Raw genomic sequence first — 55,433 nt, forward strand, 5'->3', positions numbered from 1 at the left:
AGAGATGTGTATAAGAGACAGCTCCTCGGCGGCGTCGCGGGCGAACTGTTCTTACGCGCCGCGGGTCACCCGGTCGGCCACGACGTGGGTGAGATGGATCTGTTCGACGAGCAGTGGGAGGCGAACCGCGAGCTGATCGAGTCGGTCCTCGACGAGCGCGGCGACGAGATCCGCCTCGCGAGCGACCTCGCGTACGAGGGCGCCGACGGCGAGCGCGCCGAGGTCGCGGTCGACGACATCGAGGAGAAGGAGACCGGGTACCTCGACGTGGGCGCCGCGACGGTCGACGACTACGAGCCGGCGATCCGCGAGTCCGACGCGGTGTTCGTGAAGGGCGCGCTCGGCGTCTTCGAGGACGAGCGGTTCGCCGACGGCACCGTCGGCGTCCTCGAAGCCATCGCGGAGACGGACTGCTTCTCGGTCGTCGGCGGCGGCGACACCTCCCGGGCCATCGAGATGTACGGCCTCAGCGAGGAGGAGTTCTCGCACGTCTCCATCGCGGGCGGGGCGTACATCCGCGCGCTGACGGGCGAGCCGCTCCCGGCGGTGGAGGTCCTGGAGGCGGCGGCGGAACGGCAGTAGAAGGGCGGAACCGGTCTCCGAGCGGGGCTGGGCGTTCGAGCCGGGCGACCGGTCGAGTTACTCTTCGACGTCGAGGTCGAACTGCTCGTTCTCCGTGACCGCGTTGAGGACGACGCTCGTGTTCGACTCGCGGATGTCCGCGTCCGTGAGGATCGACTTGATCTGGTCGTTCATCCCGTCCGTGTCGGTGAACTTCCCGATGGCGATCACGTCGTAGTCGCCGGTGACCTCGTAGACGCTCACCATCTGTTTCTCCTGGCGCAGCTTCTCGGTGACGTCCGGCAGCGCGCTCCCCTCGACCTTAAGCTGGAGCACGGCCGTCACGTCGTACCCGAGCTTGTCGTAGTCGACGACGGGGGTGTACCCCCGGATCACGCCCTCCTCTTCGAGGTCGCGGAGGTGGTTCGAAACGGTCGTCACCGAGACGTCCAGTTCGTCCCCGAGGCTCCGGAGGCTCGCGCGTCCGTTGCTGAGAAGGGAGTTGATGAGCTTCGCGTCGAGGTTTTCGTACGTCATCACACCGATACACGCTTTCGGGGGTTTAGAATTTTACGAACGTCCAGCAGTTTTGCCTGTCCGGCGGTTCATGCGCCAAGCGATAAGGCCTTTATACTGGCACATAACTAACGAAGCGTCCAGAACATGACGGACGAACACGCGAAACCGGACGGCGGCCTCACGGCCGAGGAACAGGCGGTACTCGACGAGATCGAGGAACAGAACATCGATTTCCTGCGGCTCCAGTTCACCGACATCCTCGGCGTCGTGAAGAACGTCTCCGTCCCCGCTCATCAGGCGGAGAAGGCGTTCACCGAGGGGATCTACTTCGACGGCTCCTCCATCGAGGGGTTCGTGCGCATCCAGGAGTCGGACATGCGGCTCGTCCCCGACCCCGACACGTTCGCGGTGCTCCCGTGGCGCAGCGACGGTGACGGCGACAGCGGCGCCGCGCGGCTCATCTGTGACATCGTCGACACCGACGGCGAACCGTTCGCCGGCGGCCCGCGTCAGGTCCTCAAGAGCGTCCTCGCGGAGGCCGAGGAGATGGGCTACTCCGTCTCCATCGGGCCGGAGCCGGAGTTCTTCCTGTTCGAGAAGGACGACGACGGCAACGCGACGACGATCCCGCACGACAACGGCGGCTACTTCGATCTGGCGCCGAAGGACCTCGCGTCCGACGTGCGCAAGGAGATCATCTTCACCCTCGAGGCGATGGGCTTCGAGATCGAGGCCTCGCACCACGAGGTCGCCGAGGGCCAACACGAGATCAACTTCAAGTACGACGACGCGCTCACGACCGCGGACAACATCGCGACGTTCCGCGCCGTCGTCCGCGCGGTCGCCGAGCAGCACGACCTCCACGCGACGTTCATGCCCAAGCCGATCGCCGACATCAACGGCTCGGGGATGCACAGCCACATCTCGCTGTTCGACGAGGACGGCAACGCCTTCGCCGACGACGACGACGAGTTCAACCTGAGCGAGACGGCCTACCAGTTCATGGGCGGCATCTTGGAGCACGCGAAGGCGTTCACGGCCGTCACCAACCCGACCGTGAACTCCTACAAGCGCCTGGTGCCCGGCTACGAGGCGCCCATCTACGTCGCGTGGTCCGACACGAACCGCTCGGCGCTCGTCCGCGTCCCGGACGCCGCGGGCGTGTCCGCGCGCTTCGAGGTCCGCAGCCCCGACCCGTCCTGTAACCCCTACCTCGGACTGGCGTCGCTCATCGCCGCCGGCCTCGACGGGATCAAGACCGGCGCCGACCCCGGCGACCCGGTCCGCGAGGACATCTACGAGTTCGACGACGAGAAGCGCGAGGAGTACGGCATCGAGACGCTCCCGCCGAACCTCGGCGCCGCCGTCGAGGAGCTGGAGGAAGACGAGGTGCTTCAGGAGGCGCTCGGCCCCCACACCTCCGAGAAGTTCGCCGAGGCGAAGTCCCAGGAGTTCAGCGAGTACCTCACCCAGGTGTCGCAGTGGGAGGAGGACCGCTACTTGGAGACCTTCTGAGGCGACGGCGCGGCCCGACGTTTCGATTTCTTTCGGACTCTTTCGGCCTTCTCGCTCCGTCCGGTTTCGCTTCGTCGCACGTTTTTCGAGTGGGAGTGGTTCGTCCCTCGGCGAGCGCGTGAACCCGACGAGCGATCGATTGCGAAAGTGAGTATCACAGATCGGTAGCAGCGATTCGGTATTGAAGTAGTCGCCAGCTGCGCCGACGATCGTTTATAACGGAGAGTGCGGTCGGCGCGTGCCTGCGAGCGGCCGCCATCGGCGGCCGCGAGGAGCACGCGCGAGGGAGTCAGCCGGCCGGAGCGAGGCGGAGGCCGGCTGACGAGGCTGGGGAGGTGTGAGGTACGGATGCTGTGCGGTGCGGGGAGAACTCAAAGGGGCAGCCGTCGAGGGCGGGGTAGGCGACGTAAGCACCGGAATGAGGGAGCGAAGCGACCGAGTGAGGAGCGCAGCGAGCGTACCCCTCCCTCGACGGCTGGGGCTTTGGAGGCACTCGCCGCAGCAGCGTCAGTCATTTATAAATAGTCGACAGCAACACCTCAATTCTCTTTATAAACTGCCTCACTCACGACGTACTACACCTACTCCCGGTATCGATCGCGTTCGTCCGAACCGCAAAAAAACCGCGTCGTCAAGCGCTCGTTACCGCCGGTTCGTCCCGTTTAACACTCCGACCAGCCGCACGACTCGCACGTCTTGCAGCCCTCGGAGTAGTAGAGGTTCATGCCGCCGCACTCGGGGCACTCGGGCGACTCGCCCGCCGCGATGAGCTCCTGGGTCGAGTCGTCGGCGCCGGCCGCGTCGTCGGCCGCCGTCGGCTCGGAACCGCTCGGAGCCTCGGTCGCCGCGCCGGCGTCGACCGCGCCCCCGTCGGTCTGGCTCGGGGGACTCGGCGACTCGTCCGCGACGCTCCCCTCGACGTCGTCGAGGCTCTGCTGTTGGGGGATCCCCTTGTCCACGTCGTCGTCGAGGTAGCGCCGGAGCGCGGTGCCGATGGCGTCCGGGATCGACTGGATCTGTTCGCCCTTGTCCCACGCGACCTTCGGGCTCCGAGTGCCCTGGAGCTCGTCGACGATCTCCTCGGGGTCGACGCCGGAGCGCAGCGCCGTCGAGATGACCTTCGCGAGCGCCTCCGTGAAGGAGTTGGTGTAGCCGCCGGAGTGGCCGATGTTCGCGAACAGCTCGAACGGCAGCCCCTTGTCGTCCTCGTTGATGGTGACGTACAGCTTGCCGTAGCCCGTCTCGACGCGCTGGGTGACGCCGTTCAGGGAGTCGGGGCGCGGGCTCCGCTCGCTGTAGTCGATCCGCGGCTGCTCCGTCGCTTCGAGCAGGTCCGAGATCTCTGCGTCGATCGCGGCCTGGACGTCCTCGTTGTCGAGGAACGCCTCGATCCCGCCGAAGACCTCGCCGATCTGCTCGACGATCGTCTCGGCCGCTTCGCTCTCGTCGGCGAACTCCGCGTTCTGCGCGCGCGTCGTGAGCACCTGCTTCGAGCGGGTGCCGTCGCGGTAGTAGGTGACGCCCTTCCCGCCGTTCTCGTAGATGTACTCGAAGACCTCCTTGGCGTCGCCCAGCGTGGAGTCGTTGGGCGCGTTCACGGTCTTCGAGATGGCGGAGTCGACGCCCTTCTGGCAGGCGACCTGGACGCCCGCGTGGTCCTTCGCGGAGAGGTCGCCGGTGACGACGAACAGCTCGCCGATCGCGTTCGGCACGGTGTCGAGCCCCTCGACGCCGTCGAACTCGTTTTCGGCCATCTGTTCCTGCGCCTCCCGCTTGACGGCCTCGACGTCGACGTCGTTGGCCTCCAGCGTGCGCAGGAAGTAGTCGTCGAACTCGACGAGCATCTCGTCGCCCTGGACGTCGTCGGAGACGTTCTTGTAGTAGGCGACGTTGTAGATGGGCTCACAGCCGCCGGTCGTGTTGCCGATCATCGACGTCGTACCCGTGGGGGCGATCGTCGTCGTGTTGTGGTTGCGGATCGGGAAGCCGTCTTCCCACTCGTCGGCGTCGAGCCCGGTGTAGTGCTCGAACCAGTCGCGGTGCTCGGTCGGGTTCGCGTACTTCGAGTCCTCCCAGTCGTTGAAGGTGCCGCGCTCCTCGGCGAGCTCGTGGGAGGCGAGCTTCGACTCGTGGTTGATGTGGGTCATCAGCTGCCGGGCGATCTCGTTGCCCGACTCGGAGCCGTAGCGGACGCCGAGCTGGACGTACAGCTGCGCGAGCCCCATGATTCCGAGCCCGATCTTCCGCATGTCCCGGACCTTCTCTTCGATCTCCGGGACCGGGAAGTCGGACATCGTGACGACGTTCTCGAGGAAGCGGGTGCCGTACGCGATCCGCTCTTCGAACTCCTCGAAGTCGATCGCCTCTTCCAGGAACGCCTCGACCGCGGCCGCCTCGGAGTCGTACTCGTCGGCGTGCTCGTCGGACCAGACGCGCCAGTCCGGCGCGTCCAGATCCGCCAGCGTCGAGAGGTTGATGTGGCCGAGGTTACAGGCCTCGTACTCCTCGAGGGGCTGCTCGCCGCAGGGGTTCGTCGCGAGGATCCGGTGTTCGGGGTGCTCCTCGACGTCGAAGGAGTGCTCCTTGTTGATCCGCTCGAGGTAGACGACGCCCGGCTCGCCGTTCTCGTGGGCGCCCTCGATCATGTGGTCCCAGATCTCGGCCGCGGGGACGGAGAGCTCCTCGCCGACCTCGACGTGCTCGCCGAGGCCGAACATGTCGTACAGCTCCTTCGTCTCCGGAGTGGCAATGTGGGGCTCCTCCGTGCGCGGGTTGGTGAAGGTGAACTCCTCGTCGTTCTCCAGCGCCGCCATGAAGTCGTCCGTGACGCCGACGCTGATGTTGAAGTTCGAGAGGTGTCCCTCGACCGCGTTCCGGAGGTGCTCGGGCACCTTCCCGTCCTCGTCGATGAGCTCGCGGGCCTCCTCCAGCGCGTCCGCGAAGGAGTTGTGCGTGAAGTCGTCGGGGTCGTTCAGTCGCAGCGAGTGGGCCAGGGAGACGTCCTTGTTCTTCGCGTGGATGAACTGGATGACGTCCGGGTGCGAGATCCGCATGACGCCCATCTGGGCGCCGCGGCGCGCGCCGCCCTGCGCGATCGTCTCGCACATCTGGTCGAACGTCCGCATGAACGTGATCGGGCCGGAGGCGATGCCGCCGGTGGAGCCGACCGCGTCGCCGTACGGGCGGAGCTTCCAGAACGCGTACCCCATGCCGCCGCCGGACTGGAACACTTCGGCCGCCTCCTTGGCGGTCTGGTGGATGTCGGTGATGTCGTCGCCCGGCGAGTCGACGAAGCAGGCGGAGAGCTGCTGGAGCTCGTCGCCCGCGTTCATCAGGGTGGGGGAGTTCGGCATGAAGGATAGCGACTCCATCCCGTTACGGAACCGGTCCGCGGTCGCCTCGACGTGGTCGCGCACGCTCTCGGGGAGCTCGGGGACGACCGTCTCGTACGAGAACTTGTTGACGTTGTGGGCGGTGAGCGTCGTCTCCGTGTCGTCCGTCGCGGTCGTGCCCGCGCCGAAGACCTCCTCGGCGAGCTCGTCGCGCCGCGGGTGGTCGGGCTTCAGCTGGTCGGGCGTGACGGTGACCTCGACGCCCTGCTTTTCGGCCTCGAAGACCGCCTCCGCGAGCGCGACGTTGCGCGCGACGCGGTCGAACAGCTCCTCCTGATCTTCGATCGGCTCGCCGTCCGCGTTCTTCCGGAGGTAGCGCGCGGGCAGGATGTTCCCGTAGGCGTTGCCCGTGAGGCGCTCCTCCATGGTGTCGCCCGTGGTTCGTTTGATCGGCAGTTCGACTCCGTCGGCGGAGACGCCGTCGCTGCTCATTCGGCGGCCACCCCGCTGGCTTGGCGTGGGATATGGATCATCTGTAGTGTTGGTGTACTGGCGAGGCGGGCCCTTGTAGGTTCGGATGTTCGGACCCGCCCGGCATCTACATGTCCGATTCGGTATGTAACGTCGGTCCGGGGCGTCTGACGCTGAATCCGGTACGTCGGTACGAAAGGGACTCCGGACACATAAGCGTAGGTAGACCGGAGTGAAACTGAACCTCAACCGAACAAAACGGGAAACCGAAGCGGTCTCCCACCGGAACAGAAGGGGGGTCGCTCGGCGGTCGCTCCGGCGGCGGCGCCGGGTGCTGGCGTCCCTGTGGTGCGCGTTCGGACGAGCGCGCGTCCGAATGCGGCGCCGGTTTGCCACACACCTATCAGAATTCGTACCCGGAGCGTCCCTCGTCCCACAAGCTTATGCCCGGCGTCGCCGTGAGGCCGGACATGACCGGATCATCGCTCGCGCTCGCGGGACTCGTCGCGCCGGCACAGGCCGCGCTGCTCGGCAGTCAGGTCGGGCAGCTGCTGGTCGCCCTCGTCGCCGTCGCGCTGATCATCGTCGTCGGCAAGTTCGTGCTGAAGCTCGCGTGGCGGCTCGTCACGATCGGCATCGTCGTCGTCGCGGCGTTCTACCTGCTGTCGACGCTCGGCGTCGTATAAAAACCGCCGCGGGCGAGCACCGAAACGGGCGGCCGACTTACTGGAACGCGGCGCCCGGCTCGGCCTCGGTGCGGTCGACCTCCGACCGCCTGAACTGCTTTTCGATCTCCTCGTAGCGCTCGCGCGTCTCGGGGGTGACGCTGGGGTTGACCTCGCTTAACGCCTCCTCGAAGTGCTGCATCGTCACGCGGACGTTGCCGACGGACTCGCCGACCTCCTCGCGCGTGACGCTGCCGATGAACTCCCGGGAGGCGTTCATCGACGCCTCGCGGGCGACCGCCTCGATGTCGGCGCCCACGTAGCCCTCGGTCTTCCGGGCGAGGGCGTCGAGGTCGACGTCGTCCGCCAGCGGCTTGTTCCGCGTGTGGACCTCGAAGATCCGGCGGCGCGCCGTCTCGTCCGGGACGGGCACGTGGACGTGCCGGTCCAGGCGGCCGGGCCGGAGCAGCGCCGAGTCGATGAGGTCCGGGCGGTTCGTCGTCGCGATGACGACCACGTCCTCCAGCGATTCGAGCCCGTCGAGCTCCGTCAGCAGCTGGGAGACGACGCGCTCGCCGACGCCGGAGTCGCCGGAGTTCTTCCCGCGCTCGGTCGCGATCGAGTCGATCTCGTCGAAGAACACGATCGTCGGCGCGTTCTCGCGGGCCTTGCTGAACACCTCGCGGACGCCCTTCTCGGACTCGCCCACGTACTTGTTCAGCAGCTCCGGCCCCTTGATCGAGATGAAGTTCGACTCGCTCTCGTTGGCGACGGCCTTCGCGAGCAGGGTCTTCCCCGTGCCCGGCGGGCCGTACATCAGGACGCCCTTCGCGGCCTGCATGTCGAGCTCCTCGAACACCTCGGGGTACTCCAGCGGCCACTGGATCGTCTCGCGGAGCCGCTCCTTAGTTCCCTCGAGGCCGCCCACGTCGTCCCAGGTGACGTCGGGGACCTCGACGAACACCTCACGGAGCGCGGAGGGTTCGATCCCCTTTATCGCCTCTTTGAAGTCCGACTCGGTCACCTGGATGCTGTTCAGCACGTCGGCGTCGATCTCGTCGCTCTCGAGGTCGATCTCCGGGCGGATGCGCCGCAGCGCGTGCATCGCGGACTCCTTCGCGAGCGACTCGAGGTCGGCCCCGACGAAGCCGTGGGTGTTCTCGGCGTACTCGTCGAGGTCGATGTCGTCGGTCAGCGGCATGTTCCGCGTGTGGACCTGAAGGATCTCCTTCCGGCCGTCGCGGTCGGGGACGCCGACCTCGATCTCGCGGTCGAAGCGGCCGCCCCGTCGGAGCGCCTGGTCGATGGCGTCGACGCGGTTCGTCGCCCCGATGACGACGACCTCGCCGCGCTCCTCGAGCCCGTCCATCAGCGAGAGGAGCTGGGCCACGACGCGGCGTTCGACGTCGCCGCCGGCCTCCTCGCGCTTGGGCGCGATGGAGTCCAGCTCGTCCATGAAGATGATCGACGGCGACTCCTCGGACGCCTCCTCGAACACCTCGCGGAGCTGCTCTTCGCTCTCTCCGTAGTACTTCGACATGATCTCCGGGCCGGAGATCGTGTGGAAGTTCGCGTCGATCTCGTTGGCGACCGCCTTCGCGATCAGCGTCTTCCCCGTGCCCGGCGGGCCGTGGAGCAGGACGCCCTTCGGCGGGTCGATGCCGAGGCGCTTGAACAGCTCCGGGTGTCGCATCGGCAGCTCGATCATCTCGCGGACCTGCTCGAGCTCGTCGTCGAGCCCGCCGATGTCCTCGTAGGTGACGTCCGGCCCCTCGCCGGTGCCGCCCGCGGCCTCGCCGCGGTCGGCGAGCTCCTCGGCGGAGATCTCGGAGATGCTGATCTCCGTCTCGTCGGTGATGACGACCGTGCCGCCCGGGCTCGTCTCGGCGATCTTCATCGGGACCGCCTGGGACTGACCGCCCATCAGCCCGAAGCCGAGGGAGGTCCGGATCGTCTGTCCCTCGGTCACCGGCTGACCGGAGAGCTTGTCGCGGATGAACGGGGCGATCTGGCCCCGCACCCGTAGCTGGCTCGGGAAGGCGATCGTCACCGCGTCCGCGCGGGAGACGTCGACGTCCTCGACGGTCACGCGGTCGTCGATCCCGACGTCGGCCTCCTGGCGGAGGCGGCCGTCGATGCGGATCACGCCGGTCCCGTCGTCCTCGGGGTAGCCGGGCCAGACGCGGGCGATCGCCGCCCCGTCGGCGCTCTCGACGCGGACGATGTCCCCGCCGGAGAGCCCGAGCTCGTCGGCGGCGACGCGGTCGATCGCCGCGAGGCGGCGACCGGCGTCCTTCTGTTTCAGCGGCTTGACGGTGAGCTTCATCGCTCGCCCTCCACGGTGAGCACGCCGTTGTTCACGGCCGCGTCGGCGGCCGTTCCGGGCAGCTCGAACTCCGATTCGACCGGCCCGTCCGGTCCCTCCACGACGACGATCGCCGTCTCGCCGACGGTGTCGACGGTGACGGTCTCGTCGTCGACGCCGAGATCGGCGGCGACGGTCCAGCCGTCGTCGTACTCGTACCGACGCAGCAGCGCGCCGTCGCCGGTCGATCGGGTCTGTATGTGATTCATCCTAACTACGAGTTAGTCGCGTAGATATATAAACTTAACGCACAAAATCGCATGACGTGAGTGTTTCTCTATTCTATCGGTAGTGTAGCGGTTCGGGTCGTTCGTCCCCGATCGGTCGCCGTCCGGCGGTCGCGCCGCGTCGCGTCTCTCGGTTCGGATCGCGCGGCGTCGATCGCGGTCCGATCTCCTCCGGCGTTTATACCGCTCGGCGCCGAACCGCCGGCCATGGAACGGGTCACCCACGACGGCCGGGCGACGGCGTACCGCCGCTTCGACCGCGGCGGCGACGGACCGACGGTCTGTTTCGTCCACGGCAGCGGCGGCACGAAGGACGTCTGGAAGTCGCAGGCGCGCATCGCCGACCGGTTCCCCAGCGTCGCCGTCGACCTCTCGGGGCACGGCGACAGCGACGACGTCGGGACCCCCGCGGGACGCGAGACGCTCGACGCGTACGCCGACGACGTCGTCGCGGTCGCGGAGGCGACGGACGCGACCGTCCTCTGCGGGAACTCGCTCGGCGGCGCGGTCGCGCTGTGGATCGCCTTCGAGCGCGACCTCGCGCTCGACGGACTCGTCCTCGCGGGCACGGGTGCGAAGCTCGCGGTGGCCGAGCCCCTCCGCGACGCGCTCGCCGACGACTTCGACCGGGCGGTCTCGCTGCTCCACGAGCCGAACCGGCTGTTCCACGACGCGCCCGTCGAGTACGTCGAGCTCTCCGAGGCGGCGATGCGCGCGTGCGGGCGAGCGGTCACCGAACGGGACTTCCTGACGTGCCACCGCTTCGACGTCCGGGACCGCCTCGGCGCGGTCGACGCCCCGGCGCTCGCGCTCGTCGGCGCGCACGACGGGCTCACCCCGCCGGCGTACCACGAGTACCTCGCCGAGGAGATCCCGGACGGGGAGTGGTCCGAAATCCCGGACGCCGCCCACCTCGCGATGCTCGAACGGCCGGCCGCGTTCAACGAGGCAATCTCGGCGTTCCTCGGCGACCTGTAGGACACCCCGGCGGCTGTCCCGACCGCCGCGCTCGCGCAGGTACCCTTTTAGGTCGCTCGCGCGTCGCGGGGGAACATGGTCGACAGCGACGAACCGGACGCGGACACGGGTCGCGCGGACGGCGCGGCGGAGCGGGCCGCCGCGGCGAACGCGCCCGGCGACCCCGACATCGACGACCTGCTCGCGAAGCTCGACGCCCTGAGCGACACCGTCGACGAGGGACACGAGCGCGAGAAGGTCAGACAGACGATCTCGCTCGTCGAGCGGATGCCCGGGACCGGTGCGCTCGCCGAGCGGATCACCAAGTACACCTCCCGGGACCTGGCAGAGTCGTTCGTCGGGGCGGTGCTGTTCGCGCTCCCGCTGCTCGTCGAGGGGGGCGTATTCGAGATCGCGGCCTGGTTCGCGGCGACGACCGTCTCCGGCGTCCCGGTCCTCCTGATCGGCCACGTCGGGTTCATCTTCCTCGCGACGGCCGGGCTCCTCTACTTCGCCGACTTCCGGCAGATCGCGATCAGACACCCGATCTTCGGCGTCATCCCCCGCCGGTACGCCGGCGTCCTCCTCGTCTCGCTGACCACGTCGGCGACGATGCTGCTGTTCTGGGGCCGGCTCCACGAGGGCGACCCCACCGCGGTCGAACGGGCCGGTCGGATCGCGGTCGTCTGGGCCGCGGCCGCGTTCGGCGCGGGGCTGGGCGACATCCTCCCGGGCGAGTCGCAGGGCGAGGACCTCGGGAAGTTCGACCTCGACATCGGCGACGACTGAGCCGAGGCCGGCGACCGCGCCGACTCGACGCCCGCCCGCGACCGCGACCGGCAAGCCGACTCGACGCCCGCCTCGGATCCCGCGGTCGAACCCCGTTTTTCCACAGCTTTTTCGCTGCGGCGACCCTATCTCCCTCTATGTCAGCGCTACGCGACGCGCTCCGGGACCTCCCGGACGCGGTGTTTGCGGACTTACTCGAGTCGGACGAGGGGTACGTCCTCGTCGTCGACCTCCCGGGCGCGACCGCCGAGACCACCGAGGTGCTCGTCGAAGACGGGCGCATCGACATCGAGGGGCGCCGTGAGAAGGCGGTCCCCGAAGGGTTCGAGTACGTCCGCGAGGACCGTCCGCTGTTCCTCGACGCGGAGCTCCCCCTCCCGAGCGACGCCGACGGCGCGGGCGCGGACGCCGAGATAGACCGCGGCGTCCTCGAGATCTCGCTGCCGAAGCGGGAGCGCGAGGTCTCCCGGACCATCCCCGTCGACGACGCGGACGACGAGGGCGACGCCTGACGGGTGGTCACGCTGGTCAACCTTCGCGCCTACTGGCGGTTCGTCGTCGTCCTGCGGCAGTTCTCGCCGCTCATCGTCGCGTACTGGCGTGACAGCCGGCGCTACTTCCTGTTCGGGGGGAGCCGCGAGGTCGACGCCGAGACGCAGCGCGAGCGCGCAGCGGTGCTGCTCGACATCCTGCTCACGCTCGGCCCGACGTTCATCAAGCTCGGGCAGATCCTCTCGACGCGGCCGGACATCCTCCCGCCGGCGTACATCGAGGTGCTGGAGGGCCTCCAAGACGACGTGCCGCCCGCGCCCTGGGAGGAGTCGAAGGTCGTCCTCGAAGACGAGTTCGGCCCGGTCGACGAGACGTTCGACGACTTCGACCGCGACCCGATAAGCGGCGCGAGCCTCGGGCAGGTGTACACCGCGGAGTACGAGGGGACCCCGGTCGCGGTGAAGGTGCGCCGCCCGGGGATCGAGTCGCTCGTCGAGGCCGACCTCCGGACGATCCGCTGGTCGATCCCCCTCGTCAAGCGGTTCACCGGCGCCGGGCGGGCGTTCTCCCTCGAGAACCTCGCCGACGAGTTCGCGAAGACGATCCGCGAGGAGATGGACTACGAGCGCGAGCGGACGATGCTCGAAGAGATCCGCGGCAACTTCGCCGACGAGGACCGGATCCGGATCCCGGAGACGTACGAGGCGGTCTCCGGACCGCGCGTGCTCACGATGGAGTACGTCCCGGGCACGAAGATCAGCGACATCGACGCGCTCGACGAGGCGGGCCACGACAGAACGCAGATCGCGGAGACGCTCCAGGAGGTGTACCTCCAGATGATCATCGAGGACGGCGTGTTCCACGCCGACCCCCACCCGGGGAACCTCGCGGTCGCGGACGACGGCGCCGTGATCTTCTACGACTTCGGGATGGCGGGCCGGGTCGACCCGTTCGTCCAGGAGAAGATCGTCGAGTTCTACGTCGCGGTCGCGCGGCAGGACATCGACGCCATCCTCGACACGCTGATCTCGATGGGGACGCTCTCGCCGGAGGCCGACCGCGAGGTGATGGGCAACGTGATGGAGCTGGCCATCGCCGACGCCAGCGGCGAGGACATCGAGCAGTACCAGGTGAACCAGATCATCGAGCAGGTGGAGTCGACCATCTACGAGTTCCCGCTGCGGCTCCCGCCGAACCTCGCCTTGGTCCTCCGCGTCGCCACCGTCGTCGAGGGGGTCTGCGTCACCTTGGACCCCGAGTTCGACTTCATCTCGACGGCGACCGACTACCTCCGCGAGGAGGGGTACTACGAGCAGACCGCTCGGGACCTCGCCGAGGACGCCGGCCGGCAGGTGCAAAAGACCACCGAGGCGCTCTTTACCGTCCCGCCGAAGGCCGACGAGTTCCTCGACCGCGCCAACCGCGACGACCTCACCGTCAACGTCGTGTTGGAGGACGACACCAAGGTCTTAGAGAAGCTGGCGATGCGGATCGCCTACTCGGTGCTGCTCGCCGTCGGCGTCCTCTCGGCGACGATCCTCTACTCGTTCGCGGAGAACTGGCGGCTCGCGCTCGTCGTCCTCGCGTTGGCCGCGCCGCTCGCGATCGCCTTGTACCGGTCGTTCCGGAAGAAGCGCGGGCTCCGGACCACGCCCCAGTTCACCAGGCAGGGAATGAAGAACCGGCGCGACGACTGACTCGCGGCGTCACGCGCCGACGACTTGGATCGGCACGAGGAGGAAACAGAGCGCGCCGACGGCGAACGTGGCGAGGCCGACCGCGAGCCGCGGGAGTCCCACCCCTTCCTCGTCGGTCGGGTCGGCCGGGCCGTTGAACGCGATCACCGTCGCGAACACGCCCCAGAACGCCCACAGCCCGACGGACTCGTTCAGCCCGAGCCCCCGCCAGAAGTGGAGGTACGCGGCGATCCCGAACAGCGCGCCGGGGACGAGCGCCGCCACCGTCTCCTGTCGCGGCCCGAGCATCGCCCGGACCATGTGGCCGCCGTCGAGCTGGCCGACCGGGAGGAGGTTTAGGAGGGTGAAGAACATCCCGACCCAGCCGCCGATCACGACCGGATGGGCGGTGAGCCGCGGGTCGCCGTAGCTCGTCGGCTGGCCGAGCGCGCCGGCGATGAGGTCCAACAGCGGCGGGTTGTTGAACCGGATCACCGAGCTCGACGAGCTCGCGAGCTCTGCCGGCACCTGAATCGGGTCGAGCGAGAGGCCGATGGCGGTCACGACGACGGTCGCGACCAACCCCGCGATCGGGCCGGCGGCGCCGATGTCGAAGAGGACCTTCCGCGAGGGCATCCGCCCGCGGATGCGGATCACCGCGCCGAGCGTGCCGAACGGGAAGATGAATGGGATGACGTACGGGAGCGAGACGGGGACGCCGTGGTAGCGCCCGGCGGCGTAGTGGCCGAGCTCGTGGGTCATCAGGACGCCGAGGACGGCGGCGGTGAACGGCCACGCCTGAAGCAGCGAGAGGGGGTTCGACTGGATCTCCGCGAGCGGCACGTAGTACCAGCCGTACGCGCCGACGAACAGCGTCGACAGCACGGTGGCCGCGAACATGGCGAGGTTCACCCAGGGGATCCCGTCGCGGCCGCGGTCGAACGGCGTCGCCACGACGACGTGGCCGTCGTCGACGACCTCCACGTCGACCTCGTAGCCCGCCTCTCGGAAGTGCGGGGTCAGCTTCCGCAGCAGCGTCCGCTCCGGGACGTACGACTCGCCGCGGTATCGCACGCGGCCGTCCTCGCGGCGGACCTCGTCGATCCGGAAGAACGTCCGGAGGGGCTCCGGACGCGGCGCGCCGTCGCCGGCCGCCGCCGCGTCCTCGTGTTCTGGCATCGCCTCGTCGTAACTGGTCGGCGAGTATAAACCCCGCGTCGGCGGGTGAGCGAACCGGAAACGGGGGGACCGGTCGTCCGCTCGGTTCGCGAGGCGGACGCGTGCGCGGTCAGAAAGCGCGAGTCGGGGACCGAACCGCGGGCGTCAGTGCGGTGCTGCGCGTCGGGAGCGGTGCTGCGGGCGTCGGTCGGCGGAGCCGGAGCGTCAGGCGGGCTCGACGCGCCAGGTCGTCGCGCCCGTGTACGACCACTTCTCGACGGTGAGCTCCGTCGCGGAGTCGCGGAGCTTCACCATCAGGGCGCCGATCTCCTTCGGCGAGAGGTCGACGTCCTCGGAGATGAACTTCCCTTTGAAGTACATCTCCCCGTCTTGGGCGCGGTCGAGCAGGTACTGCTTCAGCCGCTCTTCCTTGCTGCGGTCGTCGTTCGCGCTCGCGTTCGTGGAGGGGTTCGCTGTCGCGCTCATGGTACACCTCACGCTTGCCGCCGGAGGGTGTTATAAAGGTAACACCGTTGGGCGACGTTCAGGGGGTTTCAGGGCGTTTCACCGAACTCGACGGGCTAAAACGTGTCTGACGGACTCTTTATAACGGTTCCAAAACGGCGTAGACATTTTATAATCGGATCTGAGGGCTTTTCTGCTGCTGACCACTCGGTAAGCGAGTCACTCGTCTCCCCCGCGTTCGCCCGACAACTACCAGCAAAATGCGCCGCTTGATGCCCTCTCGGAGCGACCGCGCGCCCCTCTCGCGTCCCCCGCGCGGTCGTTCTCGTCGGCCGTCCGGCGCCGCGAGAGTCCACCGACACCGCCTCCGACCGCCGTTCAGTCCCGCCGGTGGACCCAGAACGTCTCCGACTCCGTCGCCTCCTTCTTGAATATCGGCACCTCGTCTTTCAGCCGGTCGATCCCGTCCTCGACCGTCCGGAACGCCTCCCGGCGGTGCCCGGCGAGGACGACGACGAACACGATGTCTTCGCCCGCCTCGATCACGCCCGTGCGGTGGTGCATCCGCACGTCGAAGACGCCGTCACGGTCGGCCAGTTCCTCGGCGATGGCGTCCATCCGCTCCGCCGCGACCCCCTCGTACTTCTCGAACGCGAGGTGCGTCGTCCGGTCGTCGTCCGGGGCGTCGCGGGCGCGCACGCGGCCGGTGAACGTGGCGATCGCGCCCGACCGCTCCGCGTCCGCCGACGCTTCGACGCGCCGCACGAGCGTCTCGCGGGTGATCCACGGCACCGCGTCGTCGAGGTCGGCGACGAGCGCGTCGAGGGCGACCTCCTCGGGGCCGCCCGCGGTCGCGAGGACCGTTCCCGGTACGCTCTCGGGGTCCGGGTCCGGGCCCAAGAGGATCGCTGGCACGCGCAGGCGCGACTCGCCGACCGCCAGCAGGTAGTCGTGGTCGGGGGCGAGCCCGTCGAGCAGGTCGTCGAACCCCTCGACGCTTCCCCGACCGCGCCAGTTCCCGTCCGCGTCGAACGCGATCTCGGTGTCGGCGTCGGGGCGCCGTTCGGGGTCGGTATCCTCGCCGTCGACGACCCCGCCGTCGGCGGCCGGATCGCTCGGGTCCGGTCCGCGCGCCCCCGGTTCGCTCCGGTCGCTCCCCGCCGCGTCGTCGCCGCGCTCAACGACGGCGACCCGTCCGTCGAGCCGCGCCGCGAGTCGCCGTGCCAGCCTCGGCGCGCCGTCCCCGACGATCGATAGCGGTCGCATACCCGAGAGCGGGTCGCGACGGGCTTAGGCGTTTCCCGGTCGTCCCGTCGGTCCGGATTCGCGTCCCCGCACCGGTTCCGCAGCGTCCGGGCTTGGCAATCCTTAAGACCGGGACAGGGGTACTCGTCGGCAATGAGAGTCGTCGTTTCTGTCGGCGGGAGCGTGCTCGCGCCGGACCTCGACCCCGAGCGCGTGGCCGCGTACGCCGAGGCGATCGAACGGCTGGCCGCCGACGGCTGCGAGGTCGGGGTCGTCGTCGGCGGCGGCGGCGTCGCCCGCGAGTACATCGAGACGGCCCGCGAGATCGGGGCCAACGAGGTCGAGCTCGACCGGCTCGGCATCGGGACGACCCGGCTCAACGCCCGGCTGCTGATCGCCGCGCTCGGCGACCGCGCGAACCTCGCGCCCGCGACCGACTACGAGGAGGCGGCCGCCGCGCTCCGCCGCGACGAGGCCGCGGTGATGGGCGGGGTGACGCCGGGACAGACCACCGACGCGGTCGCCGCCGCCTTCGCCGAGTCGGTCGACGCCGACCTGCTCGTGTACGCCACGAGCGCCGACGGCGTGTACGACGCCGACCCCAACGCCGACCCCGACGCGACCCAGTTCGCGTCGATGTCGCCCGCGGAGCTCGTGGAGGTCGTCCTCCCGATGAGCCGCGACGCGGGGGCGTCCGCGCCCGTCGACCTGCTCGCCGCGAAGCTGATCGACCGGGCCGGGATCCGGTCGATCGTCCTCGACGGTACCGACCCGACCGCCGTCGTCGACGCCGTGCTGCGCGGCGACCACACGGGGACCGACGTGGTCCCCGTCGACGGCGCGGAACCGAGCCGCTGGACGGGGGAGCGATGAGCGCGGACGACTCCCCGCACATCCTCTCCGAGCAGACCGCGCTCGACGAGGGGGCGTCCGACGAGAGCGCGGGAGCGGTCGACGACGGCGAGGGCCCGGCCGAGGGGTCCGCCGGGACCTTCCACGCGTTCTGGGCCGACGTCGTCGCCGACGAGATCGAAGCCCGAGACCCCGACGAGCCGATCGTGATCAAGGGCGGCGTCTCCCCCTCGGGCGTCGCGCACCTCGGTAACTTCAACGAGATTATGCGCGGCTACTTCGTCGCCGAGGTGCTCCGCGACCGCGGCCGCGAGGTCCGGCAGGTGTTCACCTCCGACGACAAGGACCCGCTGCGGAAGGTCCCGCGCAAGCTGGCGAACGCGGACGGCGAGATCGTCGGGCTCGGCGAGGTCGACGCGGGCGCGCTCGGCCGCAACCTCGGGAAGCCGTACACGTCGATCCCGGACCCGTTCGGCGAGGCCGAGTCCTACGCGGCCCACTTCGCGGGCCTGCTCAAGGCCGACGCCGACCGCCTGAACGTCCCCGTCGAGATGCTCTCGAACACCGAGCTGTACGCGGACGGCGCCTTCGACGACGCGGTCCGGACGGTCCTCGCCGACGTCGACCGCGTGCGCGAGGTGCTCTCGCCGTACCAGGACAAGGTCGACGGCGAGTACGTCCCGTTCAACCCGATCTGTGCGGAGTGCGGGAAGGTGACGGAGACGGTGACGGGAATCGACCTCGACGACGAGACCGTCGAGTACGTCTGTACCGACATGGACGCCGGCGGCAACACCATCGAGGGGTGCGGCCACGAGGGCACCGCGACGTTCCGCGAGGGGAAGCTCCCGTGGCGGCTGGAGTGGCCCGCTCAGTGGGGCGTCCTCGGCGTCGACTTCGAGCCGTTCGGCAAGGACCACGCGGAGGGGTCGTGGCCCTCCGGCGTCGACGTCGCGCGGAACGTCTTCGGTGAAGAGCCGCCAGTGCCGATGGTGTACGAGTGGTTCACGCTCAACGGCGACGCGTTCTCTTCCTCCGAGGGCAACGTCGTCACGGTCCAGGAGCTGCTGGAGCTGATCGAACCCGAGGTGCTGCGCTACTTCTTCGCGCTCCACCCGAAGAAGGCCCGCGATCTCGACGTCGAGCGGCTCGACCAGCTGGTCGACCGCTTCGACCGGTTCGAGCGCGCCTACTTCGGCGAGGTCGACGACCCGGACCTCACCGCCTTCGCCGAGCGCGCCTACCCGTTCGTCGTCGGGCGGCCCGACGACCCGCCGACGGAGAAGCCCATCCGGCTCCCGTACACGTTCGCGGCGGTCCTTGGGATGGTCGACGATCCGGACTTCCGCGAGCGCCTCGCCCGCGACGAGGGGCACATCCCCGCCGAGGCCGACGGCGACGCGGTCGACGCCGCGCTCGCCCGCGTGGAGCAGGCCCGGAACTGGGCCGAGCGGACCGAAAACGAGTACGACTACCGCCTCCAGACCGACCTCCCCGCGGTCGAGTTCGACGAGGACGTCGCGGCCGCGCTCGACGACCTCGCGGACTTCGTCGCGGCCGGTCACGACGGCGAAGCGATCCAGGGGGCGATGTACGAGACCGCCCGCGACCACGGCGTCGAGGTGAGCGAGTTCTTCGCCGCGGGCTATCGCCTCTTCTTCGACGACACGCAGGGGCCGCGGCTCGGTGAGTTCCTGGGCGAACTTGAGCGCGACTACGTCGTCGACCGGCTCCGACGGGAGGCGTAGATGCCCGAGGACCGCTCGCTCGACGACTTCGCCGAGGCGAACGACGTCGATGGTACGTCCGCGGAGACCGGTTCCGACGGCGCGGAGGGCGACGCGGCCGACTCCGACGGGACGGACGCTGACGCCGCTGACGGGCCCACCGACACCGCCGCCGTCGACCCCGCGGTCGCCACCTCGACGTGGCACGCGGACGGCGCAGCATGCGACCGCTGCGGCGAGCGGGTCGAGCGCCGCTGGCGCGACGAGGCGGACTTCGTCTGCGCCGACTGCGCGTCGTGGTGACCGTCTTTCTGCGGTCGGGCGCGACGGTCAAAATTTAAGCCGGCGGCCGTAGAGGTGTTGCTCGCGGAGAAAATTCGGCGAGTTAAAGTTAAATATAAATGAAGTTTAACACGGAACCGATATACGGGCGGTCCGCGGCCGCTCTCACGGCGACGTACCTCTGTCTCGGCGCGCTGTTCGCGGTCGCGGTCGACCTCGCGGTCGCGTCGGCGAGCGGGACCGCGGCGGGGTGGACGCCGACGCGCCTCGTCGGGGACTGGCTGCTCGTCGCCGGGTCTGGCGGACTCCTCTACGGCGCGGTCACGCACCACCGGCAGCGGGCGGAGACCGCCAGACGGGACCTCGAAACCTCCAACCAGCAGCTACAGGTTCTGAGCCGGGTGTTCCGACACAACGTCCGCAACGACCTCAACGTGATTCAGGGGTACACCGACCTGCTGGCCGACCGCGTCGACGACGAGCGGGGCCAGGAGTGCCTGGAGACGATCCGGCAGACGACCGACGACGTCATCGCGATCAGCGAGAAGCTCCGGGTCATCGAGGACGCGTCGCCCGAGCGGCCGGACGGCCGCGTTAACCTCGTCGACGCCGTTCACGAGGCGATCGGGGTCCTCGACGACGACGGCACCGCGGTCACGGTCGAAACCCCGTCCGAGGCGTGGATCCGCGCGGACGACTCCGTCGAGTTCCCGATCCGCGAGGTGTTCGAGAACGCGGTCACCCACAACGACGGCGCGACGCGGCGCGTGGCGGCCACGATCCGCGAGAACGGAACGACCACCTGTCTGGAGGTCACCGACAACGGGCCGGGGATCCCGCCGGACGAGCGCGCGGTGTTACAGGCGGAAGAGGAGACGCCGCTCTCGCACGCGAGCAGCATCGGGCTGTGGCTCGTCAAGTGGATGTGCGAGACGCAGGGGGGAACCGTCCGCTTCGAGGCGACGGACGACGGCACGACGGTCCGGCTCCGGTTCGAGTCCGCGGCGCCGCCCGCTACTCCAGTTCGGTGATGGTCACGGCGTACACCGCGCCGCAGTTCCCGCATTCGACGTGGACGCCGCGGCTGGTCTCGCCGCGGGTGAACTCGGAGATCTCCTCCGAACACGAGCACTCGAACTGGACTTTCACTACCCGTTCTACGCGCTGCTGATATTTAAAAGAATCCGACGCGGAATCAACGGCGAAAACCGGCGATCGCGGTACCACCCCGCACGGTCTCCCGGGTCGGGGTGTCGCGGCCGCCGTCAGTCGTCGTCGACGATCACTTCGACGGGGCCGTCCCCGCCGTCGTCGGTCTCCTCGTCGTGCCCGCCGGACGCGTCGCGTCCGCCGGACTGCTGCTGCTGGTAGTAGAGCCCGCCGGCGACGGCGAGGACGAGCCACGACCGCCAGTTGGCGAGGTTCAGCGTGTAGCCGATGCCGAACGGCTTCTCGACGAGCATCCCCTTGCCGGGCTGCCAGTACGACGACAGCAGCCGCCCGAGGCTCGGGCGCTCGAAGTTGTACGGGATTCCGAGAATCTCTCCCGACGACGGTTTATCTCCCATACACAATACTCTATCCGCTGGCACTATAAATCGTGGCGCCATCGGACGCCGACCGCGGCGGGGAGCGCAGCCGCGCCGACGCCGCGGTCGGCGGCGCCGGAGGCCCTCAGCGATACCGGCCGCGGTCCGCCACGTCGCGGAGCCGTTCGAGGACCTCGTCGTCGCCGGCGGCCCCGTATCCGGCCTCGAACGCCGCGATCAGCGGGTCCGGGTCCGTCGCGGTCGCTCGGATCGACCCCTCGAACACGTGGAGGTCCATCGCGTGGTCCTCGACGTGGCCGGTGTGGTAGCCGAGCCCGAAGTCGATGAGGTACGCCTCCGGCGGCGCGTCGGACTCGCCGTTCCCCCGTCGCCTCCCGACGCCGTCGGGGGACACGCGCACGTTCCGCGTCGTCGGGTCGCCGTGGACGATCCCCGCGCCGTGGAGCCGCGCGAGGTGGCGGCCGACGGCCTCCGTCCACCGCTCGTCGAGGGCGGCCGCGAGGTCGCGGTCGCCGACGTACTGGAGCGTCAGCGTCGCGCTCGCGAGGTCGACGTCGTCCACGAGCGGCGTCGGCACGCCCGCGCGCCGCGCCTCGCTCGTCAGCCGCGCCTCCGCGACGGTCCGGTCGCGCCTGAGCGTCCGGTCGAGGTCGGGGTGGCGGTACGACTTCGGCACCCGCCGCTTGATCACCCGGCGGTCCTCACCGCTCCCGGCGACCGTCACTGTCGCCTCCGCGCCGCGGCGGTCCGCGTCCGGGTCGCGCGCCGCACCGCCGGCCGCGCCGCCCCCGCCTCCGCGCGCGACCGACTCCCCGTCGCGCCACGTCACCGGCACCTGGTCCGGTCGGAAGTTCGGGTCGACCGCGGACTCCGAAATCGCGACGGTGTCCCCGGCGGCCGCCATCTTCGCGCCCAACACGGCGATCATCCCCGCGTTGTCGCGGAGGAAGCGCGGCTCCGGCGCGTGGAAGTCGGCGCCGCGGGCCTCGCACATCGCGGCCAGCATCTCGCGCAGGCGGTCGTTCTGCGCCACCCCGCCCCCCAACACGAGCTCGTCGGCGCCCGTCAGCGACAGCGCGCGCTCGGACACCTCGGTGAGCATCGCGAAGGCGTGCTCCTGGAGCGAAAAGCAGATCTCCCCGACCGGGACGCCGTCGTCCGCGGCGTCGTTGGCGGCCGAGCTGATTCCGGAAAACGAGAAGTCCATCCCCTTGACGACGTACGGGAGATCGAGGAGGTTGGCGGTCGAGTCCCCCCCGTCCGCACCGGGATCGGTCCCGGCGAACTCCGCGGCCGCCGCCTCCACCTTCGGGCCGCCGGGGTGGCTCCAGCCGACGTGGCGCGTGAACTTGTCGATCGCGTTGCCGACGCCGGCGTCCATCGTCTCGCCGAGGACGCGGTAGCGCCCGTCGTGGTAGCCGAGCAGGTGCGCGTTCGCGCCCGAGGCGTTCAGGCAGACGGGGTTGTCGAAACCGGACCGGTGGCGACCGATCTCGAGGTGGGCAACCATGTGGTTGACGCCGACGAGCGGAACGTCGAGCGTCCCGGCGAGCGACCGCGCCGCGGTCCCGACGATCCGGAGGCACGGCCCGAGTCCGGGGCCGCGGGAGAAGGCGACGGCGTCAATCGCGTCAGGCCCGTGTTCGTCCTCGGCCACGGCCAACATGTGGTCGACGACCTCGGGGATCGCCTCCGACATGTGCTCGGCGGCCTCGCGCGGGTGAATGCCGCCGCTGTCCGGTTCGTAGGCGTCGGATTCGATGAGAACGGAGTCGGTCTCGGCGTCGTACAGCGCGGCGCTCGCGCACCACGCGGTACCCTCGATGCCGAGGACTCGCATCCGGCGGGGTTACGCTTCCTCGGCGTCCGCCTCGTCGCCGCCGATCTTGTTGCGTTCGAGCATGTGGTCCTGCTCGACCTCCAGCGCGTCGGCCGCGGAGTCGTACACCTTCGCGTAGCCGATCGTCTTGCGCATGCCGAACTTCGTGTCGAGCTCGTGGACGACGACCTCCTCGGAGTCCTTGTCGAGCTTTGCCGCCAGCGAGTCGCGGACCGACAGCCGCGAGGGGGTGGCCTCCTCGTGCGTCGTCTCGAAACGGATGTCCGTGCGGTGCAACATCGGGTTCTCCTCCTCGGAGATGATATCGACGTCCATGGTTCAGTTGGGCGTATATCCCCTCGAAAGCTGTAAAAGGATTTCGAAGCGGGGGTGACGCCGCCGAACCGCTCGCCGACCGTCGACCGAGTGCCCCGTTCGGCGTCAGAGTTTCACTTCTCCGGAGCGTGTGTATCGTTACCGCGCGGATGCCCGACGACGACCGATTCGACCCGACCGAACGCTCCGAGTACGAACTCACCAGGTCGGCCAACATCATCGTCCCGATGCCGCCGCTTCGAAAGGCCCGGATCTGCGGCGCGCTGGCGCTCCTCGGCTCGCTCGCCGCTCCCCTCGTCGCCACCCTGCCCGCGGCCGTCCGGGAAGCGACGTTCGCGGGTCCGCCGGCCGCGACCCCCCTCGGCGTCGCGGCCGTCGCGCTCGCCGGCACCGTCGCGGCCGGCCTCGCCGGGCTCGGGCTCGTCGCGCTCCAGCGGCGCCTCGCGCGGGGCCCCGAACCGACGGACGACGCGGTCTGGTCGTTCCTCGCGGTCGAGGACGCGCTCACGGGGATCGGGTTCATAACCGGCGGCCTCGGCGTCCTCGTCGGCCTCGCGCTGCTGGCGAGCGGTCACTGGGGGGTCGACGCGCTCGACGCGCTTCGCCGAAACGGCGTCGAACCGTACGCCTCGGTCTCGGCGCTCCCGGTCACGCCGCGGCTGACGAGCGCCGTCGCCCTGGCGGCCGGCCTCGTCGTCTTCGCGGCGACTGTCGTCGTCGTCGACGGCGAGTGACGCCGATCGCTCTGTTCGCCTATCGCGAGCCCGCCCCGTCGAGCTTCTCCGAGTCGACGCCCAAAATTTCGTACGCGGCCGCGGTGTCGCCGGTCAACCCCTCGAACAGCTCCCGGGCCTTCCCTCGGGTCTCGGGCGTGATCGCCACGCGGACCATCCCCTCGCCGGGCTGCCCGTAGACGACGGTCGACCCGAGCGGCGCCGCCAGCATCGCCGGCAGCGCCGCCAGGTCCTCCTCGCCGGTCACCTCGACCGTCACCGGTTCGTCGGCCGCGAGCGCCTCGGCGAGCGCGTCCAGCAGCGCCGCCGACAGCGCCGCCGCCGGGTTTTCGACCGACACCCGTCGCTCCTCGGCGGCCGCGAGCGCGGTCGCGATCTCCTCGCGGACGGCCTCCCGCTCCGTCTTCCCGTCCACCAGCGCGACGTCCGGGACGCGGCCGGCCTCCCGGAGGTGATACGTGACCACGTCGCCGACCGCGATCAGCCGCGGGGGACCCTCGTCCGGGGAGCCGTGTCGCTCGCGGGTGTCGTCGACGGCCTCTAAGAGCGCGGCGGCATCGGTCGTCACCGGTCCCAGCGGCTCCTTGAACGCGTCGCGCAGCGACTCGGGGAGCGTGAGAAGCGGGTCGGACGGGTCGTCGGATGCGTCGGTCATCGGTTTCCAGCCTCGGTGCGGCCGGTTACCGGACCTTGAGCGCGTACGCGCCCGCCTCGGAGACGTTCATCTCCTCGGCGATCTGGCTGTCCGCCGGGTCCGTGATGATGACGTAGCCCGCCCAGTCCTCCGTCAGCGACGACGACCCGCAGAGCGCGCAGGTCTGGGCGTCCGGGTCGTTGACGTGGTGGCACTCCCGGCACGCCAGGCGGTCCTCGGCCATCAGTCGGCCTCCTCACCGGTCTGCTCGCGGTGTTTCCGCTGGCCCTCCAGCCACTCGTGTTTGCCGAGCCCCGGCTGCTTCGCCGTGAGCCCGATCTTCGAGTCGCGGGGGTTGCGCTCGTCGATGCTCTTGGTGACGACGCGGACGCGCACCGCGTCGTCGACGCCGAGCGTCTTGTCGGAGTCCGACGAGGCGAGCTGCTGGTTCGCGCCGTCGAACGTGAGGTACTCGTCGGTGATCTGCGAGACGTGGAGCAGCCCGTCCACCGGGCCGATCCCGACGAAGGCGCCGAACTCGACCGTCTCGACGACGGTGCCGTCGGCGACCTCCTGCATGTCGGGGTCGTAGGTGAGCGCGTCGAACTCCGCCTCGTAGTAGACGCCGGGCCGGTTGTGTAACACCGCCCCCTCGCCGATGTCGTGAACCTCGATGACGCTCACGACGCTGCCGACGTCCTCGTCCATCCGTCCTTCCAGCTTGTCCTGGAGCAGGGCCTTCACCCGCTCGTCGGTGACGTCCGCCAGGTGCTTCGGCGGGACCTCGACCGTGTCCTTGAGTCGAACTCGTTTGTACATGTTGTTGGTTGTCCGCGGCCGCTAGGGTTCCGTTATCGCCAGTGTGTTCCGACCCCTTAAACCGATTACTGGTGCGCCCGCCTCCAGCACCCGGTCCGCGAGGGGTCCGTCGACCGTGACGACGGCGTCGACCCGGTCGGCCGCGGCCAGGGCGACGAGCGCGTCGTCGGCGTACGATTCGTCAGTTGCCACCGCCTCCGCCCGCTCCGCGAGGTCCGCCCCGACGCTCGCGGCGGTCGCCTCCGCGCCGTTGCCGCCTTGGAGGCCGTCGAGCTCCGCGAGCACCGCCTCCGGCACCACGGCGTCGTAGCCGCCGAGGAGCCGGTCCAGCTCCTCGAACAGGCGCAGGTCGGCTTCGACCGGCGCCATCAGCGCGCTCGCGTCGAGCGCGACGACCGGGACGCCGCCGGGGCCCTTCTCCGCGAGCCCCTCGGTGCGGGCGTCGCCCGCGGCGGTTGGCTCCGGACCGTCCGCGCTGGCGTCGTCGGCCACGTTACGTGAGCGTCCCGACGCCGATGAGCCGCCAGCGCGCGCCGACGCGCCGGTTGATCGCTATCTGGGCGCCCGACTCGGCGCAGACGGGCCGCTTGAGGCTCACCTCGCACTCGCCGTCGCGCGCGCTCGTCACGGCGCCGACGGTCGTCGCCGTGCCGACCGTGAGCATCAGCGGCTCGCCGGTGCTGATCTCCTCGATGTCGCTCTCGCCGCTCTCGTCGTCCTCCTTCCCGACGACGCGGTCGAGGAGGTCGACTTTCATCTCGAACTCCTCGCGGGTCGGCGGGAGCGTCCCCGGCTCGCCCGCGACCTGCCCGGCGAGCGCGTCGCCCTTCGTCAGGCTGGGGTCGAGGCCGGTGCCGACGCCGAGCAGGCCGCCGGGGTGGGCGGTCTCGACGTCGCGGTTGCCCGCCTGAAGCGACCGGACGGTCGTCTCCAGGGGGCGCCACTCGGTCTGGCCCTCCTCGTCGACCTCGCGGCCCGGGCGGATCTCCAGCCCGTCGCCGACCGACAGCTCGCCGCTGACGAGCGAGCCGCCGACGACGCCGCCCTTGAGGTCCTCGGCGCTCGCGCCCGGTCGGTTGATGTCGAACGAGCGGGCCGCGTACATCCGGGCGCTCTCGCCCGGGTCGCGGTCCGGCGTCGGGATCTCCGTCTCGATGGCGTCGATGAGCAGGTCGAGGTTGACCTCCTGCTGGGCCGAGACGGGGACGATCGGCGCGTCCTCCGCGACGGTGCCCTCGACGAACTCCTGAATCTGCTCGTAGTTGTCGACGGCGCGGTCGCGGTCGACCAGGTCGACCTTGTTCTGCGCGATGACGATGTTCTCGATCCCGATGAGATCGAGCGCCATCAGGTGCTCCTCCGTCTGGGCCTGCGGGACGTCCTCCGTCGCGCTCACGACGAGGACCGCGCCGTCCATGATCGAGGCGCCCGAGAGCATCGTCGCCATCAGCGTCTCGTGGCCCGGGGCGTCGACGAACGACACCGTCCGGATCGGCTCGCTCTCGGAGCCGTCCTCGCACTCCTCATCGACGGTGTAACACTCGGGCGCGTCGACGCCGGGGCAGCGTCGGAACGTCGCGTCCGCGTACCCCAGCCGGATCGAGATGCCGCGCTTCATTTCCTCGCTGTGCTGGTCGGTCCACGAGCCGGACAACGCCTGTACCAGCGTGGTCTTCCCGTGGTCGACGTGACCGACGAGACCGATGTTCACCTCCGGTTGTGTGTTGGCTTCAGTCACTGTTGGACCTCCTAACGGAGTAGTCTTACCCGAATTTCGCCCCGTGCGAGTGATAAAGTTGCTGTTATAGTGGCGTCAGCCCGCGTGACAGCTTCCGGTGGAGGGCCGACCTCGACGGCGAAGTAATATATAAATAAACGAACCCGGGCGGCGTGGCCGTTTATAAATAGTGCCGCGGTGCGGTGGCGTCGCCGGCGGCTACGCCGCCGGCTGCCAGAGGCGCGTCGCGCCTCCCTGCGTGCCTGCGAGCGGCCGGAGCGAAGCGGAGGCCGCGAGACAGCACGCGCGAGGGACGCGGTGAGCGAGGGCGACCGGAGGGAGCCCGAGCGAACCGCGAGGCTGGGGAGGCGTGAGGTGCTGTGCGGTGCGGGGCGGGACTCAAAGGGGCAGCCGTGGGGCGGGCGCAGGCGACGCAAGCACTGGAGGGAGCGAACGCAGTGAGCGACCGAAGCGCGCAGCGAGCGTGCGCCCGCCCCACGGCTGGGGCTTTGGAAGAGTTCTCCGCGGTGGCGACGACGTACAGCCGAGCAGCCGGAACTTCGACGGTATCGCTCGCATCACAGCCGGAATGGTTTATAAACAAACATCACCGGCTCCGACAACGTTCGACGCCGATTTACGCCTCACGGGTCAATACAGACGTATAATGGGATACGCGTGCCCCGTCTGCGACACCCCGCAGCGCGACGGCGAACACCTCGCGCACCACCTCGCGTTCACGGCGATGCTCCACGGCGGCGACCACGCCGACTGGCTCGACGAGCGCGTCGACGACTGGAGCGAGCGAGAGCCCGCGGAGCTCGCCGCCGAGGTGACGCCGCACGCCGCCGCCGCCGAGTACGAGGAGGTGTTCGAGGACACCGTCCCGCGCGGCCGCCCGGACGTGGGAATGGGTTCGGGCGGGGACGCGGACTCGCCCGGCCACGATCACGCGCACGACCACGATCACTCCGACTCCTCACCCGGGGCCGGCGTCCCGGACCCCGAATCCGTCGACGACCCCGAGGTCGCCGAGGCGCTGCGCGAGGCGCGCGAGATGACTCGGGAAGCGCGAGACGAGCCGAGCGGCGACGACCGCGACACCGACGCCGATACCGACGCGTAGCGGAACGCCCTTCCCCGCCCCCGGCCAACCGCGCGTATGGAGACCAGAGGCACGTTCGCTCCGGAGACCCGCGCCGACGCGCTCGAACGGTACGAGGAGGTCGGGCCGGTCGCGCAGGTGGTCGTCCGCGAGGCGACCAAGGCGATGTCGTTCGACGCCGACGAGTACGACGAGCGCGTCACGCCCGAGGTGATCCGGACCGCCCGCGACGCGACGTTCGCGGAGCTGCTCGCGGTCCACGTCGGCGAGGGCGACGAGTTCGACGAGTGGCTCGCGGACAGCGAGTTCGACGACGATGACGTGGTCCGGATCGGCTCCGACAACGTCGACAACGTCGTCTGGCACCCGGTTCCCTTCGCGGAGACGGTGATCGCGGCGACGTACCAGGAGGAACCGGACGCGGCGGCCAGCACCCTCCGGCGCAACGCCTTCGGGCGCGTCTACCGCGAGGAGTTCTACGAGTCGGGGCGATAGGCGCGCCATCGAGAAACGGCGGACTGGGGGCTCGCGAAGCGAACGAAACCGAAGAATCGGACCGCGAGCGTCGCCGTCGGCGACGCGGCAGGTGGTTCTGTTCTCTACAGGCGACCGACGTTCTCGACCGCGACGGACTCGACCTCCTCGACCTGCGAGAACGCCTCCTCGACGGCCTCCGTGCCGCCCGCGCCGTCGGGGACGATGACGGTCGGCAGGAGCGCGACCAGCCCGAACGCGACGTCGTCGCGCTCGAAGCCGCGGATCTTCGCGCCCTCGGGGAGGACCTCCTCGAGGCGGTCCTGGAGGTCGTCGAGGTCGACGTCGGGGCTGTTCGGCATGACCTTGATCTTGGCGGCGACGTCGCCCATCTTACGGCCCCCGGAAGCCGCAGTCGTGGCACTCGTAGAGATTGCTCTGCTTCCGGCACTTCGAGCACCGGTAGATGGTGGCGCCGCAGTCCGGGCAGGAGAACCGCGCGGCGTTCATGCCGGACACCTGTATCCCACAGGAGACGCACTGCGGGGTCGCTTGAGAGTCGCTCTGGCTCATACACGTACCTACCGGCGGCGACTTTTAACCGTTGTTCTTTTCACCGGAACGCGCCGTGCGCCCCGGTACCGTGCCGCTCGACCGAGGCGCTCCCGGCGGTCCGCGGGCCCCGCGGCGGCGCCGCTCCCGCCGGTCACCCGACCATCAGCGGGCCGATGAGCACGCCCATCAGGTGGACGCGCCGCGCTCCGACGCGCGGGGGGAAGAGGCCCAGCGCGCCCGCGACGAGGAGGACGCCGACGCCGAACGCCCCGGCGAACGCGTACGACACGAGCCCGAGCAGCCCCAACACGCCGACCGAGAGCCGGGTGTAATCGGCGTTGCCGACGATCCGGAGGTAGGGGTCGCCGACGAGCACGACGAGGGCGAAGCCGAAGCACGCGGCGGTCGCGGCCGCGACGAGGAGCATCGGCAGCGCGAACGGCACGCCGGCCCGGTCGATCGCGACGGTCACGCCCGTTCGCGGCGTTCCGAGGGCCACGAGCGCGAACAGCGCGAAGACGGTGTTCGCCGTGCTCGCGCCGCTCGTCGCCACGACGAACCCGCGGTCGGCCGACGCGCGCGGCACCGCGGGCATCGCGGCGACGGCGGCGATGGCGGCCGACACGCCCGGCACGTAGCCGACCACCGCGCCGGCGAGCGAGCCGGCGCCCGCGCTCGTCCCGAGGTCGCGCGCCCGCATCGCGACCCGGGCGTCCGCCTGCGGCGGGACGCCCTCGCCGCCGAGCGCGTCGACGAGGACCGGCACGCCGAACAGCCCGGCGAAGAGCGGCGCGAGGACGCCCCCGGTCGACAGCGGCGCCGCGGGGTCGGCGTCGAGCGTCGCGAAGCCGAGCGCGGCGCTCGCGAGGAACGCGAGCAGCCCGCCGACCGCTGCCCGGCGCGACGACTCGGTGAGGACGAGCAGGGCGACGACGCCCCCGAGCAGCAGCGGCAGGTGCGCGCGCAGCGCCGGGTACCACCGCACCATCAGCCACGTGATCGGGACCGCGAGCGGCACCGCGAGCGCGACCGCCAGCCCGGAGCCGACCGCGGAGAGGCGGAGCGCCTCGCGACCGCGACCGGCGATCACCAAGCGGTGGCCGGGGAGCGCGGCGACCGCGGTCGCGGCGTCGGGCACGCCGAGCGCGAGCGCGGGGACGATATCCAGAAACGAGTGGACCACGCCGGCGCCGAGCATCGCGACACCGACGAACAGCGGGTCGGCCGGCACCGAAGGGGCGAACCCGGCGAGGAGCAGCGCGAAGTTGTTGGCGTGGAGTCCCGGCACCAGCCCGCTCGCGGTCCCGAGCGCGACCCCGCCGAGCAGGAACGCGAGCGCGCCCGCAGCGAACGTCGGGTCGACCACCGGCCGCACGAGCGCGTCCATCGAGGTGGGATGGCCGCGGCTCCGGACTTAACGTGTCGGGCGGCCGCGACCCTCCGCAGAACCAGTACGATTCGGACCGAGCGGTCAGGCGTGCTTCGCCGCCTGCGCCTTCTTCTGGGTGACGTAGCCGGCAATCCGGTTCCGGACGCCCTTCGACTCGACTGTCGTCAGGGCCGTGACGCTCTCCTTGTTCGTCTCGAAGTCCGTGTTGAACGAGTCGGGATACCGCTCCAGCAGGGCGTTCCCGAGCTGTTTGATGTACTTGGGTTTGATGGCCATACCGAGCGGTACCGGCGGCCCGAACTAAAAGGGTTCGTTCCGCCGCGAGCGGCCGCGAGCCGGAGGCGCGGCGGGGTTCGTTTCCTCTCCGTCACGCCTCGTCCGCGCGCTCGCGCCACCCGGTCGCCTCGTCGATGCGCGCGAACGCCTCGCGCTCGGCCGGCCCGCCGCAGCGGTCGACCACGTCGGCGAAGTAGCGGAGGCGGTCGAGCAGCTCCCCGGTGTCGAACGCCGGCACGTCCAGCCGCGAGGCGGCCACCGTGGCGTCGACGACCGCGCCGAACCCCCGGTTGACGGTCGGCACGCGCTCGCTCACGACCGCCGAGTCGACCGGCGACAGCTCCCACGTCCGAATCGTTGTGTCCCCATCGGTCTCGGCCGCGACCTCCTCGGCGTCGACCTCGACCCACGCGTCGGCGCTCGGGAGGACCGGATCGCCTGCCTCCCGCACGGTGAGCGCCGCGTCGACGAACGTCCGCGGGTCGACGGTGAACTGGACCACGCCGCCCCCGCGCTCTTCGAAGTTCCGCCACGTGCGGGTGCGCCCGTAGGTGCGCGCGATGACTGGACTGTCAGGCTCGCCGTCCGCGTCCGTCTCGGGCGCGTGGAGTCCCAGCGCCGCGACGTTCCACCGGCCGTTCGGGCCGAGCGTCGTCACCACCGACTCGGTGACGCCGCGGAGCGGGACCGGCCAGCCGTCGGGAGCGACGCCCTCGAACCCTCTCGGCTCGTCGCGCCCGCCACCTTCGTCGCTCCCGTCGCCCTCTTGGCTCACGGCGCCACCTCCGCGCCGCGCCGGAGCGCGACGAACAGCGCCGCGCAGGTGAGGTCGGCCGTCGTCCCGGGGTTGATCCCTTCTGAGATGAATCTCTCTGCCAGCGACTCCGCGGTGTCGAGGTCGGCGCCGTGGACCGCGTCGGTCGGGATCGCGTCGACGTCGCCGACGCCCCCCGGCCCCTCCGAGTCGACGCCGAGCAGCGCGGCCGCCCGCTCGCTCGCCTCGCGCGCCGCCTCCGCCCCCAGCGTCGACGCGACGAGCGTGTCGGGCTCCGCGGCGAGCAGCCCGAGGAACGCCCGCGCCGCCCTGTCGGCGAGCGGCCCCTCGTCGGTCAGGATCCACTCGGCCGCGCGGAACGTCCGCGGGAACCCCTCGGTCCACTCGGCGGCGTTGCGGTCGGCGACCCGGTCCGGGTCCGTCGGATCGACGGAGAGCGCCAGCACGTCCCGCAGGGTCGCCCGGCGCTCGCGGAGCGCGGGCTCGGCGTCGCTCCCGCGGCGCACGTCGAGGTCGTCCGCGCCCGGCGGCGGGTCGTCGACCGCGACGTCGACGGCCTCGAACGCGCGGTAGAACGCGACGGCGTCGTCTACGCTCGTCGCCCGACAGACCGCGTCGAGCGCGTCGGGCGAGAGCTCCCGGTCGGGGTCCGCGGCCGCCCGGACCAGCGGGACCAACAGCAGCAGGCAGCCGAACTGCGTGTTCGTGCCGGCGCGCGCGGCCATCCCTTCCACGGCGCGCACGAATGCGTCCCCGACCGATGGAGCGCCGGGGTCCGCCGCGCGTGCGGCCCGTTCGAGCCCCGGGCGCGCGCCGACGGCGCCGCCGAGGAACGCCTCGAACCGCAGGTCGTCGAGGTCGCGGCGCCGGTCGACGTTCCCGGGCTTCGGCGTCCCGGCGACCTCGAGCAGGAGCGCGAGCGTCGCGTCGTCGACGGGGTCATCGGCCGCTTCCCCGCGTCGCCCGTCGCGGGTCACGGCCTGACCTCCGGTTCGGGCCCGGTCTCGTCCTCGCGCCGGCGGAGCGTTCCCGCCCGCCACTCCTCGACCGCGTCCGCGACGCGCGCGAGGACGGGCGGGTCCTCCGTCGGGCGCCCGACGCTCACCGCGTCGGCCCCGTGTCCCGCGTACTCCGCGACCGTCTCGCGGCCCCGGACGCCGTTGTTGGCGACGAGCGTCAGGTCGGCGAGGTCGTCCGCCTCGCCGCCGGCGGGCGCCGCGTCGACCGCCGAAGCGAGATCCGCGACCACCGCTTCGGCGTCCATCGCGTCGACGTGGAGCCAGTCCGCGCCGGCCGCGGCGGCGCGCTCCGCGACGGCGACGAGGTCGACGCCGGGCACCTCGGCGCGGACCTTCACGCTCGTCGTCGCGCCCGTCCCGGCCGCGGCGGCGACGTACCGCGCGAGGCGTTCGGGCTCGCGGAGCAGCGACTCGCCGCAGCCGACCGCGCGCAGCTCCGGCTGCCGGCAGTGGGCGTTGACCTCGCAGACCGCGCCGCGGTCGGCGCAGACCTCGGCGACCGCTCGAATCGGGTCCGGCGTCGCGCTCCGGACGTTGACCCCGGGACGGACCGGCGCGTCCGCGAGCGCGTCGAGCTGGTCGGCGACGAACGCGAGCGGGTCGGCCGGGAGGAACTCGGACCGGCCGCGCGCGACGAGATCGCGGGCCGCGGCGCGGCTGGCCGGGTCGAGCGCGACCCCGCCGAGCAGCGCGGCGTCGACGTGCTCGGCCGCGTCGCGGGCCCACTCGGCGTCGGCGGCGCCGCTGAGGCTCGCGGCGACGAGGAACGGTTCCTCGTCCGCGGGCGCCTCGCTCCCGTCTGCGTTCCGCGTCACTCCGCGCCCTCCCGCGGCGGCGGCGCGTCCGCCGCGTCGTCCGTGACCGCCGCCAGCGCGCGCTCGCAGGCGCGGGCGACGCGCTCGGCGTCGTCCGCGTCGTCGATCCGCGTGTCGGTCCGCTCGACGTGTCGGTCGAGCTCGGTCGGATCGTCGTCGTCGAGGACGAAGGCGTCCGCGAAGGGATAGGCGTCGGCCACGCCCGCCGTCGAGGGCTCGCGGCCGACGCCGCGCATCAGGTCCGCGGCCGGCCCGGAGAAGACCTCGTCGCCGACGAACGGCGAGACGGCGACCACCGGCGTCTCCCGGAGCGCGCGCTCGAACCCGGGCAGCGCCAGCATCGGGCCGAGGCTCGTCACGGGGTTCGAGGGGCCGATCACGACCGGGTCCGTGAGGGCCTCGAACACGGCGTCGGTCGGCTCGGCGTCCTCGGCGCCGCGGAACTCCACGTCGGCGACCGGCGGCTCGCCGCGCCGCGCGACCCAGTACTCCTGGAAGTGGAGCGTCTCGCCGCCCTCGGTGTGGACCAGCGTCGCCACGGGGTCGTCCGACATCGGGAGGAGGTCGACGTCGAGGTCGAACGCGTCGGCGAGGGTCCGAATCGCCTCCGTGAGCGACTTCCCCTCGTCGAGCAGGCTCGTGCGCGTGAGGTGGACCGCGCGGTCGCGGTCGCCGATCTCCATGAACTCGCCGACCGCCGAGAACCGCCGCCACCGGGCGATCTCGCGGCCCGCGGTCTGCGCGGCGTCGTCGAGGTATCGGGGCGCCGTTCCGAGTCCGATCTCGTCGGCGAGCCGCCGCAGCTCCTCGTGGGTCGCGGTCGTGTCACCGTCGATCCCCCACCACGTCTCGCGGTCGAGGACGCCGCCGCCCGCGAACAGCACCGTGTCGACGTCCGGGCAGACGAGGTGGCCGCCGAGCTCGACGTCGTCGCCCGTGTTGGCGACGACCGCGGTGTCGGCCGACTCGAACACCCGGGCCGCGCCGTCGAGGAGCTTCGGCGTGCCCGTCCCCCCGGCGAGGAAGGTTACCATACCGCCGCAAGGCGACCCCCGGATTTGTATCCTCGCCTCCGTGGTCGGCGCGTGCCTGCGAACGGCCGGAGCGAAGCGGAGGCCGTGAGGAGCACGCGCGAGGGACGCCGCGAGCGACCAGAGGGAGCGAGCGGCGAGGCTGGGGAGGCGTGAGGTGCTGTGCGGTCGCTGTCGGGCGGGACTCAAAGGGGCAGCCGCGAGGGCGAAGGCGCGGGAAGCAAGGACCGCAAGGAGCGAGTGAAACGAGCGACTGAGGACCGCAGCGACCGCACCGAGTCCTCGCGGCTGGGGCTTTGGAGGTGGTCGTCGCAATCACTTGAAAAAGCAGTTCGACGGAGTATCCTTGCTAGTCGACGCCGAGACGAGAGAAAAAATACCGAGACCGATCGGCCCGCGATCCGCCGAGAAACGCTCTTATACGTGCCTTACGCCAGCTCGTCGATCTTCTCGACGACGGCGTCCGCGAACTCGCTGGTCGCGAGCTTCTCGCCGCCCTCGATCTGGCGGTGGAGGTCGTAGGTGACCTTCCCGGAGGCGATGGTCTCCTCGACGGCGTCGCGAACGAGGTCCGCGGCGTCGGACCAGCCGAGGTAGTCGAGCATCTCGCGGCCCGAGAGGATCATCGCGGTGGGGTTCACCTTGTCCTCGCCGGCGTACTTGGGCGCGGAGCCGTGGACCGGCTCGGCCAGACAGCGGCCGTGGCCGAAGTTGGCGCCGGGCGCGATGCCGAGGCCGCCGATCTGCGCGCCGGCGGCGTCGGACATGTAGTCGCCGTTGAGGTTCATCGTCGCGATGACCTCGTACTCGTCGGTGCGGGTCAGCAGCTGCTGGAGCATGTTGTCCGCGATGCGGTCCTTGACGACGAGGGTACCCTCGGGCTGCTCGCCGTCGTGGTCCTCCCAGAGCTGGTCCTCGGTGATCACGTCCTCGCCGTACTCCTCCTCGGCGACCTCGTAGCCCCAGTCGCGGAAGGCGCCCTCGGTGAACTTCATGATGTTCCCCTTGTGGACGAGGGTGACCGAGTCGCGGTCGTTGGCGAGCGCGTAGTCGATCGCCTCCCGGACGAGGCGCTTCGAGCCGAACTCGGAGATGGGCTTGACGCCGATGCCGACCGGGCCGTCGTGGATGACGTCCGCGATGCCCATGTCGTCCTCGAGGAAGTCGCGTACCTGCTCGACTTCGTCGGTGCCGGCCTCCCACTCGACGCCCGCGTAGACGTCCTCCGTGTTCTCACGGAAGGTGACCATGTCCATCTCCTCGGGGTTCTTGACGGGCGACGGGACGCCCTCGAGGTGGTAGGTCGGGCGGACGTTCGCGTACAGGTCGAGCGTCTGCCGGAGCGCGACGTTCAGCGAGCGGAACCCGGCGCCGACGGGGGTCGTCAGCGGCCCCTTGATCGCGACGCGGTGGTCGCGGATGGCCGAGACGGTGTCCTCGGGCAGGTTCTCGTCGTACTTCTCGCGGGCGCTGGAGCCGGCGTAGACGCGCATCCACGCGATGGATCGGCCCGTCGCCTCGGCGGCGGCGTCGAGTACCTGCTGCGCGGCCGGCCCGACGTCGGTGCCGATTCCGTCGCCGTGGATGATCGGGACGATCGGGTTGGACGGAACGTTCAGCTCGCCGGTCTCCTCGTCGGCGAGCGTGATGGCTTCGCCGTCGTCGGGGACGTCGACCTTATCGTAGCTCATGAACGTTCGTGGATTCTTGTGGGCCCTTAAAGTGCCTGCCGTTTTCGGCGTGAGCGTCGCGCTCGCAGCGTTTGCCGGTTCTCAGCCCCGATCGCGTTCCGGACCGGTCGCCGCCCGCCCGGACTCAGACCGGTTCGACCGAGACGTCGAACATCGACCGCCACCGGTAGCGGCGCCCGCCCCAGACGAACGTCTGCCGGGCGAGCGCGTACGCCATGAGCGGCGGGGCGATCAGGACGCCGGGCGCCGCGAGGAGGAACGTCGCGCGCCGGATCCCGAACCTGGCGTAGGCGGCGCCCGCCAGCGTCGTGACGAGCGTGACCCCGGCGATCGGCGCGAGCAGACAGAGCGCGGCCATGACGACGCCGAAGGCGGCGTTGAACGCGGTCGCCCGCGGCGCGTGGTACCGGGTGATCGTCAGGAAGCGGACGAACCGCTCCAGCGAGCCCCGCAGCGAGCCGCCGGCCCGGACGTACCGCGTGCGGTCCGCCGCCGAGACGTCGAGGTGTTCGGTGAGCGTCCCGTCGTCGCTGACGGTCCGCCGGAGGTCCCGCAGGAACGCCGCCTCCCCGTCGCGGAGGTCGTCGCGCTCGAAGATCACGGCGCCGCCCCACGCGACGCCGGCGGCGAACACCGCGAGCGTCCCGCCGATCACGTACGCCGGCTCGAACAGCCGAGCGAGGGGGTCGAGCCCGACGAACACCGGGACCTCCGTGGTCGGTCCCCGTCGCTCGTAGTCGGCGTCGAGCGTCGCCAGCCAGTCGGACGGATGGCGGAAGTCGTCGTCCGTCCAGGCGATCCGGGCGTTCGCGGCGGCTTCCATCCCGGCCGCGATGGCGTTTGCCTTCCCGGAACACCCCTCGGGCTCGCCGGCGGTCACGATCCGAACGCGAGGCGGCAGGTCGCCGCGCCGGTCCGCGACGGGGTCGTCCGGGGAGTCGCAGACCACGAGCAGTTCGTCGGCGTTCCGACCGCCGTCGCCGTCGTCGCTCTTCCCGTCGCCGTCGCCCTTCCCGCCGTCGCCGCCGTCGCCCTCCCCACCGCCGAACGCCTCGGGGCCGCGGAGCTGCTCCGCCACCTCGTCGCAGGCGTCGGTCCAGCGGACGGTCGGCAGCAGGACCGACACCGGCGTTGGACTCGCCGGCGACGCGGTCGGTTCCGAATCGGTCACGCCGTGCGATTCGGGCGGTCGAGGTATAAACGCAGGCGGTCGAACCGCGGGCCCGCCCGTCGCCTCCCCGGCGTCACCGGTCGCCACGATCCCCGCGGTCGCCGCCGGCTTCCGGGCGCTTATGTGGCCGCCGCGGGAGCCTCCGGTATGCGAGTCATCGTCCACGGCGGCGCCGGCGGCGCGCCGGACGACCCGGAGCCCAGACAGGCAGTCCTCGACGACGCGGCCGCTCGCGGCGCAGACGCCGCCTCGCCGCTCGACGCGGTCGAGTCCGCGGTCGGCGTCCTCGAGTCGGACCCCCGGTTCAACGCGGGCGTCGGCGGCGCGGTCCAGTCCGACGGCGCCGTCCGCACCGACGCCGGCGTGATGACCTCGGACCGCGAGGTCGGCGCGGCCTGCTCGATGCCCGGCGTCGAGCACGCGGCGAGCGTCGCCCGCGTCGTTCACTCGGAGACGCCGCACGTCTTCGTCTCGGGCGAACACGCGGTCGACCTCGCGGCCGAGTTCGGCGTCGAGACCGGCGTCGACCTCCTCACCGACGAGAAGCGGGAGCGCTACGAGGCGGAGGACCCGCCGCGGGGGTCGCCGCGCGAGCACCTCGACTGGCTCGCCTCCCGGTTCGGTTCGGGCGACGACCAGGCCGGGGGGCGCTCGGAGACCGAAGCACCCGACCACGACACGGTCGGCGCGGTCGCGACCGACGGCGAGACGTTCGCGGCGGTGACCTCGACGGGCGGTCGGTCGTTCGCGCTCGCCGGGCGCGTCGGCGACGTGCCGCAGGTCGGGTCCGGCTTCTTCTGTACCGAGGCCGGCGGCGCGAGCGCGACGGGCGCCGGCGAGGACATCGCGCGCGTCACGCTCTCGCGGCGCGCCGTCGACTTCCTCGACGATGGCCTCGACGCGCAGACGGCGGCGGACCGGGCGATCGAGGAGTTCGAGGCGATCACGGGGTCCGGCGCCGGCGTGATCGTCCTCGGCGACGGGGGCGCCGGGAGCGCGTTCAACACGGAAGGGATGCAGACGAGCGTGGCGGAGAAGTAGTCGCCGACGCGGGGAGCGGTCTCGAAGCCGAAGCGGCCTCCGGGGCCGGTAACGAGCCGGGTCCCGTCGCTATTCGAGTTCGGCTTCGAGTTTCGGATTGCGGTTCGTCGCGGGGAGGTCGGAGTCGACGAGCTCCGCGCACGCGTCCACGAACTCCGCGTCGGCCAGCTCTCCGCAGAGGACGTGCGTCCGCTCCTCGGTGGTGATGTACACGTCGATCACCTCGCGGTTCGACCGCGAGAGGAGGCCGTAGGTGACGTTCCAGCCGCCGACCGCGAAGAGCCCGAAGAACCCCGCGAACGCGATGTCGGTCCGCGTCTCGACCTGTCCGAGGTAGACGGCAGCGACGATCCCGACGGTGAGGACCAGAGAGAGGAGGAGGAAGAACAGCCCGAGGAACGTGTGCCGGAGGAACGCGGTGTTCCGGTCGAACTCGACGCCTGTCACGTCGCCGACCGGGATCGACACGGGGGCGTCCTCCGAGGGCGGGGCGTACGAGAGCTCCCCGTCGGCCGCGGTGAACGAAACGGTCCGTTCACTGTTAACAACGTATTCGCCGACGTGAGCTTCCGTCGAAAAATTCATCGAAGAGGACCGGACGTGTCTGACGGCTTCCGCTCCCCTCGATATGTAAATTCCGGTACGTCTCTGCGGTCGCCGGGGGTCGACAGCCGTGTCGGCGACGAGTGAGCCTCCGCTCACCCCAACCGCTCGTCGAGGATGAGCCGCGTCTTCGTCGACTTGACCTCGTCCATCTCGCGGGCCTGCGTGATCAGTTCGTTGACCGCGCGCGTGTCGACCGCGTCGACGACGAGGACGACGTCCTCCTCGCCGGACACCTGCCAGACGAAGTCGACCTCCTCCCACTCCACCATCCGCTCGCCGACGGCGGCGGTGTTGACGTTCATCTCCACCGAGATCTCGATCATCGCCTTCACGTTGCCGGTGCGGGTCGTGACGGTGAACCGCTCGATCACGCCCTCGTCGGTCATCCGGTCGACGCGGTTGCGCACGGTCCCCTCGGAGGTACCCACCCGGTCCGCGATCTCCGTGTACGGGGTCCGCGCGTCCCGTCGCAGGATCGAGAGGATCCGTCGGTCGAGGTCGTCCATACCGGTTCCTCTCGGCCCCGTCGCCTTACCCGTTACGAATATCGTAACGAACCTTCGAACGACGCATTTATTATCCTTTGCGCGTACGTTTCTCGTAATGTCGGACGCCTACATCGCGCTGGCCGACGGACGCGTGCTCGAAGCGCGCGCCCGTGCGCCGGGGCGGACCCGCGGCGAACTGGTGTTCACGACCGCGTACACCGGCTACGAGGAGTCGCTCACCGACCCCTCCTACGCCGAACAGGTGCTCACCTTCTCGTACCCCCTCATCGGGAACTACGGCGTCCGAACCGAGCGGTTCGAGTCCGAGTCGGTCCAGCCCCGCGCGGCGATCGCCCGCGAGCTGACCGACGACGTCGCAGACTGGCTCGCCGAGGAGGGCGTGCCGGCCGTCGACCACGTCGACACCCGCGAGATCGTCACCACCGTCCGCGAGGAGGGCGCGATGGCCTGCGGGATCGCCGCCGGCCCGGACGCGACCCCCGAGGACGCGGTCGACGAGATGGAGGCGTGTAAGCCCATGAGCGACCACGTCGACATCGGCGCGCAGGTATCGGTCGCGGAGCCGACCGTCCACGAGAGCGCCGACGGCGTCGGCGTCGACGTCGCGCTCCTCGACTGCGGCGCGAAGGGCTCGATCATCTCCTCGCTCACCGACCGCGGCGCCGACGTCCACGTCCTCCCGTACGACGCGACCCCAGAGGACGTGGCCGCCGTCGACCCCGACGTGCTGTTCGTCTCGAACGGCCCGGGCGACCCGGAGAACTTCGTCGCCGCGCAGGACGTGGTCGACGAGTTCGCGGGGGAGCTCCCCCTCGCGGGGATCTGCCTCGGCCAGCAGGTGATCACGAGCGCGCTCGGCGGCTCGACGGAGAAGATGGCGTTCGGCCACCGCGGCGTCAACCAGCCCGTGAAGGACCTCCGCACGGACAAGGTCGTGATGACCACCCAGAACCACGGCTACACGGTCGCCGACACCGGCCCGCTCGAGGTGACGCAGGTGAACGTCAACGACGACACCGTCGAGGGGCTCGACAGCGAGGAGCTGGACGTCATCACCCGCCAGTACCACCCCGAGGCGAACCCCGGCCCGCACGACTCGCTCGGCTTCTTCGACGAGGTGCTCGACCTGGCGACCTCGTCGCGTCGAGTCGCGGCCGACTGACCGCTCGGCCCACCGACTCCCCGCTTTCCGCTTCCCGAACCCCTCTGACTGACCACACGGAGTACCACACGGTCGACGCCCGCGACGTTCGTTCCGGTTCACCGCTCCGCCCTCTTTCACCTCCTCGCCGCGGACCGGCGACGTTTTCTCCCGCCGCCTCGCAGGGTGACGCATGCCAACCGAGATCCTGCTCACCAACGACGACGGGATCGACGCCGTCGGGATCCGGGCGCTCGCGGACGCGCTCTCGCGCGACTACGACGTGACGGTCGTCGCGCCCGCGACGAACCAGTCCGGCGTCGGCGGCGCGCGCTCGTGGTGGGAGACGACGGTCGACTACACCGAGACGGACCGCGGCTACGCGGTCGAGGGCACCCCCGCGGACTGCGTCGCGGTCGCGGACGTGGCGCTCGGGCTCGACCCCGACGTCGTCGTCTCCGGCTGTAACCACGGGCCGAACATCGGCGCGCACATCCTCGGGCAGTCCGGCACCGTCGGCGCCGCGATGGAGGCCTCCTTCCTCGGCACGCCCGCGATCGCGGTCTCGCTGTACGACCGCGGCAACCTCCCCGTGCCGCCGACGCTCGACAACGGCGACTTCGCGGTCGCCGGCGAGGTCGTCGCCGACCTGCTCGACCGCGCCGAGAGGGGGGAGAGCGGCGACCCGCTCGCGCTCCCGTTCGGCGCCGACGTGCTGAACGTCAACGTCCCGGCCGCGGACGACGAGGCGGCGGCGGACCCGACCTACCGGCTGACCGAGCCCGCGCGCGGCTTCGACGTGATCGAGTTCCGCCCGGGCGAAGAGGGGCCGGACGACGAGAACGTCCCCGAGGGCTGGGAGTTCGGCGAGCGGCGCGGCGAGATGGGGATGGAGCTTCGCGACCGCTTCTGGCGGGAGTTCCTGCGGGGGAACGTCCAGGACGATCCCGGTTCGGACCGCCGCGCGGCCGTCGACGGCGAGGTGAGCATCTCGCCGCTGTCGAGCTCCCGGTCCGTCGCGGGCGGGAAGGCCGGAGAGCTCGTCGAGCCGGCTCGCGGCGCCGAGACGGGCGCCGACTGACGAGGCCCCGCTGGACGGAGCGGACGGTCGCGTCGGCTGAAACGGAGCGACCGACCTCAGCGCCGCGGGCGTCGAGGCCCGCTGCCGGCGAACTCGGCCGCGAGCCGTCCGAGGTACCACACGACGACGAGGCCGAGGCCGAATCCGGCCCCAGCCGCGGCCAGCAGCTGTATCGGTGACGGGTCCAACTGGAGGGCGATAAGCGGCGGCGTGGCCGTGACGATCGCGAGCAGCACGAGCTTGATCTTCCGGTTTCCGGCCTCACGCTCCGCCTCGGAGATGGGTCCTACCACCGCGATCCCCCCCGCGTTCCGACGGCTCCCGACGCGACGCTCATGCGTCACCCACGCTCCCGGTGACTATCAAGGCGACGAACCCGTTCGGTCCGTCCGGCGTCGACGGCGCGTTGACGCCGCGGCCGACCGAATCTATCGGAACCGACCGGTAAAAAGCCTCTCGACCGTTCACGGCGGTAGCGGCCCGTTATCGGCGTGAACGGTGTCGGTCGTTTAAGCCCGTCCGACCGCTCGTGTCGGACGCCCCTACCCGCCCCGGACCGCCGCCGTCGCGGCGCCTCGTTGAAGCGGCGCCTCGCCGAACGCGGCGAGCCCGGGACCCGCCCCTCCCCGCCGTTTCGCGGCGTTTTTGACCCGACCCCGACAAGTCACGCGCATGGACGACGAACTCCGCGAACGCGTCGCGGCGGCCGGCGAGGCCGCGGCGCTTTTCAACGCGCTCAAGCACGGCAGCGACCCGGACGTGGGCGCGATCATGGGCCCGATTATGGGCGAGAACCCCGAGTTCCGCCCGCACGGCGACGAGATTCCGGGCGTCCTCGCGCCGGTCCTCGACGAGGTCGGCGAGATGGACGAGGCGGCCCGCCGGGAGCGGCTCGGCGAGCTCGCGCCCGAGAAGCTCGCGGAGCTGGAGGCGGACGAGGAGGAAGACGAGCACGTCCTCCCCGACCTCCCGAACGCCGAGGACGGCGAGGTCGTGATGCGCGCCGCGCCGAACCCGAACGGCCCGTGGCACGTCGGCCACGCGCGCATGCCCGCCGTCATCGGCACGTACAAGGAGCGCTACGACGGCGAGTTCATCTGCCGGTTCGACGACACCGACCCGGAGACGAAGCGCCCCGACCTCGACGCGTACGACGCCATCCTGGAGGACATCGAGTACCTCGGCTTCGAGCCGGACCGCGTGCTGAAGGCGTCGGACCGGCTGGAGACGTACTACGATCACGCCCGCGACCTAATTGACCTCGGGGGCGCGTACACCTGCTCGTGTTCCGGCGACGACTTCTCCGAGCTGAAGAACGCGGGCGAGGCGTGTCCGCATCGCGAGAAGGACCTCGAGACGGTTCACGAGGAGTTCGCGGCGATGGTCGACGGCGAGTACGACTCCGGCGAGATGGTCCTGCGGGTGAAGACCGACATCGAACACAAGAACCCCGCGCTGCGCGACTGGGTCGCGTTCCGGATGATCGACACGCCGCACCCGCGCGAGGCGGCCAGCGAGTACCGCTGCTGGCCCATGCTCGACTTCCAGTCGGGCGTCGACGACCACCTCACCGGCGTTACGCACATCATCCGCGGTATCGACCTCCAGGACTCCGCGAAGCGCCAGCGGTTCGTCTACGACTACTTCGACTGGGAGTACCCCGAGGTGCTCCACTGGGGCCACGTCCAGGTCGACGAGTACGACGTGAAGCTGTCGACGTCGACGATCAAGGGCCTCATCGAGGACGGCGAGCTCACCGGCTGGGACGACCCGCGCGCACCGACCATCCAGTCGATGCGCCGACGCGGAATCCGGGGGCAGGCCCTCGTCGACTCGATGACGGAGCTCGGGATGTCCACCTCCGACGTCGACCTCGCGATGTCGTCCGTCTACGCCAACAACCGCGACCTGGTCGACGACGACGCGAACCGCTACTTCTTCGTCCGCGACCGCGAGGACGCGCCCGCCGTGGAGCTGCCGGTCGTCGACGGCGACGCGCCCGCGCCCGAGGCGGGTCACCCGCGATTCCACCCCGAACACCCGGACCGGGGCGAGCGCGAGGTGCCCGCCGGCCGCGTCGTCGTCGAGTCCCCGGACCTCCCGGACGAGGGCGAGCGCGTCTGGCTGAAGGGGTACGGTCCCGTCCGCCACGAGGGCGACCAGTTGGCCTTCCTCGACGCCGACATCGAGATCGTCCGCGAGGGCGACGTGGACGTGATCCACTGGGCGCCGGCCGACGAGGGACTCGAGACGCTCCTCCGGACGGTCGACGGCGACGTGCGCGGGATCGCGGAGCCCGCGGTCGCCGACGTCGACCCCGACGCGGTCGTCCAGTTCGTGCGCGTCGGCTTCGCCCGGATCGACGCGTTCGACCCCGAGGCGACCGACGAGGACGACGGCCCTGACGGCTCCGAGGACGTGCTGGCGTACTACGCGCATCCGTAATCCGTCGCTCGCCCGGCCGGAGCGCCTCGCCGGGCCGACCGAATCCGTTCGTCGGGTAATTTAAACCCGCGACCGGCGAAGCGGGGGCAACGATGGCCATCGACTCGAACTTCGAAGTGAACCGCGAGCGGGTCGGCGAGGAGGACGGCGTCGCCGTGTGGGGCCCCGTCGAACCGCCCGAGAAGCAGGGGATCCGCGGCACCCACGTCGCGGTCGACTTCGACATCTGTCTCGCCGACGGCGCGTGTCTGGAGGACTGCCCGGTCGACGTGTTCGAGTGGACGGACACCCCCGGCCACCCCGAGTCCGAGCGGAAGGCGAACCCCGCGGACGAGGACCAGTGTATCGACTGTATGCTCTGCGTCGACGTCTGCCCGGTCGACGCCATCGACGTCGACCCCGGTCGCGAGAATCGTTTATAAGTGATCGTTGTCGGCGTGGTGTCGACTTCTCTCGTCCGAGTTGCTCGTTTATAAACCGCTAACCGTGGATCGGCGATGAACACCGCCAAATCCCCAGCCGCTCGGCTGTACGTGGTCGCCTGTGGAACCGCGGTGAACACCGCCAAAGCCCCAGTCGCGAGGCCGCCGTACGCTCGCTGCGCTCCTCGCTCAGTCGCTGATACTCCTTCGCTGCGGTGCTTGCGTCGCCTACGGCGGCCTCGCGACTGCCCCTTTGACTCCCACCCCGACCGCACAGCACCGCACCTCAGGCCTCCCCAACCTCGCCGCTCGCTCCCTCCGGTCGCTCGCGGCGTCCCTCGCGCGTGCGACTCGCGGCCTCCGCTTCGCTCCGGCCGCTCGCCGGCACGCGCCACCGCGGATCTATTTATAAATAGTCGCCGCCGGCTCGTTCACCCGTTTATAAATCGCTCCCGCTCCTCGCGCGCAAACTCGGTGCCGTACCGCTCCACTATCGGGACGAAGGCGTCGCCGAGCGCGCGCATACACGCGCTCGTCGAGACGAACTCCAGTTCGTTTGCGACCTCCTCCCACGGCCGGCCCTGAAGCACCTTCCGGACGAGCAGGCGCTCCTCGCGGTCGTCGAGGCCGACGCCGTCGCCGCCGCTCCCCTCGATCAGCGTCGCGAGCGCGAGGTCGCGGAACGCGCCGGGCGCGGTGTCGTACATCCCCGGGCCGACCGACGCGCCGACGACGGAGCGCCACTCGGTCTCGGTGAGGTCGACCGGGGTCGGGCCGGAACACGCGCGGAGCGCGCCGCGGACAACGTCGGGGTCGACGTCGCGGTGCGCGTCCGAGAGCCCGTCGCGCTCGCGGTCCCGGAAGGCGATCGCGTGGCGGTCCAGCAGGTCGCGGCCCGCATCGGTCTCCGGGCGGAGCATGATCGCGGAGTACTCGCCGGAGGCGTCGTTGCGGCTCGTCGAGAGGTGGACGGTCCGGTAGCCCGCCCGGCGCCAGAAGCGGAGCAGCCGCGGCGTCGCGCCGTAGCCGACCGAGAAGTAGTCGACGCCGTCCGCGTCCCCCTCGTCCCCGCCCACGAACTCCGCGTGGACCTCGTCGAGCAGCCGCGAGCCGAACCCCGCGTCCCGGAGCGCGTGGTGGGTCGCGATCCGGACCGTCCGCAGGCCGCGCGGCGCGGCGGCCGCCTCGTCGCGCAGCTGGCTCGTGAGCACGTCCGGCACCATGTTGCCCCGAACGCGCTCGCCCTCGTACATCCCGCGCCGCGTCTCGGCGTCGAGCCCGCCCTCCCGCGCGAGGAGCGCGACCGCGACCACGCGGCCGTCCGCGACGAGCGCGCGCGCGACGAGGTTCGGTGCGTCGAGCAAGCGCGCGAGGTCGTTTGGCTCGGTCCGGTAGTGCGCGGCGACGAGCAGCCCGAACGCCTCGCCGAGCAGCGTTTCGTCCGCGAGCAGGTCGTCCGGGTCGAGCGCGCGGTACGTCGCCTCGTCGGCGGACGCGCCGGATACGGCCGCGTCGACCGCGGGGCGGGCGTCGAGCAGGAGCGCGCGCGACGCCCACGCTTCCACCGGGTCGTTCCGCGCGTACCGGATCGGCTCGTCGAGCCGGACGTCGCTGACCGCGAACCGCGAGCCGAGCAGCCGCTCGCGGAACCGCACCGAGAACCCGCGGCCCGCCCCCTCGTAGCCGTGGACCGTCGTGCAGAACGCGACCGCGGGCGCGTCGAGGAACCCCTCCAGCAGCCGTACCGGGAGCGCCGCCGCCTCGTCGACGACGACCGCGTCCGCCTCGGCCGCGGCTTCGGCCGCGGCCGCGGGCGGCAGGAAGCGAACGCGACCGCCGGCCGGCGTCCGGAGGTCGCGCTCGTCCGCGTCGCCGGCGCGGTCGCCCTTGCCTCCGCCGCCGTTCCCGTCCGTCTCGCTTCCGATCAGTTCCCGGGCTCGCGCAAACACCTCCGCGGCGTTCCGGAACGCGGGCGCGGTGACGAGCACGTCGCGGCCCGCGAGCGCGAGCGACCCCGCCGCCAGCCCGGCCGCGCTCGACTTCCCGCGCCCGCGGTCCGACTCGACCACGACGGCCGAGCCGGGGTCGGCGAGCGACTCGAACGCCCGCACCGCCCGCGCCTGATCGTCCGTGAGACAGGCGCCGTAGGCGCCCACGGGGAACGTCGCGGCCGGCGGCGCGCTCGGCGGGTCGGCGGCGGCGTCGACCGCGTCGTCGGCACGCTCGGCTGTCTGGTCCCCGGTGAGTCCGTCGCGCTCTACGATGTCTTCGGCGGCCTCGTCGCCGAGCGCGACGACCGCGATCCCGGGGTGCGTCCGGAGCGTCGCGACGAGGCGCTCGCGGAACCGTCCCGTCACGCCCTCGATTCCGTACGGCGGCACCGCGAGCGAGTCGTCGAAGCGGTCGCGGGTCGCCGGCCACTCGTCGAGCGCGGGCGTCAGGAGGACCAGGAGCCCGCCGCCGTCGACCGCGCCGACGGCGCGGCCGAGCGCGTTCGGGACGAACTGCTCGTGGCAGTCGAGGACGACCGCCTCGCGGGTGCGCCCCAGAAGCTCGTCGGCGTTCCGCGGACGGACTTCCTCGAAGCGGAACCCCTCTTGCGTCGAGACGAGCGAGACATCCCCGTCGCCGACGCCGAGCGCCTCGACCGCGTCGTAGGCGGCGTCGAGGGCGCGGTCGCGGTCTCCCGCGAGCACGAGGACGCGCCGCTCGTTCGTTCGCTCGGCCTCGGCGCGCAGGTCGCGCGCGACTCCCGCGATCATCTCTTCGTCGTTGCCGAGGCGGGGAGATGTGTCTTGCCCTCCGGGCCGGCGTGGCCCCCGTTCTGGGCCACTTCGGTGTTGCCCGCGAAGGCGGGAGGCTTACGGACGCTCGGCGCGTCGCTCCGGGTATGACCACGGTCACGCTCATCGGGACGCGGCTCGCGGACGTCGGCCGCGAGTTCGTCTACGAGGGGGAATCGGCCGACTGCGAGGGGTGCCCCTACCGCGGCCAGTGCCTCAACCTCTCCGAGGGCACCCGGTATCGGGTGACCGGGATCCGCGAGAATGCGCAGACGCTCGACTGCGCGGTCCACGACGCCGGCGTCCGTGCGGTCGAGGTCGAGCCCGCGTCGGTCCCCGCCAACGTCCCGTCGAAGCGCGCGTACGCCGGGAGCAAGGCGTCGCTCGCGGGCCCCTGCCCGCACACCGAGTGCCCGAGCCACGGCTACTGCGTCCCCGACGGCGCCGACTTCGACGAGGAGCGCGTCATCGACCAGGTGCTCGGCGAGCCCCCGCACGAGACGTGCGCGCTCGGCCGCGACCTGACGCTCGTGGAGTTCCGCGCGGAGGACTGAGAAGTCGGCAGATCGACCGCCCGCCTACAGCGACGTGATCGCGTTCAGCGTGATCCGGATCGCGCGCTCGACGTTGTCCTTCGCCTTCGCCGGCAGTTCGTCATCGGAGTCCGCGCCCTTCTGTGACCCCGCGACGAGGTTGCCGTCGACGGTGCAGATGGCGCCCGCCGCGAGCCCCTTGCGCCGCGCGAGCGAGAAGACGGTCGCCGCCTCCATCTCGATCGCGAGCAGGTTCGCGTCGTTCCAGTCCTCCACGTACTCGTCGTCCTCGTTGTAGAACGCGTCGTCGGAGACGATCGGCCCGACGTGGATCTCCTCGTCGTTGTCCTCGGCCGCCCCGACCAGTCCCGTGAGTACGTCGTAGTCCGGGACGGCCGGGTAGTTCGGGGACTCGTAGCGCTTGCTCGTCCCCTCCTCCTTGGCCGCGCCCGTCGCGACGACCATGTCGCCGACCTCCATGTCGGGCTGGAGCGCCCCGCAGGTGCCACACCGGACGAACGTCTCGACGCCGACCCGCGAGAGCTCCTCGACGGCGATGGCCGCCGATGGGCAGCCGATCCCGGTCGAGCAGATCGTGAGGTCGGTCCCCTCGTAGCTCGCGTTCACGATCTTGTACTCGCGGTTCTGCGCGACGACCTCGCTGTCGTCACAGAGGTCCGCGATTCGGTCGACGCGGCCGGGGTCGCCCGGGATGACCGCGATCTCGTGGACGTCGCCCTCCTCGACCAGCAGGTGCGGCTGTTTCGCCATACGCGCGGCAACAGCCGCCGCGCGCAAAAACGGACCGGTCGGCGGGCGGGAAAAGCGCGCGACATGTCCGGAGACTCGCGAGACTGCGTCGACGACCCGAGCTACGGCCCCGGCGACCCTTTCGACGCCGTCCGTCCGCCCGCGGCGCGCTCCCGCCGACCGCTCCGGTCGTCGAGAACGTCCGATACACTCTTACAATATCCCTTCAGCAAAACGCCTGTATGAAGCCCTCCAAGACCAGCGGCACCGTAACCGACGATTCGTCGCGGAAGTGCGAGACGTCACGGACGACGGAGAACGCGGGACGGAGAGCGTTCCTGACGGCGACCGCCGCCGGCGTCAGCGTCGGCCTCGGCGGCTGCCTCGGTGACGGTGACCGCTCCTTCTCGTCCGCCCCTTCGGGCTCGTGGCGGCAGTACATGCGGGACGAAGGCAACACGGGAGCGACGGGAGCGACCGCTCCGCCGCGCGGGAACCTCGCTTGGACGTCGAACGCGTTCACGCGCTGGTCGCCGGTCGCCGCCGACGGAGCGGTCTATATCGGCAACGTCGACCCGAACCCGGGCCCGAAAATCGTCGGACTCGACGCGACGGACGGGTCCGAACGCTGGAGCGTCGACGTCGAGGAGGCGGACCACTACACGTCCGCCGTCGTCGGAGAGCTGTTGGTCGCCGCGTACGGAGACCGGGTCGTCGCGCTCGACCGCGAGTCGGGCGACCGGGAGTGGACCGACACGCTGTCCGGGACCGTGTCCCGAACCGAGGTGACTGCCGTCCCCGCTGAATCCCTCGTGCTGGTTCCCGAAGCCTCCGATCGAGGCGCCACCCTCAGGGCGTTCGACGCCGCGACGGGAGCGCGACGGTGGTCAGTTCCGCTCGCGGACCGCATCGTCGGCGCCCCGGCGGTCCGCGGTGACGAGGTCTTCGTCGCCTCGGAGTCGGCGCTGTATTGCCTCGACATCGCGGGCGGTGGCGAGGTCTGGAACCGGGGCGTCGAGAACGTCGCGCTCGGCCCGAGACCGACCGCCGACGGAATCGTCCTCGCCGCCGACGGGGACCTCGCCGTCCGCGACGGCGACGGCGGAGCGCATCTCCGGACGCTCGACGGCTACACCGACGAGGCCTACGGCGTGGCGCTCGCCGACGGAACCGCGTATTGGCTGACCGCCGAGGGCCTCGCAGCCGTCTCCGTCGAGGACGGTTCCGAGGAGTGGCGGCTCGACGCGCGGGGGTGTCAGGAGGGGCTCTGCGTCGGCCGTGACGCCGTCGTCGCCCCGGTCCAGTACGAGGAGTTCGATCTGGAGGTGGCGTGGCCCGCGGTCGCCGCGTTCGACCGCGAGACGGGCGACGTGCGCTGGTACTATCACCTCGACGGGTTCGACGTGACGTTCACCACGCCCCCGGTGCTCGTCGACGGAGCGGTCTACCTCGCCGCCAACACGTTCGATAGCCTCGGCGCGCTCGGGGACGTCCCGCCCGAGGAGGAGCCCGGACTCCTCTGACGCCCGAGCGCGCGCCGCGAAACTCGGACTTCTTCGAAGCTCCCGACAGGGGAGACCGGTCCCGGTACACGGCGAGTGTCGCACGCAGCGGAACGGTCGATCGAACGCGCAGACCAAATTTAATATCGCGATATGTGATTTACGCGCGCGCCGAGGCGCACGTCGTTCGCCCGCTTCACCGGCGTTCGCTCTCGGTGGACCGACCGCTTTATCGCCCGAAACCGCGAGGTTCGCGCATGGTCGACACGGACGCTTCGGCGGACCTCGCCTCGACGCTCGGCGCCCTCACGGTCTCGTTCCTTCTCGTCACGCTCGTCGCCGGGACGCTGCTCGGCTTCAACTGGACGCAGGCGGTGCTCCTCGGCGGGTTCGCCGGCGTCGTGGCCGTCGCGTCGGCGTGGCTGACGGACCGGCGGGCGGGCGGCGACTGAGCCGTCCCGTCTCCGGCCCTCCACCGCGCCCGCCCGAGTATCGCGACTGAGAGGTCGGACGGAGGATTTTATACCCGCTCGGCGACGATACCATACAATGCGATTCAGTCGCGACCGTCGGGGCCAGTCGGTCGTGGTCGGGACGGTGATCCTGTTCGGGTTCCTGATCTTAGCGCTCTCGCTGTATCAGGTACAGATCGTCCCGCAAGAGAACGCGGAGGTAGAGTTCCAGCATTTCGAAGAGGTTCGCAACGACCTCGTTGACCTCCGAGCCGGTATTCTGACTGCGGGGCAAGCCGACACTCCTCAATTCAAATCAGTCGAGTTGGGGACGAACTCCCCGACCCGTCTCTTTGCGATCAATCCGCCTCCACCGACCGGCACGCTTCAGACTAGCGACGCGTACAATGTGACTATCACGAACGGTACGGAGACGGTAACGATCCCGTCTCGGTTCCTCAGTTACACTCCCGGGTACAACGAGCTGTCCCGGACGCCGACGCGGTACGACGGTTCCGTCCTCTACCTCGACGGACGGGAACGGGGAGAGAACGTCGTGGTCATCGAGGAGCAGAGCCTCGTTGACGACGGGACGGTCCGTCTCACGGTGTTACAAAACGAGTACCGTCGCAGCGGGACGCAGCGGGCGACCGTCGAACTCTATCCGACCAACTCGACGTCCACCGACGGCATCCCGACCGGAGAAGTCAACATCACGATCCCGACCCGACTCAACGCCTCGACGTACTGGGACGGGGCGATAGGCGACGAGAGCGTGTACACCGGGGTCGAGGACGACCGCTACGCCGAGGGCGTTCACGGACTCACGCTTCGGGCAAACTCCGACGACACCCGCGTGAACACCGTCGGGATACAGGAGTCACCGAACGAGGGTCCGGTCAGGGAAAACGTCCGGTCGCCCTCGGCCGGGGATCCCGGTGACGACCCGACGCCCGACATCTCGATGCGCGTGGACGACCTCACCGACCGCAGGTCCAACAACCCAGATTTTTACGTCTCCTACGACTACGGCGGGCAGTTCGACGAGATAGAGGTCTCGGCCACGAGCACGGAGTCCACCGCGCGAGTCACGAGATCGCTGTCCAGCGGCCGCAACGGAACCTCCCTCTCGCCGACCTTCGGTGACGGCCAAGAGTTCGCCGTGACGGTCAGGGCGATTCGTGGCGGACAGACCGTCGCGCAGCGAACGATTTACACCTTCGCCGACACCCAGAACCCGATCGAAAACGACGACCTCTCGCGCTCCGACAGCGCGTCGATCGAGGACTACGTGATCGAAGACCAGTCGAACAAAAACGACGTGCGGTACCGGTTCAACTACGACGTCTCGCAGACCGGTTCCTTCTCCGAAGGGCGATTTTACGTCCTCAACCGAAACGGAAACGGGGCCTCCGGGTCGAGAAACACCACGGACCGAAGCGTCAACAATTTCCGGGTAGAGCCGGGAGACGGTACAAATACGCCGTACAAAGTGTCGATCCTCGTGCTCGACGCGAACGGCGTCGTCGTCGATAGCCGCACAGTCGACGACACCGCAGACGGGACCGACCCGTAACCGTTGCCCGGCCCTCCTGGCACCGGCTCCAGCTTCTGTCACAGTTATCACAGTTAATAGACGGGTGCGGACTGTAATGTACCACTCCGCGTAAGTCGGCACAGCCAGCGCTCTCACGATGTTCCAGACGACGCGCCGACGCGCTCAATCGAGCTCCACGGGGGCGATCCTCCTCGTAGCGGTGTTTCTCCTCGTGACTACCACGCTCGGAACCGCTCTCCTCGACGGGACGGCCACGGAGCCGCAGCCGACGATGTCCGCGGAGTTCGACGCCGAAGCAACCGATCTCCGGATTACTCACGTCGGCGGTGACGCGCTCTCCGACGACGAACTGGCGGCAGTCGTCAGGGCGAACGGGAGCGCCACTCGGCTCCCGTTCGCGCCGCCGTCGGGGGAGTTCGCACTCGGGGACAACCGGACGTTTTCGGACGCGCTCGTGGCCAACGCGTCGAACGACGTCCGTCTCTACCACGAGCCCTCGGGGACCGAAATCGAGCGAGCGACGCTGACGCCCCGGTCGGGTCCGACCGCCGAGACCGGTTCGATCGAAGGCGCGATCGTCGGCCCGGACGCGGCGTCGACGCGGGTCGCTTCCGGCGCCTCGCTGGCGGTTCGCCGCTCGGTCGTGCCGCTTCCCGGTGCGACCGTCGTCGTCGACGGTCCAGGCGGGGCCGCCGAAGCGACGACCGGACCCGGCGGCGCGTACCGGATCAACGGGCTCGAACCGGGCGAGTACGAGGTGTCGGCGACCGCACCGGGATTCGCCGTCTCGACGGCCGCGGCGGAGGTCGAGCGAAACGCGACGACGACAGTCGACCTCCGGCTCGATCCGCTGCGCCCCGCGGAGTTCGACGTCGAGATCGCTGGCGCCGACCGCCGCGTCGACGCCGGGGACCCGGTCACCCTCAACGCGACCGTCGAGAACGTCGGCGGCGAGAGCGGGACGCAGACGGTCGAACTTCGTGTCGGCGAAGAGCGAGTCGACTCGGTCGAGGTCGAGCTCGGGCGAGGCCAGCGCCGGACGGTCTCCCTGCGCTGGCAGACGCTCCCGACCGACGTCGGCGAGCGCACCCTGACCGTCGACGCCGGGGACGACGAGGCGACGACGACCGTCGAAGTCCTCGACGCCGCGACCGACGCAGTCGCGTACGTCGACCGCGACGGCGACGGCGAGCCGGACGAGACGTACACCGCGGTCGAACTCGCCTTCCTCGGCCCCGTCGACGGCCACCTCGTCGTGTTCGACGACGTCGGCGTCGACCTGCCGGTCGGGGCCGCGGCCGACCGCGTCACGGTTCGAGAGGGCGTCACGATACGGGCGGCCGCGGTCTCGTTCGAGGCCGCAGGCGACCTCTCCGTCGGGCGTGGCGCCTCGGTCGACACCTCCTCACAGGAGTTCTTCGGCGCCGACGCCGGGGACATCTCGCTTCGCGCGGGCGGCGACCTCTCCGTCCGCGACGCCGCCGTTACGGCCTCCGCGAGCGCCTGGTTCGGAGCCAGCGCGGGCGATATCGACCTGACCGCCGGCGGCGACGCCGACCTCCGCGACGGGGCGTTCGAGGCGGTCGGCGCGGGCTGGTTCGCCGGCGACGGTCGAATATCGGTCACGGCCGGCGGGACGGTTCAGACCGACGGGGCGTCCTTCGACCCCGAGCGGGAGTGAGCCACCGCGGATTCTTCCACGATCGACGTAATACTCATCGACAAAGCCATATGCCGTCCGTATGAACGACCGTGTATGACCGCAGTCGGGATCGACGGCATCGAGATCTGGACCGGGAAGCTCAAACTCGACCTGCCGGGCACGTTCGCGCCGGAGAAGGGCGACGACCCCGAGAAGTACACGAAGGGGCTCGGGCTCAACAACTCCTCGTTCCCCGACGTGTACGAGGACATCGTCACGATGGGCGCGAACGCCGCCAAGGGGCTGATGGACCGGAAGGGGCTCGAACCCGAGGATATCGGGCGGATCGACGTCGCCACCGAGTCGGCGTTCGACCACTCGAAGCCGGTGTCGACGTACATCGCGGGCTGCCTCGAACAGGTCTACGACGGCGACTTCACCCACGCGAACAAGGGCGAGCGCAAGTTCGCCTGTCTGGCGGGGACGCAGGCCATCGACGACGCGTACAACTGGATCCGAGCGGGCCGGAACCGCGACCGTCCGGCGATCGTCATCACCACGGACACGGCGCTGTACGCCCGCGGCGACCCGGGTGAGGCGACGCAGGGCGCCGGCGCCGTCGCGATGCTGATCGACGAGGACCCCTCGATCGTCGAGCTGTCGACAGATCAGGGGTACGGGTCGAAAGACGAGACGGACTTCCTCAAGCCGAATCAGCAGTTCCCCAGCGTCGACGGGAAGCGGTCGGTCCAGGTGTACCTCTCTCGGATGCGCGAGGCGCTGGAGGACTACGAGTCCGTCACCGACGACATCGAACTGGAGGACTTCGCGTACGCCCCGTTCCACACGCCGTTCCCCGGGATGGTCCGGAAGGCGGCGCTGTTGGCGTACCGGCACGTCATCCGCGACACGGCCCACGAGGACGCGCTCGCCGACGAGATCGGCCGCCAGCCCCGCGAGAGCGAGTACGAGGACCGGGAGGCGTACGAGGAGGCGATCCGCGGGTACATGGACGACCTGAAGACCACCGAGCAGTACCAGACGTGGTACGACACGGCGGTCGAGCCGACGCTCGGGCTCTCTCGCGAGGTCGGCAACTGGTACACCAGCTCCGTCCACATCGCCCGCGTGAGCGCCCTGCGAGACGCGCTGACCCGCGACCGCGAGTTCGTCGGCGACACGCTGCTCGTCGCCTCCTACGGCTCCGGCGCGCAGGCCGAGATCCACGCCGAGACGATCCGCGAGGGGTGGCGGGCGGAGATCGAGGGGCTCGACATCGACGACCAGCTCGACGCCCGCTACGACCTCACCTGGGACGAGTACGAGGACGTCCACGACGTCCACGAGTACGACATGGACGTCGAACGCGAGGTCGAGGAGTTCACCCAGCCCGACGGGGAGTTCGTCTTCACCGGCTGGGGCCGGATGAACGAGCGGAAGTACGAGTACGCCGAGTAGCACAGCGCCCCCGACGCTCGGCCTCGCTCCGATCCGCGAGTCGCCCGCAGCGGCCCGCAACCCCGTGAAAACGGCTCACACGGGCCGTACGCGATACGATGGTTTTAAACGACGCTGGCGTGAATCGACACCCAATGGTAACCATCTACGACGTGCCGGCCGACGACCTCATCGAGGCCGTCGCCGCGCGACTCGAGGACCGCATCGACGAGCCCGACTGGGTCGAGTTCGCAAAGACCGGCGCCGGCAAGGAGCTCCCGCCGGAGCAGGACGACTTCTGGTACGTCCGCTCCGCGAGCCT

Annotated in this window: 57 protein-coding genes (1 of these 57 running past the window's edge); 26 read left to right on the forward strand and 31 right to left on the reverse strand. The window is 70.4% G+C overall.

Annotation, left to right across the window (positions count from 1 at the left end; translation table 11 throughout):
* Positions 1-582: phosphoglycerate kinase (gene pgk, locus C466_RS01315; RefSeq protein ID WP_152420183.1), on the forward strand; the 582-nt coding region annotated here is incomplete at its 5' end.
* A gap of 57 nt (positions 583-639) precedes the next feature.
* Here the strand turns inward: pgk and lrp are convergent.
* Positions 640-1,098 carry an HTH-type transcriptional regulator Lrp gene (lrp, locus tag C466_RS01320; RefSeq protein ID WP_004597351.1) on the reverse strand — a complete coding sequence of 153 codons (459 nt, stop codon included), beginning with the start codon at positions 1,096-1,098 and terminating at the stop codon, positions 640-642.
* Between the two features lie 126 nt (positions 1,099-1,224).
* On the opposite strand from lrp, the gene glnA reads away from it, so the two are divergent.
* Positions 1,225-2,595: a type I glutamate--ammonia ligase gene (glnA, locus tag C466_RS01325; protein ID WP_004597349.1), complete on the forward strand. Its 1,371-nt coding sequence runs from the start codon at positions 1,225-1,227 to the stop codon at positions 2,593-2,595.
* Positions 2,596-3,257: 662 nt separating this feature from the next.
* Here glnA and C466_RS01330 read toward each other — a convergent pair.
* Positions 3,258-6,419, reverse strand: coding sequence for an adenosylcobalamin-dependent ribonucleoside-diphosphate reductase (locus C466_RS01330; RefSeq protein ID WP_004597337.1), 3,162 nt, complete (start codon positions 6,417-6,419; stop codon positions 3,258-3,260).
* A 422-nt stretch (positions 6,420-6,841) separates the two neighbouring features.
* On the opposite strand from C466_RS01330, the gene C466_RS01335 reads away from it, so the two are divergent.
* Complete coding sequence (locus tag C466_RS01335) at positions 6,842-7,084, forward strand: hypothetical protein (RefSeq protein ID WP_004597335.1); 243 nt, start codon at positions 6,842-6,844, stop codon at positions 7,082-7,084.
* A 37-nt stretch (positions 7,085-7,121) separates the two neighbouring features.
* Here C466_RS01335 and C466_RS01340 read toward each other — a convergent pair whose 3' ends face one another.
* A complete protein-coding gene (locus C466_RS01340) occupies positions 7,122-9,389 on the reverse strand; it encodes a CDC48 family AAA ATPase (RefSeq protein WP_004597333.1) in 2,268 nt (755 codons plus the stop codon).
* A complete protein-coding gene (locus C466_RS01345; protein ID WP_004597330.1) occupies positions 9,386-9,637 on the reverse strand; it encodes an Hsp20/alpha crystallin family protein in 252 nt (83 codons plus the stop codon). The genes C466_RS01340 and C466_RS01345 overlap by 4 nt, the downstream gene beginning before the upstream one ends.
* Positions 9,638-9,862: 225 nt before the next feature.
* Between C466_RS01345 and C466_RS01350 the strand changes: the two genes are divergently transcribed.
* The 4 genes from C466_RS01350 to C466_RS01365 all read left to right on the forward strand — a co-directional run bounded on the left by C466_RS01350 (position 9,863) and on the right by C466_RS01365 (position 13,590).
* Complete coding sequence (locus C466_RS01350) at positions 9,863-10,633, forward strand: alpha/beta fold hydrolase (RefSeq protein ID WP_004597328.1); 771 nt, start codon at positions 9,863-9,865, stop codon at positions 10,631-10,633.
* A 75-nt stretch (positions 10,634-10,708) separates the two neighbouring features.
* Entirely contained in the window at positions 10,709-11,401 is a 693-nt protein-coding gene (locus C466_RS01355; RefSeq protein WP_004597326.1) for a hypothetical protein, read from the forward strand.
* 137 nt (positions 11,402-11,538) lie between these two features.
* Positions 11,539-11,913, forward strand: coding sequence for an Hsp20/alpha crystallin family protein (locus C466_RS01360; RefSeq protein ID WP_004597325.1), 375 nt, complete (start codon positions 11,539-11,541; stop codon positions 11,911-11,913).
* 3 nt (positions 11,914-11,916) lie between these two features.
* Complete coding sequence (locus C466_RS01365; RefSeq protein WP_004597324.1) at positions 11,917-13,590, forward strand: ABC1 kinase family protein; 1,674 nt, start codon at positions 11,917-11,919, stop codon at positions 13,588-13,590.
* Positions 13,591-13,599: 9 nt separating this feature from the next.
* On the opposite strand, the gene C466_RS01370 is transcribed toward C466_RS01365, so the two are convergent.
* The 3 genes from C466_RS01370 to C466_RS01380 form a co-directional block, all read right to left on the reverse strand.
* Entirely contained in the window at positions 13,600-14,748 is a 1,149-nt protein-coding gene (locus tag C466_RS01370) for a site-2 protease family protein (protein ID WP_004597323.1), read from the reverse strand.
* 204 nt (positions 14,749-14,952) lie between these two features.
* Complete coding sequence (locus C466_RS01375) at positions 14,953-15,213, reverse strand: DUF7123 family protein (protein ID WP_004597322.1); 261 nt, start codon at positions 15,211-15,213, stop codon at positions 14,953-14,955.
* Positions 15,214-15,570: 357 nt separating this feature from the next.
* Entirely contained in the window at positions 15,571-16,458 is an 888-nt protein-coding gene (locus tag C466_RS01380; protein WP_004597321.1) for a molybdopterin synthase, read from the reverse strand.
* 132 nt (positions 16,459-16,590) lie between these two features.
* Here C466_RS01380 and pyrH point away from each other — a divergent pair, with 132 nt between their 5' ends.
* From pyrH to C466_RS01400, 4 genes are all read left to right on the forward strand, one after another.
* The gene (pyrH, locus tag C466_RS01385; protein WP_004597320.1) at positions 16,591-17,310 is read left to right on the forward strand and encodes a UMP kinase; all 720 of its coding nucleotides are present in this window, start codon (positions 16,591-16,593) and stop codon (positions 17,308-17,310) included.
* Entirely contained in the window at positions 17,307-19,037 is a 1,731-nt protein-coding gene (gene lysS / locus C466_RS01390; protein ID WP_004597319.1) for a lysine--tRNA ligase, read from the forward strand. The genes pyrH and lysS overlap by 4 nt, the downstream gene beginning before the upstream one ends.
* A complete protein-coding gene (locus tag C466_RS01395; RefSeq protein WP_004597318.1) occupies positions 19,038-19,319 on the forward strand; it encodes a DUF7573 domain-containing protein in 282 nt (93 codons plus the stop codon).
* 98 nt (positions 19,320-19,417) lie between these two features.
* Entirely contained in the window at positions 19,418-20,329 is a 912-nt protein-coding gene (locus tag C466_RS01400) for a sensor histidine kinase (RefSeq protein WP_004597317.1), read from the forward strand.
* Here C466_RS01400 and C466_RS17430 read toward each other — a convergent pair.
* The 4 genes from C466_RS17430 to C466_RS01415 all read right to left on the reverse strand — a co-directional run bounded on the left by C466_RS17430 (position 20,313) and on the right by C466_RS01415 (position 23,003).
* Positions 20,313-20,447, reverse strand: coding sequence for a hypothetical protein (locus tag C466_RS17430; protein ID WP_004597316.1), 135 nt, complete (start codon positions 20,445-20,447; stop codon positions 20,313-20,315). The two genes, C466_RS01400 and C466_RS17430, sit on opposite strands and share 17 nt — an antisense overlap.
* A gap of 116 nt (positions 20,448-20,563) precedes the next feature.
* The gene (locus C466_RS01405) at positions 20,564-20,866 is read right to left on the reverse strand and encodes a DUF5808 domain-containing protein (protein WP_004597315.1); all 303 of its coding nucleotides are present in this window, start codon (positions 20,864-20,866) and stop codon (positions 20,564-20,566) included.
* Between the two features lie 106 nt (positions 20,867-20,972).
* Entirely contained in the window at positions 20,973-22,688 is a 1,716-nt protein-coding gene (locus tag C466_RS01410; RefSeq protein WP_004597314.1) for a bifunctional N(6)-L-threonylcarbamoyladenine synthase/serine/threonine protein kinase, read from the reverse strand.
* Positions 22,689-22,697: 9 nt separating this feature from the next.
* A complete protein-coding gene (locus tag C466_RS01415; protein ID WP_004597313.1) occupies positions 22,698-23,003 on the reverse strand; it encodes a 30S ribosomal protein S24e in 306 nt (101 codons plus the stop codon).
* Positions 23,004-23,152: 149 nt separating this feature from the next.
* Here C466_RS01415 and C466_RS01420 point away from each other — a divergent pair, with 149 nt between their 5' ends.
* Entirely contained in the window at positions 23,153-23,737 is a 585-nt protein-coding gene (locus C466_RS01420; protein WP_004597312.1) for a hypothetical protein, read from the forward strand.
* 19 nt (positions 23,738-23,756) lie between these two features.
* Here the strand turns inward: C466_RS01420 and C466_RS01425 are convergent, their stop codons facing one another.
* Genes C466_RS01425 through C466_RS01445 form a run of 5 tightly spaced genes read right to left on the reverse strand, consistent with a single transcriptional unit; the run spans position 23,757 to position 26,928 of the window.
* Positions 23,757-24,392 carry a GTP-dependent dephospho-CoA kinase family protein gene (locus C466_RS01425; protein WP_004597311.1) on the reverse strand — a complete coding sequence of 212 codons (636 nt, stop codon included), beginning with the start codon at positions 24,390-24,392 and terminating at the stop codon, positions 23,757-23,759.
* 25 nt (positions 24,393-24,417) lie between these two features.
* Complete coding sequence (spt4, locus tag C466_RS01430) at positions 24,418-24,615, reverse strand: transcription elongation factor subunit Spt4 (RefSeq protein ID WP_004597310.1); 198 nt, start codon at positions 24,613-24,615, stop codon at positions 24,418-24,420.
* Complete coding sequence (locus tag C466_RS01435) at positions 24,615-25,190, reverse strand: DNA-directed RNA polymerase (RefSeq protein WP_004597309.1); 576 nt, start codon at positions 25,188-25,190, stop codon at positions 24,615-24,617. Before C466_RS01435 ends, spt4 begins: the two co-directional genes overlap by 1 nt.
* Positions 25,191-25,211: 21 nt before the next feature.
* A complete protein-coding gene (locus tag C466_RS01440; RefSeq protein WP_004597308.1) occupies positions 25,212-25,682 on the reverse strand; it encodes a DUF188 domain-containing protein in 471 nt (156 codons plus the stop codon).
* Between the two features lies 1 nt (position 25,683).
* Complete coding sequence (locus C466_RS01445) at positions 25,684-26,928, reverse strand: translation initiation factor IF-2 subunit gamma (protein ID WP_004597307.1); 1,245 nt, start codon at positions 26,926-26,928, stop codon at positions 25,684-25,686.
* 646 nt (positions 26,929-27,574) lie between these two features.
* On the opposite strand from C466_RS01445, the gene C466_RS01450 reads away from it, so the two are divergent.
* Both C466_RS01450 and C466_RS01455 read left to right on the forward strand, forming a co-directional pair.
* Complete coding sequence (locus tag C466_RS01450; protein ID WP_004597306.1) at positions 27,575-28,033, forward strand: DUF5810 domain-containing protein; 459 nt, start codon at positions 27,575-27,577, stop codon at positions 28,031-28,033.
* Between the two features lie 36 nt (positions 28,034-28,069).
* Positions 28,070-28,507, forward strand: coding sequence for a DUF5809 family protein (locus C466_RS01455; RefSeq protein WP_004597305.1), 438 nt, complete (start codon positions 28,070-28,072; stop codon positions 28,505-28,507).
* A gap of 104 nt (positions 28,508-28,611) precedes the next feature.
* Here the strand turns inward: C466_RS01455 and C466_RS01460 are convergent, their stop codons facing one another.
* From C466_RS01460 to C466_RS01505, 10 genes are all read right to left on the reverse strand, one after another.
* Positions 28,612-28,878, reverse strand: a complete 267-nt coding sequence (locus C466_RS01460; protein WP_004597304.1) for an elongation factor 1-beta — start codon at positions 28,876-28,878, stop codon at positions 28,612-28,614.
* A 1-nt stretch (position 28,879) separates the two neighbouring features.
* Positions 28,880-29,059 carry an HVO_2753 family zinc finger protein gene (locus C466_RS01465; RefSeq protein ID WP_004597303.1) on the reverse strand — a complete coding sequence of 60 codons (180 nt, stop codon included), beginning with the start codon at positions 29,057-29,059 and terminating at the stop codon, positions 28,880-28,882.
* A 133-nt stretch (positions 29,060-29,192) separates the two neighbouring features.
* Complete coding sequence (locus tag C466_RS01470; protein ID WP_004597302.1) at positions 29,193-30,428, reverse strand: tripartite tricarboxylate transporter permease; 1,236 nt, start codon at positions 30,426-30,428, stop codon at positions 29,193-29,195.
* A gap of 84 nt (positions 30,429-30,512) precedes the next feature.
* Entirely contained in the window at positions 30,513-30,707 is a 195-nt protein-coding gene (locus C466_RS01475; protein WP_004597301.1) for a 30S ribosomal protein S17e, read from the reverse strand.
* A 91-nt stretch (positions 30,708-30,798) separates the two neighbouring features.
* On the reverse strand, positions 30,799-31,482 hold the full coding sequence (locus C466_RS01480) for a DUF447 domain-containing protein (RefSeq protein ID WP_004597300.1): 684 nt from the start codon (positions 31,480-31,482) through the stop codon (positions 30,799-30,801).
* Complete coding sequence (locus C466_RS01485; protein ID WP_004597299.1) at positions 31,479-32,459, reverse strand: triphosphoribosyl-dephospho-CoA synthase; 981 nt, start codon at positions 32,457-32,459, stop codon at positions 31,479-31,481. The genes C466_RS01480 and C466_RS01485 overlap by 4 nt, the downstream gene beginning before the upstream one ends.
* Positions 32,456-33,316 (reverse strand): tRNA-dihydrouridine synthase, encoded by an 861-nt coding sequence (locus tag C466_RS01490; RefSeq protein ID WP_004597298.1) that lies wholly within the window; start codon positions 33,314-33,316, stop codon positions 32,456-32,458. Before C466_RS01490 ends, C466_RS01485 begins: the two co-directional genes overlap by 4 nt.
* Complete coding sequence (cofD, locus tag C466_RS01495; RefSeq protein ID WP_004597297.1) at positions 33,313-34,350, reverse strand: 2-phospho-L-lactate transferase; 1,038 nt, start codon at positions 34,348-34,350, stop codon at positions 33,313-33,315. The genes C466_RS01490 and cofD overlap by 4 nt, the downstream gene beginning before the upstream one ends.
* A 425-nt stretch (positions 34,351-34,775) precedes the next feature.
* Positions 34,776-36,038, reverse strand: a complete 1,263-nt coding sequence (icd, locus tag C466_RS01500) for an isocitrate dehydrogenase (NADP(+)) (RefSeq protein ID WP_004597296.1) — start codon at positions 36,036-36,038, stop codon at positions 34,776-34,778.
* A 124-nt stretch (positions 36,039-36,162) separates the two neighbouring features.
* A complete protein-coding gene (locus C466_RS01505; RefSeq protein ID WP_004597295.1) occupies positions 36,163-37,209 on the reverse strand; it encodes a glycosyltransferase in 1,047 nt (348 codons plus the stop codon).
* 147 nt (positions 37,210-37,356) lie between these two features.
* On the opposite strand from C466_RS01505, the gene C466_RS01510 reads away from it, so the two are divergent.
* Complete coding sequence (locus C466_RS01510; protein ID WP_004597294.1) at positions 37,357-38,250, forward strand: isoaspartyl peptidase/L-asparaginase; 894 nt, start codon at positions 37,357-37,359, stop codon at positions 38,248-38,250.
* A gap of 69 nt (positions 38,251-38,319) precedes the next feature.
* On the opposite strand, the gene C466_RS01515 is transcribed toward C466_RS01510, so the two are convergent.
* Positions 38,320-38,718, reverse strand: a complete 399-nt coding sequence (locus C466_RS01515) for a hypothetical protein (RefSeq protein ID WP_238992679.1) — start codon at positions 38,716-38,718, stop codon at positions 38,320-38,322.
* Between the two features lie 230 nt (positions 38,719-38,948).
* Positions 38,949-39,362, reverse strand: coding sequence for an Lrp/AsnC family transcriptional regulator (locus tag C466_RS01520; RefSeq protein ID WP_004597292.1), 414 nt, complete (start codon positions 39,360-39,362; stop codon positions 38,949-38,951).
* Positions 39,363-39,459: 97 nt separating this feature from the next.
* On the opposite strand from C466_RS01520, the gene carA reads away from it, so the two are divergent.
* Both carA and surE read left to right on the forward strand, forming a co-directional pair.
* Positions 39,460-40,527, forward strand: a complete 1,068-nt coding sequence (gene carA, locus C466_RS01525) for a glutamine-hydrolyzing carbamoyl-phosphate synthase small subunit (RefSeq protein WP_004597291.1) — start codon at positions 39,460-39,462, stop codon at positions 40,525-40,527.
* Between the two features lie 172 nt (positions 40,528-40,699).
* The gene (surE, locus tag C466_RS01530; protein ID WP_004597290.1) at positions 40,700-41,587 is read left to right on the forward strand and encodes a 5'/3'-nucleotidase SurE; all 888 of its coding nucleotides are present in this window, start codon (positions 40,700-40,702) and stop codon (positions 41,585-41,587) included.
* Between the two features lie 56 nt (positions 41,588-41,643).
* Here the strand turns inward: surE and C466_RS01535 are convergent, their stop codons facing one another.
* Positions 41,644-41,880 carry a hypothetical protein gene (locus C466_RS01535; protein WP_004597289.1) on the reverse strand — a complete coding sequence of 79 codons (237 nt, stop codon included), beginning with the start codon at positions 41,878-41,880 and terminating at the stop codon, positions 41,644-41,646.
* 379 nt (positions 41,881-42,259) lie between these two features.
* Between C466_RS01535 and C466_RS01540 the strand changes: the two genes are divergently transcribed.
* Together C466_RS01540 and C466_RS01545 are read left to right on the forward strand one after the other, a co-directional pair.
* Complete coding sequence (locus C466_RS01540) at positions 42,260-44,032, forward strand: glutamate--tRNA ligase (protein ID WP_004597288.1); 1,773 nt, start codon at positions 42,260-42,262, stop codon at positions 44,030-44,032.
* 92 nt (positions 44,033-44,124) lie between these two features.
* Positions 44,125-44,454 carry a 4Fe-4S dicluster domain-containing protein gene (locus tag C466_RS01545; protein ID WP_004597287.1) on the forward strand — a complete coding sequence of 110 codons (330 nt, stop codon included), beginning with the start codon at positions 44,125-44,127 and terminating at the stop codon, positions 44,452-44,454.
* A gap of 431 nt (positions 44,455-44,885) precedes the next feature.
* Here the strand turns inward: C466_RS01545 and tmcA are convergent, their stop codons facing one another.
* Positions 44,886-47,216, reverse strand: coding sequence for a tRNA(Met) cytidine acetyltransferase TmcA (tmcA, locus tag C466_RS01550; protein WP_004597286.1), 2,331 nt, complete (start codon positions 47,214-47,216; stop codon positions 44,886-44,888).
* A 128-nt stretch (positions 47,217-47,344) separates the two neighbouring features.
* Here tmcA and C466_RS01555 point away from each other — a divergent pair, with 128 nt between their 5' ends.
* Positions 47,345-47,791 carry a UPF0179 family protein gene (locus C466_RS01555; RefSeq protein WP_004597285.1) on the forward strand — a complete coding sequence of 149 codons (447 nt, stop codon included), beginning with the start codon at positions 47,345-47,347 and terminating at the stop codon, positions 47,789-47,791.
* Between the two features lie 24 nt (positions 47,792-47,815).
* On the opposite strand, the gene C466_RS01560 is transcribed toward C466_RS01555, so the two are convergent.
* The gene (locus C466_RS01560; RefSeq protein WP_004597284.1) at positions 47,816-48,541 is read right to left on the reverse strand and encodes a nucleoside phosphorylase; all 726 of its coding nucleotides are present in this window, start codon (positions 48,539-48,541) and stop codon (positions 47,816-47,818) included.
* Between the two features lie 221 nt (positions 48,542-48,762).
* On the opposite strand from C466_RS01560, the gene C466_RS01565 reads away from it, so the two are divergent.
* From C466_RS01565 to C466_RS01590, 6 genes are all read left to right on the forward strand, one after another.
* A complete protein-coding gene (locus tag C466_RS01565; RefSeq protein ID WP_004597283.1) occupies positions 48,763-50,043 on the forward strand; it encodes a PQQ-like beta-propeller repeat protein in 1,281 nt (426 codons plus the stop codon).
* Positions 50,044-50,279: 236 nt separating this feature from the next.
* Positions 50,280-50,474, forward strand: coding sequence for a hypothetical protein (locus C466_RS01570; RefSeq protein ID WP_004597282.1), 195 nt, complete (start codon positions 50,280-50,282; stop codon positions 50,472-50,474).
* 97 nt (positions 50,475-50,571) lie between these two features.
* On the forward strand, positions 50,572-52,050 hold the full coding sequence (locus C466_RS01575) for a PKD domain-containing protein (RefSeq protein WP_239641171.1): 1,479 nt from the start codon (positions 50,572-50,574) through the stop codon (positions 52,048-52,050).
* A gap of 118 nt (positions 52,051-52,168) precedes the next feature.
* Complete coding sequence (locus C466_RS01580) at positions 52,169-53,713, forward strand: carboxypeptidase regulatory-like domain-containing protein (protein ID WP_004597280.1); 1,545 nt, start codon at positions 52,169-52,171, stop codon at positions 53,711-53,713.
* Between the two features lie 75 nt (positions 53,714-53,788).
* Positions 53,789-55,132, forward strand: coding sequence for a hydroxymethylglutaryl-CoA synthase (hmgB, locus tag C466_RS01585; RefSeq protein WP_004597279.1), 1,344 nt, complete (start codon positions 53,789-53,791; stop codon positions 55,130-55,132).
* A gap of 134 nt (positions 55,133-55,266) precedes the next feature.
* Positions 55,267-55,433, forward strand: the start of a protein-coding gene (locus C466_RS01590; protein ID WP_004597278.1) for a 30S ribosomal protein S19e. The gene runs 289 nt beyond the window's last position; only the first 167 of its 456 coding nucleotides appear in the window; it begins with the start codon at positions 55,267-55,269; its stop codon lies beyond the right edge, outside the window.

The organism is Halorubrum distributum JCM 10118, from assembly GCF_000337335.1.
GTDB lineage: Archaea > Halobacteriota > Halobacteria > Halobacteriales > Haloferacaceae > Halorubrum > Halorubrum distributum.

Bases quoted from the DNA above. Each gene is read 5' to 3' on its own strand.
- lrp (WP_004597351.1), bottom strand. From the start codon at position 1,098: ATGACGTACGAAAACCTCGACGCGAAGCTCATCAACTCCCTTCTCAGC.
- glnA (WP_004597349.1), top strand. From the start codon at position 1,225: ATGACGGACGAACACGCGAAACCGGACGGCGGCCTCACGGCCGAGGAA.
- C466_RS01330 (WP_004597337.1), bottom strand. From the start codon at position 6,419: ATGAGCAGCGACGGCGTCTCCGCCGACGGAGTCGAACTGCCGATCAAA.
- C466_RS01335 (WP_004597335.1), top strand. From the start codon at position 6,842: ATGCCCGGCGTCGCCGTGAGGCCGGACATGACCGGATCATCGCTCGCG.
- C466_RS01340 (WP_004597333.1), bottom strand. From the start codon at position 9,389: ATGAAGCTCACCGTCAAGCCGCTGAAACAGAAGGACGCCGGTCGCCGC.
- C466_RS01345 (WP_004597330.1), bottom strand. From the start codon at position 9,637: ATGAATCACATACAGACCCGATCGACCGGCGACGGCGCGCTGCTGCGT.
- C466_RS01350 (WP_004597328.1), top strand. From the start codon at position 9,863: ATGGAACGGGTCACCCACGACGGCCGGGCGACGGCGTACCGCCGCTTC.
- C466_RS01355 (WP_004597326.1), top strand. From the start codon at position 10,709: ATGGTCGACAGCGACGAACCGGACGCGGACACGGGTCGCGCGGACGGC.
- C466_RS01360 (WP_004597325.1), top strand. From the start codon at position 11,539: ATGTCAGCGCTACGCGACGCGCTCCGGGACCTCCCGGACGCGGTGTTT.
- C466_RS01370 (WP_004597323.1), bottom strand. From the start codon at position 14,748: ATGCCAGAACACGAGGACGCGGCGGCGGCCGGCGACGGCGCGCCGCGT.
- C466_RS01375 (WP_004597322.1), bottom strand. From the start codon at position 15,213: ATGAGCGCGACAGCGAACCCCTCCACGAACGCGAGCGCGAACGACGAC.
- C466_RS01380 (WP_004597321.1), bottom strand. From the start codon at position 16,458: ATGCGACCGCTATCGATCGTCGGGGACGGCGCGCCGAGGCTGGCACGG.
- pyrH (WP_004597320.1), top strand. From the start codon at position 16,591: ATGAGAGTCGTCGTTTCTGTCGGCGGGAGCGTGCTCGCGCCGGACCTC.
- lysS (WP_004597319.1), top strand. From the start codon at position 17,307: ATGAGCGCGGACGACTCCCCGCACATCCTCTCCGAGCAGACCGCGCTC.
- C466_RS01395 (WP_004597318.1), top strand. From the start codon at position 19,038: ATGCCCGAGGACCGCTCGCTCGACGACTTCGCCGAGGCGAACGACGTC.
- C466_RS01400 (WP_004597317.1), top strand. From the start codon at position 19,418: ATGAAGTTTAACACGGAACCGATATACGGGCGGTCCGCGGCCGCTCTC.
- C466_RS01405 (WP_004597315.1), bottom strand. From the start codon at position 20,866: ATGGGAGATAAACCGTCGTCGGGAGAGATTCTCGGAATCCCGTACAAC.
- C466_RS01410 (WP_004597314.1), bottom strand. From the start codon at position 22,688: ATGCGAGTCCTCGGCATCGAGGGTACCGCGTGGTGCGCGAGCGCCGCG.
- C466_RS01415 (WP_004597313.1), bottom strand. From the start codon at position 23,003: ATGGACGTCGATATCATCTCCGAGGAGGAGAACCCGATGTTGCACCGC.
- C466_RS01420 (WP_004597312.1), top strand. From the start codon at position 23,153: ATGCCCGACGACGACCGATTCGACCCGACCGAACGCTCCGAGTACGAA.
- C466_RS01425 (WP_004597311.1), bottom strand. From the start codon at position 24,392: ATGACCGACGCATCCGACGACCCGTCCGACCCGCTTCTCACGCTCCCC.
- spt4 (WP_004597310.1), bottom strand. From the start codon at position 24,615: ATGGCCGAGGACCGCCTGGCGTGCCGGGAGTGCCACCACGTCAACGAC.
- C466_RS01435 (WP_004597309.1), bottom strand. From the start codon at position 25,190: ATGTACAAACGAGTTCGACTCAAGGACACGGTCGAGGTCCCGCCGAAG.
- C466_RS01450 (WP_004597306.1), top strand. From the start codon at position 27,575: ATGGGATACGCGTGCCCCGTCTGCGACACCCCGCAGCGCGACGGCGAA.
- C466_RS01455 (WP_004597305.1), top strand. From the start codon at position 28,070: ATGGAGACCAGAGGCACGTTCGCTCCGGAGACCCGCGCCGACGCGCTC.
- C466_RS01460 (WP_004597304.1), bottom strand. From the start codon at position 28,878: ATGGGCGACGTCGCCGCCAAGATCAAGGTCATGCCGAACAGCCCCGAC.
- C466_RS01465 (WP_004597303.1), bottom strand. From the start codon at position 29,059: ATGAGCCAGAGCGACTCTCAAGCGACCCCGCAGTGCGTCTCCTGTGGG.
- C466_RS01470 (WP_004597302.1), bottom strand. From the start codon at position 30,428: ATGGACGCGCTCGTGCGGCCGGTGGTCGACCCGACGTTCGCTGCGGGC.
- C466_RS01475 (WP_004597301.1), bottom strand. From the start codon at position 30,707: ATGGCCATCAAACCCAAGTACATCAAACAGCTCGGGAACGCCCTGCTG.
- cofD (WP_004597297.1), bottom strand. From the start codon at position 34,350: ATGGTAACCTTCCTCGCCGGGGGGACGGGCACGCCGAAGCTCCTCGAC.
- icd (WP_004597296.1), bottom strand. From the start codon at position 36,038: ATGAGCTACGATAAGGTCGACGTCCCCGACGACGGCGAAGCCATCACG.
- C466_RS01510 (WP_004597294.1), top strand. From the start codon at position 37,357: ATGCGAGTCATCGTCCACGGCGGCGCCGGCGGCGCGCCGGACGACCCG.
- C466_RS01520 (WP_004597292.1), bottom strand. From the start codon at position 39,362: ATGGACGACCTCGACCGACGGATCCTCTCGATCCTGCGACGGGACGCG.
- carA (WP_004597291.1), top strand. From the start codon at position 39,460: ATGTCGGACGCCTACATCGCGCTGGCCGACGGACGCGTGCTCGAAGCG.
- surE (WP_004597290.1), top strand. From the start codon at position 40,700: ATGCCAACCGAGATCCTGCTCACCAACGACGACGGGATCGACGCCGTC.
- C466_RS01540 (WP_004597288.1), top strand. From the start codon at position 42,260: ATGGACGACGAACTCCGCGAACGCGTCGCGGCGGCCGGCGAGGCCGCG.
- C466_RS01545 (WP_004597287.1), top strand. From the start codon at position 44,125: ATGGCCATCGACTCGAACTTCGAAGTGAACCGCGAGCGGGTCGGCGAG.
- tmcA (WP_004597286.1), bottom strand. From the start codon at position 47,216: ATGATCGCGGGAGTCGCGCGCGACCTGCGCGCCGAGGCCGAGCGAACG.
- C466_RS01555 (WP_004597285.1), top strand. From the start codon at position 47,345: ATGACCACGGTCACGCTCATCGGGACGCGGCTCGCGGACGTCGGCCGC.
- C466_RS01560 (WP_004597284.1), bottom strand. From the start codon at position 48,541: ATGGCGAAACAGCCGCACCTGCTGGTCGAGGAGGGCGACGTCCACGAG.
- C466_RS01565 (WP_004597283.1), top strand. From the start codon at position 48,763: ATGAAGCCCTCCAAGACCAGCGGCACCGTAACCGACGATTCGTCGCGG.
- C466_RS01570 (WP_004597282.1), top strand. From the start codon at position 50,280: ATGGTCGACACGGACGCTTCGGCGGACCTCGCCTCGACGCTCGGCGCC.
- C466_RS01575 (WP_239641171.1), top strand. From the start codon at position 50,572: ATGCGATTCAGTCGCGACCGTCGGGGCCAGTCGGTCGTGGTCGGGACG.
- C466_RS01580 (WP_004597280.1), top strand. From the start codon at position 52,169: ATGTTCCAGACGACGCGCCGACGCGCTCAATCGAGCTCCACGGGGGCG.
- hmgB (WP_004597279.1), top strand. From the start codon at position 53,789: ATGACCGCAGTCGGGATCGACGGCATCGAGATCTGGACCGGGAAGCTC.